At 39.1% G+C, this 57,671-nt stretch carries 51 protein-coding genes and 2 pseudogenes (1 of these 53 running past the window's edge); 47 read left to right on the top strand and 6 right to left on the bottom strand.

The annotated features are described in order from the left end of the window. The 25 genes from ADH90_RS08670 to ADH90_RS08550 all read left to right on the top strand — a co-directional run. Nucleotides 1-564, top strand: the 3' portion of a protein-coding gene (locus ADH90_RS08670) for an HAD family hydrolase (RefSeq protein ID WP_049530909.1). It extends 264 nt beyond the left edge of the window; the window shows 564 of its 828 coding nt (coding positions 265-828); its start codon lies off the left edge, out of view; its stop codon occupies nt 562-564. 1 nt (nt 565) lies between these two features. Beyond that, nucleotides 566-1,201 carry an SGNH/GDSL hydrolase family protein gene (locus tag ADH90_RS08665; RefSeq protein ID WP_049530908.1) on the top strand — a complete coding sequence of 212 codons (636 nt, stop codon included), beginning with the start codon at nt 566-568 and terminating at the stop codon, nt 1,199-1,201. A 403-nt stretch (nt 1,202-1,604) separates the two neighbouring features. Beyond that, nucleotides 1,605-9,932 (top strand): Spy0128 family protein, encoded by an 8,328-nt coding sequence (locus tag ADH90_RS08660; protein WP_049530907.1) that lies wholly within the window; start codon nt 1,605-1,607, stop codon nt 9,930-9,932. Nucleotides 9,933-10,149: 217 nt separating this feature from the next. Further along, nucleotides 10,150-10,857: a glucosamine-6-phosphate deaminase gene (locus ADH90_RS08655; protein ID WP_049530906.1), complete on the top strand. Its 708-nt coding sequence runs from the start codon at nt 10,150-10,152 to the stop codon at nt 10,855-10,857. 270 nt (nt 10,858-11,127) lie between these two features. Beyond that, a complete protein-coding gene (gene rpsU, locus ADH90_RS08650; RefSeq protein ID WP_000048054.1) occupies nt 11,128-11,304 on the top strand; it encodes a 30S ribosomal protein S21 in 177 nt (58 codons plus the stop codon). Between the two features lie 400 nt (nt 11,305-11,704). Then, nucleotides 11,705-12,343, top strand: coding sequence for a hypothetical protein (locus tag ADH90_RS08645; protein WP_239682001.1), 639 nt, complete (start codon nt 11,705-11,707; stop codon nt 12,341-12,343). 136 nt (nt 12,344-12,479) lie between these two features. Then, nucleotides 12,480-13,415: an HPr(Ser) kinase/phosphatase gene (hprK, locus tag ADH90_RS08640; protein ID WP_049530905.1), complete on the top strand. Its 936-nt coding sequence runs from the start codon at nt 12,480-12,482 to the stop codon at nt 13,413-13,415. After that, entirely contained in the window at nt 13,408-14,196 is a 789-nt protein-coding gene (gene lgt, locus ADH90_RS08635; RefSeq protein WP_049530904.1) for a prolipoprotein diacylglyceryl transferase, read from the top strand. Before hprK ends, lgt begins: the two co-directional genes overlap by 8 nt. A gap of 1 nt (nt 14,197) precedes the next feature. Next, nucleotides 14,198-14,581, top strand: a complete 384-nt coding sequence (locus tag ADH90_RS08630) for a DUF948 domain-containing protein (RefSeq protein WP_000895021.1) — start codon at nt 14,198-14,200, stop codon at nt 14,579-14,581. A gap of 15 nt (nt 14,582-14,596) precedes the next feature. Beyond that, a complete protein-coding gene (locus ADH90_RS08625) occupies nt 14,597-14,992 on the top strand; it encodes a YtxH domain-containing protein (RefSeq protein WP_049530903.1) in 396 nt (131 codons plus the stop codon). 85 nt (nt 14,993-15,077) lie between these two features. Further along, nucleotides 15,078-16,208, top strand: a complete 1,131-nt coding sequence (gene hemW / locus ADH90_RS08620; protein WP_049530902.1) for a radical SAM family heme chaperone HemW — start codon at nt 15,078-15,080, stop codon at nt 16,206-16,208. A 4-nt stretch (nt 16,209-16,212) separates the two neighbouring features. Next, nucleotides 16,213-16,950, top strand: a complete 738-nt coding sequence (locus ADH90_RS08615; protein WP_049530901.1) for an acyl-[acyl-carrier-protein] thioesterase — start codon at nt 16,213-16,215, stop codon at nt 16,948-16,950. A 10-nt stretch (nt 16,951-16,960) separates the two neighbouring features. After that, nucleotides 16,961-17,734, top strand: coding sequence for a TIGR01457 family HAD-type hydrolase (locus ADH90_RS08610; protein WP_049530900.1), 774 nt, complete (start codon nt 16,961-16,963; stop codon nt 17,732-17,734). Next, a complete protein-coding gene (locus ADH90_RS08605) occupies nt 17,724-18,347 on the top strand; it encodes a TIGR01906 family membrane protein (protein WP_049530899.1) in 624 nt (207 codons plus the stop codon). The genes ADH90_RS08610 and ADH90_RS08605 overlap by 11 nt, the downstream gene beginning before the upstream one ends. 210 nt (nt 18,348-18,557) lie before the next feature. Beyond that, complete coding sequence (locus ADH90_RS08600; RefSeq protein ID WP_000631256.1) at nt 18,558-18,959, top strand: Spx/MgsR family RNA polymerase-binding regulatory protein; 402 nt, start codon at nt 18,558-18,560, stop codon at nt 18,957-18,959. Further along, complete coding sequence (locus ADH90_RS08595; RefSeq protein WP_049530898.1) at nt 18,960-19,238, top strand: UPF0223 family protein; 279 nt, start codon at nt 18,960-18,962, stop codon at nt 19,236-19,238. Then, on the top strand, nt 19,228-19,995 hold the full coding sequence (locus tag ADH90_RS08590) for an inositol monophosphatase family protein (protein ID WP_049530897.1): 768 nt from the start codon (nt 19,228-19,230) through the stop codon (nt 19,993-19,995). Before ADH90_RS08595 ends, ADH90_RS08590 begins: the two co-directional genes overlap by 11 nt. A 6-nt stretch (nt 19,996-20,001) precedes the next feature. Continuing rightward, nucleotides 20,002-21,315, top strand: a complete 1,314-nt coding sequence (locus tag ADH90_RS08585) for an RsmF rRNA methyltransferase first C-terminal domain-containing protein (RefSeq protein WP_049530896.1) — start codon at nt 20,002-20,004, stop codon at nt 21,313-21,315. Between the two features lie 109 nt (nt 21,316-21,424). After that, nucleotides 21,425-22,303, top strand: coding sequence for a phosphate ABC transporter substrate-binding protein PstS (locus ADH90_RS08580; protein ID WP_049530895.1), 879 nt, complete (start codon nt 21,425-21,427; stop codon nt 22,301-22,303). Further along, nucleotides 22,303-23,220, top strand: a complete 918-nt coding sequence (gene pstC / locus ADH90_RS08575; protein ID WP_049530894.1) for a phosphate ABC transporter permease subunit PstC — start codon at nt 22,303-22,305, stop codon at nt 23,218-23,220. The genes ADH90_RS08580 and pstC overlap by 1 nt, the downstream gene beginning before the upstream one ends. Beyond that, nucleotides 23,210-24,094: a phosphate ABC transporter permease PstA gene (gene pstA, locus ADH90_RS08570; protein WP_000543058.1), complete on the top strand. Its 885-nt coding sequence runs from the start codon at nt 23,210-23,212 to the stop codon at nt 24,092-24,094. The genes pstC and pstA overlap by 11 nt, the downstream gene beginning before the upstream one ends. A gap of 10 nt (nt 24,095-24,104) precedes the next feature. Then, a complete protein-coding gene (gene pstB / locus ADH90_RS08565; RefSeq protein WP_049504357.1) occupies nt 24,105-24,908 on the top strand; it encodes a phosphate ABC transporter ATP-binding protein PstB in 804 nt (267 codons plus the stop codon). Between the two features lie 12 nt (nt 24,909-24,920). Continuing rightward, on the top strand, nt 24,921-25,679 hold the full coding sequence (gene pstB / locus ADH90_RS08560) for a phosphate ABC transporter ATP-binding protein PstB (protein ID WP_000138672.1): 759 nt from the start codon (nt 24,921-24,923) through the stop codon (nt 25,677-25,679). Nucleotides 25,680-25,690: 11 nt separating this feature from the next. Beyond that, complete coding sequence (gene phoU, locus ADH90_RS08555) at nt 25,691-26,344, top strand: phosphate signaling complex protein PhoU (RefSeq protein ID WP_049530893.1); 654 nt, start codon at nt 25,691-25,693, stop codon at nt 26,342-26,344. A gap of 157 nt (nt 26,345-26,501) precedes the next feature. Further along, nucleotides 26,502-27,317: an ABC transporter substrate-binding protein gene (locus ADH90_RS08550; protein ID WP_049530892.1), complete on the top strand. Its 816-nt coding sequence runs from the start codon at nt 26,502-26,504 to the stop codon at nt 27,315-27,317. Nucleotides 27,318-27,336: 19 nt separating this feature from the next. Here ADH90_RS08550 and ADH90_RS08545 read toward each other — a convergent pair whose 3' ends face one another. Beyond that, nucleotides 27,337-28,611, bottom strand: a complete 1,275-nt coding sequence (locus ADH90_RS08545) for a PLP-dependent aminotransferase family protein (RefSeq protein ID WP_049530891.1) — start codon at nt 28,609-28,611, stop codon at nt 27,337-27,339. A 375-nt stretch (nt 28,612-28,986) separates the two neighbouring features. On the opposite strand from ADH90_RS08545, the gene budA reads away from it, so the two are divergent. The 12 genes from budA (at nt 28,987) to ADH90_RS08480 (ending at nt 41,150) form a co-directional block, all read left to right on the top strand. Then, nucleotides 28,987-29,715 carry an acetolactate decarboxylase gene (gene budA, locus ADH90_RS08535; RefSeq protein ID WP_049530890.1) on the top strand — a complete coding sequence of 243 codons (729 nt, stop codon included), beginning with the start codon at nt 28,987-28,989 and terminating at the stop codon, nt 29,713-29,715. A 12-nt stretch (nt 29,716-29,727) separates the two neighbouring features. After that, nucleotides 29,728-30,480 (top strand): YhfC family intramembrane metalloprotease, encoded by a 753-nt coding sequence (locus ADH90_RS08530; RefSeq protein WP_049530889.1) that lies wholly within the window; start codon nt 29,728-29,730, stop codon nt 30,478-30,480. 117 nt (nt 30,481-30,597) lie between these two features. Beyond that, the gene (gene murB, locus ADH90_RS08525; protein WP_049530888.1) at nt 30,598-31,503 is read left to right on the top strand and encodes a UDP-N-acetylmuramate dehydrogenase; all 906 of its coding nucleotides are present in this window, start codon (nt 30,598-30,600) and stop codon (nt 31,501-31,503) included. A gap of 139 nt (nt 31,504-31,642) precedes the next feature. Beyond that, nucleotides 31,643-32,800 carry an ABC transporter ATP-binding protein gene (locus ADH90_RS08520; protein ID WP_049530887.1) on the top strand — a complete coding sequence of 386 codons (1,158 nt, stop codon included), beginning with the start codon at nt 31,643-31,645 and terminating at the stop codon, nt 32,798-32,800. Beyond that, complete coding sequence (locus tag ADH90_RS08515; protein WP_049530886.1) at nt 32,781-33,587, top strand: ABC transporter permease; 807 nt, start codon at nt 32,781-32,783, stop codon at nt 33,585-33,587. The genes ADH90_RS08520 and ADH90_RS08515 overlap by 20 nt, the downstream gene beginning before the upstream one ends. Beyond that, entirely contained in the window at nt 33,584-34,357 is a 774-nt protein-coding gene (locus tag ADH90_RS08510; protein ID WP_049530885.1) for an ABC transporter permease, read from the top strand. The genes ADH90_RS08515 and ADH90_RS08510 overlap by 4 nt, the downstream gene beginning before the upstream one ends. Then, nucleotides 34,354-35,424, top strand: a complete 1,071-nt coding sequence (locus ADH90_RS08505; RefSeq protein WP_049530884.1) for an ABC transporter substrate-binding protein — start codon at nt 34,354-34,356, stop codon at nt 35,422-35,424. The genes ADH90_RS08510 and ADH90_RS08505 overlap by 4 nt, the downstream gene beginning before the upstream one ends. A gap of 186 nt (nt 35,425-35,610) precedes the next feature. Then, nucleotides 35,611-35,976 carry a DUF3021 family protein gene (locus tag ADH90_RS08500; RefSeq protein WP_049530883.1) on the top strand — a complete coding sequence of 122 codons (366 nt, stop codon included), beginning with the start codon at nt 35,611-35,613 and terminating at the stop codon, nt 35,974-35,976. A 251-nt stretch (nt 35,977-36,227) separates the two neighbouring features. Further along, on the top strand, nt 36,228-36,713 hold the full coding sequence (locus ADH90_RS08495; RefSeq protein ID WP_049530882.1) for an LURP-one-related/scramblase family protein: 486 nt from the start codon (nt 36,228-36,230) through the stop codon (nt 36,711-36,713). Between the two features lie 16 nt (nt 36,714-36,729). Further along, on the top strand, nt 36,730-39,348 hold the full coding sequence (alaS, locus tag ADH90_RS08490) for an alanine--tRNA ligase (protein WP_049530881.1): 2,619 nt from the start codon (nt 36,730-36,732) through the stop codon (nt 39,346-39,348). A gap of 137 nt (nt 39,349-39,485) precedes the next feature. Continuing rightward, nucleotides 39,486-40,490 (top strand): NADP-dependent oxidoreductase, encoded by a 1,005-nt coding sequence (locus ADH90_RS08485; protein WP_049530880.1) that lies wholly within the window; start codon nt 39,486-39,488, stop codon nt 40,488-40,490. 15 nt (nt 40,491-40,505) lie between these two features. After that, nucleotides 40,506-41,150, top strand: coding sequence for a TetR/AcrR family transcriptional regulator (locus ADH90_RS08480; RefSeq protein WP_049530879.1), 645 nt, complete (start codon nt 40,506-40,508; stop codon nt 41,148-41,150). Nucleotides 41,151-41,243: 93 nt separating this feature from the next. On the opposite strand, the gene gdhA is transcribed toward ADH90_RS08480, so the two are convergent. After that, the gene (gdhA, locus tag ADH90_RS08475) at nt 41,244-42,590 is read right to left on the bottom strand and encodes an NADP-specific glutamate dehydrogenase (RefSeq protein WP_049530878.1); all 1,347 of its coding nucleotides are present in this window, start codon (nt 42,588-42,590) and stop codon (nt 41,244-41,246) included. Between the two features lie 229 nt (nt 42,591-42,819). On the opposite strand from gdhA, the gene ADH90_RS08470 reads away from it, so the two are divergent. From ADH90_RS08470 to ADH90_RS08445, 6 genes are all read left to right on the top strand, one after another. Continuing rightward, entirely contained in the window at nt 42,820-43,755 is a 936-nt protein-coding gene (locus tag ADH90_RS08470; protein ID WP_049530877.1) for a dihydroorotate oxidase, read from the top strand. Nucleotides 43,756-43,787: 32 nt separating this feature from the next. Next, nucleotides 43,788-44,825: a DNA polymerase III subunit delta gene (gene holA / locus ADH90_RS08465; RefSeq protein WP_049530876.1), complete on the top strand. Its 1,038-nt coding sequence runs from the start codon at nt 43,788-43,790 to the stop codon at nt 44,823-44,825. Between the two features lie 69 nt (nt 44,826-44,894). Next, complete coding sequence (gene sodA, locus ADH90_RS08460; RefSeq protein WP_006150800.1) at nt 44,895-45,500, top strand: superoxide dismutase SodA; 606 nt, start codon at nt 44,895-44,897, stop codon at nt 45,498-45,500. A 151-nt stretch (nt 45,501-45,651) separates the two neighbouring features. After that, a complete protein-coding gene (locus tag ADH90_RS08455; protein ID WP_049526940.1) occupies nt 45,652-46,560 on the top strand; it encodes a LysR family transcriptional regulator in 909 nt (302 codons plus the stop codon). After that, the gene (gene lspA, locus ADH90_RS08450) at nt 46,557-47,018 is read left to right on the top strand and encodes a signal peptidase II (protein WP_049530875.1); all 462 of its coding nucleotides are present in this window, start codon (nt 46,557-46,559) and stop codon (nt 47,016-47,018) included. Before ADH90_RS08455 ends, lspA begins: the two co-directional genes overlap by 4 nt. Beyond that, nucleotides 47,008-47,898 (top strand): RluA family pseudouridine synthase, encoded by an 891-nt coding sequence (locus ADH90_RS08445; RefSeq protein ID WP_049503197.1) that lies wholly within the window; start codon nt 47,008-47,010, stop codon nt 47,896-47,898. The genes lspA and ADH90_RS08445 overlap by 11 nt, the downstream gene beginning before the upstream one ends. Nucleotides 47,899-47,921: 23 nt before the next feature. On the opposite strand, the gene ffh is transcribed toward ADH90_RS08445, so the two are convergent. From ffh to ADH90_RS08430, 3 genes and pseudogenes are all read right to left on the bottom strand, one after another. Beyond that, on the bottom strand, nt 47,922-49,487 hold the full coding sequence (ffh, locus tag ADH90_RS08440; protein WP_045763336.1) for a signal recognition particle protein: 1,566 nt from the start codon (nt 49,485-49,487) through the stop codon (nt 47,922-47,924). A 77-nt stretch (nt 49,488-49,564) separates the two neighbouring features. Further along, a pseudogene (locus ADH90_RS11660) lies at nt 49,565-49,720 on the bottom strand (2-oxoglutarate:acceptor oxidoreductase); the annotation flags it as partial. A gap of 2 nt (nt 49,721-49,722) precedes the next feature. Next, complete coding sequence (locus ADH90_RS08430; RefSeq protein ID WP_000402065.1) at nt 49,723-50,055, bottom strand: putative DNA-binding protein; 333 nt, start codon at nt 50,053-50,055, stop codon at nt 49,723-49,725. A 153-nt stretch (nt 50,056-50,208) separates the two neighbouring features. Here ADH90_RS08430 and rnc point away from each other — a divergent pair, with 153 nt between their 5' ends. The 4 genes from rnc to ADH90_RS08410 all read left to right on the top strand — a co-directional run bounded on the left by rnc (nt 50,209) and on the right by ADH90_RS08410 (nt 55,937). Next, nucleotides 50,209-50,907, top strand: a complete 699-nt coding sequence (gene rnc / locus ADH90_RS08425) for a ribonuclease III (protein WP_049530873.1) — start codon at nt 50,209-50,211, stop codon at nt 50,905-50,907. Further along, complete coding sequence (gene smc / locus ADH90_RS08420; protein ID WP_049530872.1) at nt 50,898-54,437, top strand: chromosome segregation protein SMC; 3,540 nt, start codon at nt 50,898-50,900, stop codon at nt 54,435-54,437. Before rnc ends, smc begins: the two co-directional genes overlap by 10 nt. 89 nt (nt 54,438-54,526) lie before the next feature. After that, nucleotides 54,527-55,186, top strand: coding sequence for a trimeric intracellular cation channel family protein (locus ADH90_RS08415; RefSeq protein ID WP_049530871.1), 660 nt, complete (start codon nt 54,527-54,529; stop codon nt 55,184-55,186). 172 nt (nt 55,187-55,358) lie between these two features. Further along, the gene (locus ADH90_RS08410; protein ID WP_049530870.1) at nt 55,359-55,937 is read left to right on the top strand and encodes an HD domain-containing protein; all 579 of its coding nucleotides are present in this window, start codon (nt 55,359-55,361) and stop codon (nt 55,935-55,937) included. A gap of 181 nt (nt 55,938-56,118) precedes the next feature. Here the strand turns inward: ADH90_RS08410 and ADH90_RS11250 are convergent. Further along, nucleotides 56,119-57,645, bottom strand: a pseudogene (locus ADH90_RS11250) (IS1182 family transposase). Between the last annotated feature and the right edge of the window lie 26 nt (nt 57,646-57,671).

Here is a 57,671-nt window from a genome sequence, read left to right as displayed (position 1 = left end):
GTTGATAGGGCTTTGGGTCATTTTAAAGGCAGAGAGTGTCAGGATCAGTTTGTCGTAACTGCTATGAATGGCGGTTTTGTCAAGGAAGGTACTGTCTTTACAGAACTTGATAAATTCATGACTCCAGAGATGATTGAAAAGCTCTATCAACGAATGCAATTCGTCGATGAATTTGACTCTAATCTCTTCGGTGGTGTTCTCAAGATGAGCATGGTAGTTGGTGAAGAACGATCCGATTCGGTTTTACAGGAAATTAATGAATTATTTGATGGGCATGTGCGAGCTGTTTCTAGTGGATATGGTTGTATTGATATCTTACAAGATGGGATTCATAAGGCTTGGGGCTTAGAAGAATTGCTCAAACGTTGGAACTTAAAACCTGAACAAATCATGGCTTTTGGAGACAGTGAAAATGACATTGAAATGTTAGAGTTGGCAGGTATTTCTTACGCCATGGAAAATTCAGAGGATAGAGTCAAGGAAATTGCGACAGAAGTAGCTCCACCCAACAGTCAGGCAGGTGTTTACAAAGTTTTAGAAAACTGGCTAGAAGAAGGAGAATAACTTGGCAGTACAACTATTAGAAAACTGGCTCTTAAAAGAGCAGGAAAAAATTCAAACCAAGTATCGTGAACTTAATCAAATCTCAGTGATTGAACCAGATATCATCTTTATTGGAGATTCTATTGTTGAGTATTTTCCCTTGCAAGAATTACTAGGGACAACAAAGACCATTGTGAATAGAGGTATTCGTGGTTATCAGACCGGACTTTTACTAGATAACCTTGATGCTCACTTCTATGGTGATGCAGTGGATCAAATTGTACTTTTGATTGGGACAAATGATATTGGAAAAGATGTTCCAATGAATGAAGCGCTAAACAATCTTGAAAGCGTGATTCAAACTATTTCTCGCGACTATCCACTGTCACAGATAAAGCTAGTTTCCATTTTGCCGGTCCATGAAGGTGATGAATACAAACATACCGTTTATATTCGTACAAATGGAAAAATCAAAGAATGGAATCAAGCCTATCAAGAACTGGCCTCGGCCTACATGCAGGTAGAATATGTATCGGTTTTTGACAAACTACTTGATCAGGAAGGACAACTCAAATCAGACTATACAACAGATGGTCTTCACCTCAGTGTTTCTGGTTATCAAGCTTTATCAAACACTTTAAAAAAATATATATTTTAGGATCAGTCTATATCAGATATCTATCTTGTAATCAGTAATTTTACAAAAATAAAATTTACTCTAAACATTTGAATAAAAAAATATTTAATTCAAATGTTTAGAGTTTTTTATATAAAAAACATCATTGAATGAAGTTGATATTTAGATATAAAAGTTGTAATGATACGGTTAGATAAAAAAAACGACATCAACAAACATTTATTTTAATCGAATTAATTGTCGTTAAAGTGAATAATAATTACAAAAAGAGGATGAAGTTAATTTCCTTTTTCTTGATTTAAAAGGCTATGATATGGTATACTATTGGCGTTACTGCTAGTATGGGGAAGAGTATTTTATTTTAGAAAAACTCAATAATCTTACATATTATTAGTTAAAATGTTAAAAAAGGAGAACTTATCACATGATAAGAAGAGAGCAACAACGATTTTCTTTAAGAAAATACAAAGTTGGTGTCGCATCAGTTTTCTTAGGAACAACCCTTAGCTTCATGATGGCTAACGGTAGTGCTGTAAATGCTGCTGAGATTGTAGCAAAACAAAATGCTGAGAATACTGAACTAGTCGGCAACAAGGACGACAAGGAAAAGTTGAAAGAGCCATCAACGGATGTGGTAACTTCAGCTAATTCCGAAACTTCAGAAGTTAAGCCAGAAACATCAATACCTGAAGTTAAGTCTGAAGAAGTAAAATCCGAAGAAACAAAAGCTGAAAAAGCTGAGGAAAAAACATCTGTTATTCCTGAGGCAAAACTAGAGTCTTATAAGCCAGTAGCAGCAACTGCTTCAAAAGTAGAAGAAGTTGTAGCAACTAAGCCTAAGGCAGAAGAAAAGATTGAAACTAAACCAGAGGAAAAATCTGAGCCTAAAGCAGAACTTTCAGCTGTAGCCGAGGCAACTAGCCTGGATACAACTGCTAGTGCAGCAAATGTTGAAGCAAAACCACTAGTAGATACAGAAACACTAGCTTTGGCAGCTGAGAATACTGTAAATGCCGGTGCTTTGGCTACAAATAGTGGTCGTCGCCGTAACCGTCGTGCTGCAACTGACCATAATACAGAAGCAATAGCAACATCAGCTACACTTAAGGACGGTGAAGTAGCGGATCCAGATATGTCAGATCCTGCTGGTGCAACTGTTAAATCACAGAATGTGCCTGCTGGTTATGAAAGAAAAGCTGGAGATTACTATACATTTAGTATCTTAGACCTTACAAAATTCAATGAACGCTACAATACTAACTACTACGTTCGTATCTATAAGAACTTTAGTGACTCAACTGATTCTGTTGCGGAATTGATTGATAAGACAACTGGTGCAGTAGTTGAAACGAAGACCATCACTGCTACTAGTGGTGTTCAACAATTTACGACAACTGCAACCAAGTCAAATTCTGAGTTGACCTTCCAAGTTGACTATCAGACTTCTATGGCAGCAGATAAAACAGTTCAGCCTTTTCTACAAACAGGTTATAAGGTGGCTGATAGAATTGCATCGCTAGTAAATTCAGGTCATCAACTTACACCGACAGAACAAGCACTTTTTGACGCAGTTTATGCTGCTCGTACAACTACTGATATTATGAACGTAGTTGAGCCTACCTATAATGGACGCCCGATTACGGATAGTAACTTCAAAATTCCACGAGTTGTTACCAAAACCACTCACTATAAAGTAGTTGACAAAGCCAATCCTACCTATAATGCTAGTAAAACAGACACAACTGTTCAAGATTATGTGGCGAACGGTAATGAAGTTGAATTAGCCAAGTACACCTTGACAGCTACAGAAGGTCAAAACTTCACTGCTTCAGGTAAACGTCAGTTTGCAGGTTACAAACTCTATCAAGAAGCTCCTGCTGATAGTATGACGGGTTATGTTTCTCGTCCATATGTTGTTGGGACTAAATTTATGGATGCGGAGCGTGCGGGCATCAAGCGTATCAAAGAAATCGTTGGAGAAGATGGTTCAGTTGTCGTTCGTATCTATCTTCTTGATCCAAAGCAACAGAGTAAGCGTTCGAACGGTTCATTAAGTACAGATGGCTATATGCTACTAGCAGAAACCAAACCTATAAAACCTGGAAAGGTAAATACAGAAGATCTGGTTGTCCAGAAGACACCTCTGTACACAATTCCTTTCACAACTACAAACGGAGTAAACTATCCAAACGGTAAGGAAACTCCATTTGGCTTCCAAACAGCTGCTAACTATGTTCCTAAAAAAACAGTCTTTGTACCATTTTTAGGAGATAATATAGGACACCTTTCTCCAAATGCACAGTTGGAAAGAGGAAATTTCGGTATTGGTACAAACGTTGACTTGCTTAATGGATTGATGCCATATACGGAAACAGTTTACTACTATGAAAAAGTAGATCCAATAACCTATACACCAGAGGTAAGTAAAGTTCTTGATGGTCGTACCTTGAACGATGGTGACTTTAGCTTTACTCTTAAACAAGAAGGTGGTACACACCAAGAAACTGTTACAAACAAAAATGGTAAGGCAACCTTTAGTGAACTAACTTTCGAAAAACCAGGTACTTATACTTATAAGATTACAGAAGTTGCTGGTTCAGATAGGAATGTTGACTATGATGGTATGGAGGTTACTCTCACAGTTACCGTTACACAAAATGCTCAAGATAAACTTGAAGTTCAAGCAGTTTATAAGTCAACAGGTGGTCATGCTGAAGGTGAAAATGACAAGGTCTTCAACAACTATGTCGTAGCTCCAGTTAAGACTAAGTTTGACTTTAGCAAGGCTCTCGCAGGTCGTAAGTTGAAAGATGGCGAATTTACGTTTGCTTTGAAAGATTCAACTGGTAAAACAATTCAAACTAAGATAAATACTAAAGCAGGTGTTGTAGCCTTTGATGACTTGACATTTGATAATACTCAAGTTGGTACTCACAAATACACTGTAGAAGAAGTTATCCCAGAAAATAAAGAAGCTGGCATGACTTATGACACAATGAAGGCTGAAGTAACAATCACTGTTACCAAGGAAGGTCATGTTCTTAAAGCAACAAACACACTTCCTGCAGATACAGAGTTCAACAATACCTTCACACCATCTCCTGTTAAAGTAAACCTTGAGTTTGATAAATCACTCTCAAATGGTAACTTGAATGCAGGTGACTTTAGCTTCACTTTGACTGGTGATAACAATGTTAATGAAACAGTCACTAATAAAGCTAATGGTAAGATTAACTTTAGCGAATTGTCATTTGACCAAGTAGGTGTCTACAACTATACTGTTAAAGAAGTTAAAGGCGATAAAGCTGATGTAGACTACGATGCAATGACTATCGCAGTTAAAGTAACAGTTACAAAAGATGAGAATACAGGTCTCTTGGTAGCTAATACTGAAATGACTTCAACAGGTGGTGAAGCAACTGGTACTGATGATAAAGTCTTTAACAACCACGTTGTGGCTCCTGTAACTGCCCAATTTGACTTCAGCAAAGCTCTTGCAGGCCGTAAACTCAAGGCTGGTGAATTTAGCTTTGTATTGAAAGACAAAGATGGCACTGTTATCCAAACAAAACAAAACGATGCCGCTGGTAACGTTAAATTTGACGCCTTGACATTTACGAATGCTCAAGTCGGTGATCATAACTACACTGTAGAAGAAGTTATTCCAGAAACAAAAGAAGCTGGCATGACTTACGATACCATGAAGGCAAACGTGACAGTTACTGTTATAAAATCAGGTCACGCTCTTACTGCTGTAGCAGCACTTCCAGCAGATAAAGAATTTAACAATACCTTCACACCAACTGCAACACAAGCACAATTCAAGTTTACTAAGAAACTCGAAGGTAAAGAACTGGTAGCAGATGCCTTCACATTTGAATTGCTTGAAAATGGAAATGTTATTCAAACGAAGAAAAACGCGGCTGATGGAACTATCCAATTTGATGCAATCTCATACGATGCAGAAGGTACTCATACCTATACTGTACGTGAAGTAGCTGGTACTGACACAAACATTGACTATGATTCAATGAATGCAGAAGTAACCGTAACAGTTACGAAAGATGCTTCAACTGGCCTCTTGAATGCAGCAGTTACAATGCCGGATGATACTGAGTTCAATAACTATCATGTGGCTCCAGTCATTGCAAGATTTGACTTTACTAAGAAATTAGCAGGTCGTGAACTTAAAGACGGCGAATTTAGCTTTGTTCTGAAAGATTCAACTGGTCAAACTCTTGAAACAGTAACAAATAAAGCTGACGGAACTGTAACATTCAATGAATTATCATTCGATAATACAAAAGTTGGTACCCATACTTATACAGTAGAAGAGGTTATCCCAGCTACTAAAGAATTAGGAATGACTTATGACACCATGAAAGCAACGCTTACTGTGGAAGTTGCAAAAAATGGACATACCCTAACAACTGTAACAAATGTCAGCTCAGCAGATGGTGTGAATGAGAATGGAGAATCAACAGATGGAACGGAAGATAAAGAGTTTAACAATAAAATAACTCCTCCAGAAACACCTGAGTTCCAACCAGAAAAATTCGTTCTTAACAAAGAAAAATTTGACATCACTGGTACAAAACTCGTTGACGATGATGATGAGTTGACAAATGAATACACTGAAACAAATGCAGATCCATATGTAGACAAGACCACTAACAACGAACCAGAAAACTTGAATACCAAGACAGTTAAACGTGGTTCTAAATTAGTTTACCAAGTATGGCTTGATACTACTAAATTCACTGAAGCAAATAACATCCAATACGTTGGTGTATCTGATACATACGACGCTGATAAATTAGACGTAAATGCAGCTGATATCAAAGCATATGATTCAGTAACTGGTGCAGAAGTAACCAATAAATTCGACATCAAAGTTGAAAATGGTACCATTACTGCAACTTCAAAAGATGAATTTATCAAAGACAAAGTGCATGCTCCTGTTATCGACACAACTGAGTTCGAATTTGGACGTTACTATAAATTTGATATTCCAGCAACTGTGAAAGAATCTGTTAAAGCTGGTGTTGATATTGAAAATACAGCCAACCAAACTGTTCACGTTTACAACCCAGTAAGCAAGACAGTTGAAAAACCTGAAAAACCAACACAAAAACGTGTGAACAGCGTTCCAGTTACAGTGGAAATGAACTTCACTAAACGTTTGGAAGGTCGTGAACTTCAAGCTAACGAATTCGAATTCGTATTGAAGAAAGACGGCGTTGAGGTTGAGCGCGTGAAGAATGACGCTGCTGGTAAGATCGTCTTCAAGACTCTTGAATTTGGTCATGAAGATCTTGGTAAGACTTACGATTACACAGTAGAAGAAACTCCTGGTGCAGATGCAACTGTCAATTATGACACAATGGTTGCTACTGTTAAAGTAGTTGTATCACACGATGGTACAGCAAAGGCAATTGTTGCCAACGTAACAGATGCTGCTGATAAAGAGTTCAACAATACAGTTACTCCTCCAGAAGAACCTAAGTTCCAACCAGAGAAATACGTTGTTTCTAAAGAGAAATACGATATCACTGGTAATAAGCTCGTTGATGACGATTCTGAGTTGACAGATAAATATGGTGAAACAAACGCGAATCCATACGCAGATAATACCATCAATAATGAAGTGGAAAACTTAAATACTAAGACTGTTGAACGTGGTTCTAAATTAGTCTACCAAGTATGGTTGGATACAACTAAATTTGATGCAGCTAACAAGGACAACATCCAAACAGTTGGTATTTCAGATAACTATGATGAAGCGAAATTAAATCTTAATGCAGCTGACATCAAAGCCTACGACTCTGTAACAGGTGCAGAAGTAACTGATAAATTCGATATCGCTGTGAACAACGGTGTGATCTCTGCTAACTTGAAAGCTGGCTTCACGAAGTCACTTGGCGATGCAGAAAACACGCAAGTTATCGATACTACTAAATTCGAATTCGGACGTTACTATAAATTTGATATCCCAACAACAGTGAAAGACGATGTTGTAGCTGGTGCAGATATCGAAAATACTGCGGCTCAAGTAGTCAACTACTACAACCCAGTAAGCAAGACTGTTGAAAAACCAAGCAAACCAACTGAAAAACGTGTGAACAGCGTACCAGTTGAAGTATCCTTCAACTTCACTAAGAAACTTGAAGGTCGTGAATTGAAAGCGAATGAGTTTACTTTCCAATTGTTAGACGATGATGAATTCAATGTTCTTGAAACAGTAACTAATGATAAGGATGGTAAGATTAAATTCACTAGCCTTAAATACACAAACAATGATCTCGGTGTTTACCGTTACAAAGTAGTAGAAGTTGCTGGTACAGACTCAACCGTTACATATGACAATATGAAGGCTGTTGTAACAGTCACTGTTTCTCACGATGGAACGGCTAAAGTTCTTGTAGCAACTGTTGGCGACATCTCTGATAAAGAGTTCAACAACCGCGTAACTCCACCAGAAACTCCTAAGTTCCAACCAGAGAAATACGTTGTTTCTGAAGAGAAATTCGATATCACTGGTGACAAGCTCGTTGATGACGATAAAGAGTTGACAGACAAGGTCGCAGATACCAATGCGAACCCATATGCGGACGATGCATCAAACAACGAAGCTCAAAACTTGAATACGAAGACTGTGAAACGTGGCGACAAGTTGGTTTACCAAGTATGGTTGGATACAACTAAATTTGACGCAGCTAACAAGGACAACATCCAATCAGTAGGAATCTCAGATGACTACGATGAAACTAAGTTGGATCTTGACGCTACTAAGATCAAAGCCTACGATTCAGTAACAGGTGATGATGTCACAGCTAAATTCGATATCGCTGTGAACAATGGTGTGATCACTGCAACCCTTAAAGCTGGCTTCACCAAGTCACTTGGCGATGCAGAAAACACTCAAGTGATCGATACAACTAAGTTCGCCTTCGGACGTTACTACAAGTTTGACATCCCAACAACAGTGAAAGCTGATGTGGCAGCTGGTGCAGATATCGAAAATACTGCGGCTCAAGTTGTAAACTATTACAACCCAACAACTAAGAAAGTTGAAAAACCTGAAAAACCAACTGAAAAACGTGTGAACAGCGTACCAGTTGAAGTATCCTTCAACTTCACTAAGAAACTTGAAGGCCGTGAATTGAAAGCGAACGAATTTAGCTTCGTCCTTAAAGATTCAACAGGTAGAGTTGTTGAAACTGTAACGAACGATGCATCTGGAAACGTTAAGTTCTCAGCTATCGAATTCAAGAAAGAACAAGCAGGCGTTCACAACTACACTGTTGAAGAAGTGAAAGGTACTGATGGAACTGTCACTTATGATGAGATGAAAGCAGTAGTAACTGTAGAAGTTAAACATGACGGAACAGCGAAAGCTCTCATCACTAACGTAACTGATCCAGAAGACAAAGAGTTCAACAACAAGGTGACTCCTCCAGAAACTCCTGAGTTCAATCCAGAGAAATATATTCTTAATGAAGAGAAATTTGATATCACTGGAAATAAACTCCTTGATGATGATAAAGAGTTGACTGATAAAGTAGCTGATACCAACAAAGATCCATACGTGGACAAAGTTGATAATAATGAAAAGCAAAATATCAATACTCAAACACTCCATAAGGGTGATAAGGTTGTTTACCAAGTATGGTTAGATACAACTAAATTCACTGAAGCTCACAATATTCAATCTGTTGGTATTACAGATAAATATGATAGCGAAAACTTGGATGTTAACGTATCTGAAATTAAGGCTTATGATTCAGTAACTGGTGAAGATGTAACAGCTAAGTTTGATATCTCAATTGTGGATGGTGTCATTACTGCTACATCTAAGGCTGACTTGACTAAGTCACTTGGAGATGCAGAAAATACTCAAGTAATCGACACTGCTAAATTAGCATTTGGCCGTTACTACAAGTTTGATATTCCAGCACGTATCAAGGGAACTGCTAAAGAAGGTGTAGATATTGAAAATACAGCTTCTCAAATTGTTCACCAATATGATCCAACTAAGAAATCAGTTGAAAAACCAGAAAAACCAACTGAGAAACGTGTTGTTAATATCCCAGTGAAGGTTGAATTCAACTTCACGAAGAAATTGGAAGGTCGTGCGTTGAAAGCTGGTGAATTCAGCTTCGTATTGAAAGACAAAGATGGTAACGTGATTGAAACCGTAAGCAACGATGCTGAAGGTAAGATCAAGTTCTCAGCTCTTGAATTCAAACGTGGTCAAGAAGGTACTTATATTTATCATGTAGAAGAAGTGAAAGGTACAGAGGCTGGAGTTGAGTACGATAAGATGGTAGCGACTGTTGGAGTTACTGTGACGAAGGACGGTAAAGTATTGACTCTTACTTCACAAATGCCTGAAGATACTGAGTTTAACAACAAGGTAACACCGCCAACACCGCCAACACCGCCAACGCCGCCAACACCGCCAACGCCGCCAACACCACCAACACCGCCAACACCGCCAACACCACCAATACCGCCAACACCAGTAACACCACCAACACCACCAACACCACCAACACCGCCAACACCGCCAACACCACCAACACCACCAACACCACCAACACCAGTAACACCAGTAACACCACCAACACCAGAAAAACCTAAAGGTCCTGAGTTGCCAAACACTGGTGAACAATCTAAATCTGGACTTGTTGCACTTGGTGCTGCACTTGGTCTGGTAGGTCTAGGTTTGGTTGCAAAACGTAAAAAATAATATAAGAAAAAGAATCATTTTCTAAAATATAATTAGGAAGTGGTTCTGATATAAGATTTAAGAGAGGACGTCAAACTCCTCTCTTTTTTTGCTTAAGGGTAGAACTCTTAATTGATTTGTTTAGTATATTTATAATTTCAATAAAAATAAACCGTTTTCACTTGACAAAAATTGGTCTATACCATATAATGAAATAAAGAATATGGAGGACAAAATTATGAAAGTTATTCAAGTGGAAAATCCAATTGAAGGTGGAAAAGTTGCTTTTGATATCTTAAAAGAAAAATTGGAAAACGGTGCACAAACATTAGGGCTTGCAACAGGAAGTAGCCCTCTGGAATTTTATCAACAAATCGTTGAGAGCAATCTTGATTTTTCAAATCTTACAAGTGTGAACTTGGATGAGTACGTAGGTCTTGATGGGGACAACCCTCAATCTTACCGTTACTTTATGCAAGAAAATCTATTCAATAAAAAGCCATTCAAAGAAAGCTTTTTACCGCGTGGTGTAAAAGATAATGCAGAAGAAGAAGTAGAACGCTATAACCAAATTCTTGCAGATCATCCAGTTGATTTGCAAATATTGGGAATTGGCCGAAATGGACATATTGGATTTAATGAACCAGGAACTCCGTTTGATAGTCAAACACACCTTGTAGATCTTGATCAGTCTACTATTGAAGCAAATGCTCGCTTCTTTGATAAGATTGAAGATGTACCAACACAAGCTATCTCAATGGGGATTAAGAACATTTTGGATGCTAAGTCTATCCTTCTATTTGCTTATGGTGAATCAAAAGCAGAAGCTATCGCTGGAACTGTTGAAGGTCCTGTGACAGAAAGTCTACCGGCAAGTAGCCTACAAAACCATCCAGATGTGACCATTATCGCAGATGCAGCAGCACTCAGCTTGTTAAAAAAATAAGATTTTAATCATTGAAGACCATTCGATCCTATGGATTGGGTGGTTTTTTGGTTTGGATATGTTTAAAAAATGAATACAGTTTGTCTGAAAGTGATACAATAGTTCTAATAGAAGAGTGCGTGATAGATTATCCCTTGAAAAGAAGAATATATAATCCTCATTTTTTAAAAAATAAATGGAATGATTGGGGGGAATTTCATTTTTTTCTTGACAATTTTCTTCATTCCGTGTAAAATAGAGTAGATCTTGAACTTGAAGGGAGTGAAAAAAATGTCTAAAACAGTAGTACGTAAGAATGAATCTCTTGACGATGCTCTTCGTCGTTTCAAACGTGCAGTTACTAAAGCTGGTACTCTTCAAGAAACACGCAAACGTGAATTCTATGAAAAACCTTCTGTAAAACGTAAACGTAAATCAGAAGCAGCTCGTAAACGTAAAAAATTCTAATTAATAAGAAAGGCTAGAGAGATCTAGTCTTTTTTAGTACAGTAGATAGAGGAAAGTGGTTCTTATGAGAGAGTATGTAAAAGAATATCAAAAGATGCGTGAAAATCATTTTAAAGATTGGGGCTATTATTCTGATCCGATAAATTTGCTAGAATTCGAAGAGTCGAACCAAAAAATATTTGAGAAGTATTTGAACAATTAGAAAGTAATTTCCGATGATATTTTAAGGACAAAGTTGTACAGTAGTTTATTGTTAGATGATATCAAGTATTTTTCATATTATGTATCATTTTTAGATGGAGACTATAATCTGTTAAATAATGCTTTGTGGTAAACAGGAAGAGTAGAGTTAATTAAAGGCGGTTTGCTTGCAAGTGGGACAATCTATACAGCTAGAATTTTGAGAGGATTATTTAACTGTTTTGCTTGTAATGATTTTTCAGTCATTTCATCTTTCATTCCATCTTTCATTCCAGAAGACTTACCCTTTTTGAAAGGAACCTATTATCCAGAAAATGTCATCAATCTGTTATATGCTCTTTATTATCAAGATGAAGACAGAGTGTCTGAGGCTCTCATACTGGCACAACAGTTTCTAGAGAAGAAAAAAAGAACAGGTATGGAAGAATTTTCAGTTCTGTACTTTATAAGTTTAGTACGAAAGGATGTAGATGGGCTAAGCATGGCTTTACAAAACTTATGTTGTGCTTATCAGAGACGGGGTTATCCCTGTGACAAGATTGATAAATGCTTTGCTGATGAGGTTCATGGTCTTTATCAGTTGTTAAGATTCTTTGATCATGCCTTATTTGAAGCAGTCAGGATGCCATCTCATAAGACTTTTATGCAAGATTTTGAAAAATGGCAAGTTCAAAATCAGTTTCCACAAGGACAACAGTTCTATGTCTATCCACAAGATATGGCTGATGCAAACCGAATACTCACAAAAGAACTTCCAAGAATTCACATAGAAAAATCAGGGAGGGACTTGGTGATAGATGTTGATCGATTTGCGGAAGATTTGGCTCAACTGATTTAACAAAGTACTAGAAGACGTACTTATTGAAGCTTTTTATAATTAATTTTAAAGTAATACCCCAAACACTGTTAAAAACATAAACTTCCTACTACAATTTGATATAATAGTAGGGAGAACTCGATTGAAGGAGAAAATTATGTCGGTTTTAGTCAAAGAAGTGATTGATAAGCTCAGACTAGATATTGTCTATGGTGAGCCAGAATTACTTGAAAAGGAAATCAATACGGGCGATATTTGTCGTCCAGGTCTCGAAATGACAGGCTATTTTGACTACTATACCCCAGAGCGGATTCAACTATTGGGGATGAAAGAGTGGTCTTATCTGATTAGCATGTCTTCTCATAACCGCTACCAGGTATTGAAAAAATTGTTCCAACCGGAAACACCTGCAGTTATTGTTGCGCGTGGTTTAGTGGTTCCAGAGGAAATGCTAAAGGCCGCTAGAGAATGTAAAATCGCTATTTTAACAAGTCGTACAGCAACAAGTCGTCTGTCTGGTGAATTGTCAAGTTACCTAGATTCTCGTTTGGCTGAGCGTGAAAGTGTACATGGTGTCTTGATGGACATCTATGGGATGGGTGTGTTAATCCAGGGTGACAGTGGTATTGGTAAGAGTGAGACAGGTCTAGAACTCGTGAAACGAGGACACCGTTTGGTGGCTGATGACCGTGTAGATATCTTTGCTAAGGATGAAATGACTCTCTGGGGTGAACCAGCTGAAATCTTGAAGCATTTACTTGAGATTCGTGGTGTTGGTATTATAGATGTGATGAGTCTTTATGGTGCCAGTGCAGTTAAGGATTCTTCACAAGTTCAGTTGGCTGTCTATCTAGAAAATTATGACACGCAAAAGACTTTTGATCGCCTAGGCAATAATGCTGAGGAATTGGAGATTTCTGGAGTAGCTATTCCACGTATCCGCATTCCTGTAAAAACAGGACGTAATATTTCTGTCGTTATCGAAGCAGCAGCGATGAATTATCGTGCTAAGGAAATGGGCTTTGATGCTACTCGACTATTTGAAGAAAGATTGACAAATCTGATTGCAAAGAACGAGGTGAAAGATGATTGATCCAATCGCTTTTCAAATTGGTCCTTTAGCTGTTAGATGGTATGCACTCTGCATCGTTTCAGGTCTTGTGTTAGCGGTATATCTTGCCAGTAAAGAAGCGCCTAAAAAGAAGATTTTATCTGATGATATTTTGGACTTCATCTTAATTGCCTTTCCTTTATCCATCATTGGTGCTAGACTCTACTATGTTATTTTTAGATTTGATTACTATAGCCAACATCTGGGAGAGATTTTTGCTATTTGGAATGGTGGTCTTGCGATTTATGGTGGTTTAATTACTGGAGCAATTGTTCTCTATATCTTTGCTGACCGCAAATTAATCAATACTTGGGATTTCTTAGATATTGCAGCTCCGAGCGTCATGATTGCTCAGAGTCTAGGTCGTTGGGGAAACTTTTTTAACCAAGAAGCTTATGGAGCAGTCGTTGAAAATCTTGATTACTTACCTGGTTTCATTAAGAATCAGATGTATATTGATGGCTCCTATCGTCAACCAACCTTCTTATACGAATCTATCTGGAATCTGATCGGTTTTGTCTTGATTGTCGTTTTTAGACGTCGATTAAAGAGCGTGCGTCGTGGTCATATCACTGCCTTTTATCTAATTTGGTACGGATTTGGACGTATGATTATCGAGGGTATGCGTACGGATAGTCTCATGTTCTTTGGACTCCGAGTATCCCAGTGGTTGTCCGCGCTATTGATTGGCCTTGGTATTTATATCATCTTTTATCAAAATCGGAAAAAAGCACCATTTTATAATGTAAAAAAGGAGAATTAAAATGTTAGAAGTGGCTTATATTATTGTGGCAATTGCCTTGGTTGTATTTTTAGTTTATCTGATTATTACCCTTCAAAAAGTTGGTCGTGTAATTGATGAAACTGAAAAAACTGTTAAAACTTTAACATCAGATGTAGATGTAACTCTTCATCAAACAAATGAATTGCTTACAAAAGTCAACGTTCTTGTTGATGATATCAATGTCAAAGTTGCTACAATTGATCCCCTCTTTACAGCTGTTGCAGATCTTTCTGTTTCTGTTTCTGACCTAAATGAGCAAGCACGTGTTTTGAGTAAAAAAGCATCATCTGCTGGATCAAAAACTATAAAAACTGGTGCAGGTTTATCTGCCATTCGTGTTGCAAGTAAATTTTTTAAAAAATAAAAAAGGAGTTGACTAATGGGAAAACTATCATCTATCCTTTTAGGAACTGTTTCAGGTGTTGCAGCTGCCTTGTTTCTAACTAGTGACAAAGGAAAACAAGTTAGAAGCCAAGCACAAGAATTTTTAGAAGATCTAAAAGAAGATCCTGAGTATGCGAAAGAGCAGGTTTGTGAAAAATTAACGGATGTCAAAGAACAAACCAAAGAATTTGTTCTTAAAACAAAAGATCAGATTGAATCTGGGGAAATTACTCTTGACACTGTCTTGGATAAAGCAAAATATCATGCTCAACAAGCGACTGAAGCTTCAAAAGAAACCTTGAATCATTTTAAATCACAACTGGAAGAAAAAGTAGTTGTGGAAGAAAAAGAAAATGGTCAAGAAATTGTCATTGAGCTTCAAGAAAATTAAAATAGAGTCACCATTCTTTGTTTTCTAGAAAATCAAGAATGGTGATTTTTTTCTTGAGTGAACTCTTTGTGGTATAATAAATACTATGCAGAAGAAACCGACATCAGCCTACGTGCACATACCATTTTGCACACAAATTTGTTATTATTGTGACTTTTCCAAGGTCTTTATTAAAAATCAGCCAGTAGACAGCTATCTAGAGCATCTACTGCAAGAATTTCATTCTTATGACATTCACAAATTGCGTACACTCTATATTGGTGGTGGGACACCGACAGCCTTGTCTGCTTCTCAATTGGAAGTTTTGTTAGAAGGATTGACTAAAAATCTGGACTTATCAATGTTGGAAGAGTTGACCATTGAGGCTAATCCTGGTGACCTGGATGCTGATAAGATTGCTGTCTTGCAAAATTCTGCAGTTAATCGTGTATCACTAGGAGTTCAGACCTTTGATGACAAAATGCTGAAAAAGATTGGGCGTAGTCATACGGAAAAGGATATTTATGAAAATATCGATCGCCTTAAACTAGCTGGTTTTGATAATATCTCTATTGACTTAATTTACGCACTTCCTGGTCAGACCATGGATCAGGTTAGGGATAATGTTGCCAAGGCTATTGCCCTTGATATTCCTCATATGAGCCTCTATAGTTTGATTTTGGAAAATCATACGGTCTTTATGAACCGTATGAGACGCGGGAAATTACCTCTTCCTAAGGAAGAATTAGAAGCAGAGATGTTTGAGTATATCATTTCCGAGCTAGAAAAAGCTGGCTTTGAGCACTATGAAATTTCTAATTTTTCTAAGCCAGGCTTTGAAAGTCGACATAATCTCATGTACTGGGATAATGCCGAGTATTATGGTATCGGTGCGGGGGCATCTGGCTATGTAAACGGTGTTCGCTATAAAAACCATGGTCCGATTCGCCATTATTTAAAGGCGGTAGAAGAGGGAAGTGCTCGTATCAATGAAGAACACCTGAGTCTAAGGGAACAAATGGAAGAAGAGATGTTTCTCGGCCTTCGCAAGAAGTCAGGAGTTTCAAAAACAAGATTCGAAGAAAAATTTGGTACATCTTTTGAAAATTTATATGGTCAAGTTGTAAGAGATTTGTGTCATCAAGGTTTTTTACAAGTAGAAGGTCAACAAATACGAATGACAAAAAAAGGTCTCTTTTTAGGAGATACAGTAGCAGAACGATTTATATTGGAGTAAAATTATGGGCTTAACTTATCAAATGAAGATGAAAATTCCTTTTGATATGGCTGATATGAATGGCCATATCAAGTTGCCAGATGTTATTTTGTTGTCCCTGCAAGTATCAGGAATGCAGTCAATTGAACTGGGAGTGAGTGACAAGGATGTTTTAGAACAGTATAATCTGGTCTGGATTATCACAGATTATGATATCGATGTGGTTCGTTTGCCTCGTTTTGCTGAGGAAATCACTATTGAAACTGAAGCCTTGACCTATAATCGTCTTTTTTGCTACCGCCGATTTACTATTTATGATGAAAATGGTCAAGAAATCATTCATATGGTAGCTACCTTTGTCCTTATGGATCGTGAGAGTCGAAAGGTTCATCCTGTAGTACCAGAAATTGTCGCTCCTTATCAATCTGAGTTTTCTAAGAAACTGGTCCGTGGGCCAAAATATACAGAGCTGGAAGAAGCGATAAGCAAGGACTACCACGTTCGTTTTTATGACTTGGATATGAATGGTCACGTCAATAACAGCAAATACTTAGATTGGATTTTTGAGGTCATGGGAGCAGATTTTCTGACCAATCATGTTCCTAAAAAAATCAACCTCAAATATGTCAAGGAAGTTCGACCAGGTGGTATGATCACTTCTAGTTACGAATTGAATGGACTAGACAGCAATCACCAAGTTACAAGTGATGGCGACATCAATGCTCAGGCAAAGATAACTTGGCAAGAAATTAACAAAGATTAGAAAGAAAGATATGACTTATAAAGGATATTTAATTGATTTAGACGGAACAATCTATAAGGGAAAAGATAGAATCCCAGCAGGAGAAGCTTTTGTTCATGAGTTACAAAAAAGAGAGATTCCTTATCTTTTTGTGACAAACAACACCACTCGTACACCTGAGAGTGTTCAAGAGATGCTAGCCAATCAGTTTAACATCGACACGCCTGTATCAACCATTTATACTGCAACCTTAGCGACTATCGATTACATGAATGATCTAGGACTTGATAAGACAGTTTATGTCATCGGAGAATCAGGGCTCAAGGAAGCCATTCAAGCAGCAGGATACGTTGAAGATAAAGAAAATCCAGCCTATGTGGTTGTTGGCTTGGACTGGCAAGTAGACTATGAAAAATTTGCTACGGCAACCCTAGCTATTCATAAAGGAGCTCATTTTATCGGTACCAACCCTGATTTGAACATCCCGACGGAACGAGGTCTTTTGCCTGGTGCTGGTTCACTGGTTACTCTGCTCGAAGCAGCAACTCGCGTAAAACCAGTTTATATTGGAAAACCTAATGCGATTATTATGGACAAGGCTGTTGAACACCTAGGACTTGAGCGAGAAGAAATTGTCATGGTGGGTGATAATTACCTGACTGATATTCGAGCTGGTATTGACAATGGCATTCCTAGCCTTTTGGTGACGACAGGATTTACAAAACCTGAAGAAGTAGCGGATTTACCAATTGCACCAACTCATGTCCTTTCAAGTCTAGCGGAGTGGGATTTCGATGAAAACTAAGTTTACTTTTGTAGGAAGTATTCTCTTTCTCCTCTCGCTTGCTATTTTATTGACCATTTATCTGGCTTGGTTGGTCTATCCTCAGGAAATTTCTTGGTTAAACTTGACAAATCGTGTTCATCTGCAACCTCAGACCATCCAGCATAATTTTAATGTTTTGATGGATTATTTGACCAATCCATTGAGTCAAGTATTGGAAATGCCGGATTTTCCTTCGTCTGCCTCTGGTATTCACCACTTTGTGGTTGTAAAGGGACTTTTCCATCTTGCTCAAGGAGTAGCAGTAGTAACTCTACCGATTTTCTATCTTTTTTGGAAGCAAGTCATTCAGAAAGGATTTCTATCTCTGTACCGTAGAGGTCTCTTAATCATGCTCTCGCTACCTTTGGTTCTTGGTTTAGTTGGAGTTTTCATTGGATTTGAGCAGTTCTTTACTTTATTTCATCAAATTCTTTTTGTAGGTGATGATACCTGGCTATTTGATCCGGCAAAGGATCCAGTCATTCTTATCCTACCAGAGGACTTTTTCTTCCATGCCTTTCTCCTATTTTTCTGCTTGTATGAATTGATTTTTGGATTTCTGTACCTACAGAGTCGAAAAACAAATAGATAAGTGAAGTAAAGTATTACTGATTCCAAATAAAATCTAGGAAAAAACTATCGTTTGTAACATGAATATTTCTACATTTAAGCAAAACATTCATATGTGATTCTAAAAAACCTATTTTTCTTGAAAAAGTAGGTTTTTTTACGGAAATAACTAGTCAAGCGCTTTATTTTTTTGTATAATAGGAATAGAAAAGTATGTAAAGAAGAGGAAAGCATGATTACACTATTTTTATCACCGAGTTGTACATCATGTCGTAAAGCAAAGGCCTGGCTCGAGAAGCATAAAGTGCCCTTCCAAGAGCATAATATTATGACCAGCCCTTTAACGAGAAAAGAACTGCAACACATTCTTTCCTTGACCGAAAATGGTACTGATGACATCATCTCGACTCGTTCAAAGATTTTTCAAAAATTGAATATTGATGTAGAGAGTATCTCAGTATCGGAGTTGCTTCATTTAATTGAGCAGTATCCGAGTCTTTTGCGTCGTCCGATTATTATTGATGCAAAGCGGATGCAAATCGGTTTTAATGAAGATGAGATTCGTGCTTTTCTCCCTCGTAGTTACCGTAAACAAGAACTGAAAGAAGCTACATTGAGAGCTGGTATTAATTAGATGAATAAACAGTATAGTTACCCACTAGATTTGTCGTGGAGCACTGAAGAACTTGCTTCAGTGCTTTCTTTTTTTAATGATGTTGAAGCTGCCTATGAGACTAAGGTAGAGGCAAAAAAACTACTAGATTCCTATAAGGAATTCAAAACAGTTGTTCCTAGCAAGAGTGAAGAAAAACGCTTGGGCCGTGAATTTGAAACTGCGAGTGGTTACTCCTTCTATCGAGCTGTCCAATTGGCCAAAGAACAAGGGGAAGGGAAGATTTCGCTTGGAAAATAAATTTATGTTTGCCAAAGAGATTGTCAAGGAAGCAGGAGACTATATTCTAGCTCACATGCAGGAAGATTTACATATTGAGAGAAAGTCTTCTCCTACAGACTTGGTGACTCGTTTGGACAAGGAAGTTCAGAATTTTTTAGTTGATAAAATTCGTTCGCGTTTTCCTGATGACCAATTTTGTGCAGAAGAGGGATGTCTACGTGCTTCAGTTGGACATGGATCTGTTTGGGTCATTGATCCCATTGATGGTACCAACAACTTTGTCGCCCAAGGTGATGATTTTGCCATTATGGTAGCGTATTTTGAAAATGGTGTGGGTCAGTTTGGAATCATTTATGATGTCATGAAAGGTCATTGTTATCATGGAGGAGGTGCTTTTCGGGCCTGTCTCAATGAAGAACCCTTGCCTAGTTTTAAGGATAAGCCCTTGCGAGATTTTCTAATTGCGAGTAACGCTGGCATGTTGGAAACAAACGCCTGGGGTGTAGCAGAATTGGCTAATGCTTCACTTGGTGTACGAATATATGGAAGTGCGGCTATTAGTTTTTCAAAAATATTATCTGGTCAGCTATTGACCTATATCACCTATCTCCAACCTTGGGACTATGCTGCGGCTAGTATCATAGGAAAAAGTTTAGGTTATCAGATTGTAACCTTAACTGGAGAGCCGGTGGATTTTCAGACACGACAACCAATTATGATGGTTCCAACAGACAAGTTGGCAGAAATCCAATCCTATATCTATGAAAGGAAATAAACTTACATGCAATTTCCAGAAGGATTTGTAAAAAAATATGAAGCAATATTGGGAGATGAGGCAAGAGCTTTTCTTGCCTCTTTTGATGATGAGGCAGTTTCCGCCTTTCGCATCAATCCCTTAAAAGAAAGCCAAGTTTCTTTTTCAGATGCTATTCCACATACACCTTGGGGCTATTATGGCAAGGTTTCAGGGAAATCACCTGAGCATGTAACAGGTTTGGTCTATTCCCAAGAACCTGCTGCACAAATGGTTGCACAAGTAGCTCAACCAAAACCGGGTATGAAGGTCTTGGACTTGGCAGCGGCTCCCGGTGGTAAATCCACTCAACTTGCAGCCTATCTTGCAGGCGAAGGTCTTCTTGTTTCCAATGAAATTTCTAGCAAGCGAGCAAAGATTTTGGTTGAAAATATGGAACGGTTTGGAGCGTCAAATGTAGTTGTGACCAATGAATCTGCCGATCGTTTGGCTAAAGTGTTTAAGGGATATTTTGACCTAATTGTTCTAGATGCTCCATGTTCTGGAGAAGGAATGTTCCGAAAACAGCCAGATGCTATGGATTATTGGAGTGTAGAATATCCAAGCCAATGTGCTGACTTGCAGCGTGAAATTCTAGAGGATGCGGTCACCATGTTGGCTGATGGTGGTCGACTAGTCTATTCAACCTGTACCTGGGCGCCAGAAGAAAACGAAGAAATCGTCCAATGGTTACTAGATAGCTATAATTTTGAATTGATTCCAATCCAACACATCAATGGAATGGTATCTGGGATTGATTTACCTGAAACAGCTAGAATGTACCCTCATCACTTTAAGGGAGAAGGTCAGTTCGTGGCCCATCTTCAGTTTAAAGGTCAAAACAAGGCTGGGAAGTTCAAACCTTCTAAATCCAACCTCTCTCGAGAACAGATTTCCTTATGGCAGGATTTTGAGAAGAAACATTTAAAAGAGAAACTGGCTGGAGTCCTACAGGTTTTTGGAGACCAACTGTATTTATTGCCAGAAAGTCTACCAGATTTAGGAAAACTAAGAATTGCACGAAACGGACTTCATCTTGGAACCTTTAAGAAAAAACGTTTTGAACCAAGTTTTGCACTTGGCCTAGCTTTGAAATCAAGTCAAGTCAATCAAGGAATTGAAATTCATCAAGAGGACTTTGTCAAGTATGTAGCTGGTGAAACAGTTCAATTATCTGAAACTTTGCCAAATGGGTGGTACCAAGTTTTGGTTGCTGGAAATGGTTTAGGTTTTGCAAAAGTGACAGGAAATACATTGAAGAATTATTTCCCTAAGGGCTTGAGGTTTAAGGTGAAAAACTAGTCAAAATCAGTATTCTATGTTATAGTGGAAGTATGGATTTTTTGCATAAAACATAGAAAAATAGGGCGAAATTCCAAGCGATTCATCATTATTTTCAAGGAGACAAATAGTGAAAAAATTTAAAAAACTCACACTCTCTCTTGCGACTCTTTTACTTGCTGGTTCGTTAGTAGGATGTGCAAGTTGGATTGATCGTGGGGAGTCTATGACTGCTGTTGGTTCAACTGCTCTCCAACCTTTAGTCGAGGCGGCTGCAGATGAATTTGCATCAGCTCACATCGGAAAAACAGTCAATGTTCAAGGTGGTGGTTCTGGTACTGGACTGTCGCAGGTTCAGTCAGGAGCAGTAGATGTCGGCAACTCCGATGTATTTGCGGAGGAAAAAGACGGTATTGATGCCTCAGCCTTGGTCGACCATAAGGTAGCTGTTGCAGGTTTGGCTGTTATTATCAATAAAGAAGTAGATGTTGATAATCTAACGACGGATCAGCTCCGACAAATCTTCACAGGAGAAATTACCAACTGGAAAGAAGTCGGTGGGAAAGATTTAGCCATCTCAATTATTAACCGTGCGGCAAGTTCAGGTTCTCGTGCGACTTTTGACAGTGTGATCATGGATGGGCAATCAGCAATGCAAAGTCAGGAACAAGATTCAAACGGGATGGTCAAATCAATTGTTTCCCAGACCCCTGGTGCCATTTCCTACTTAGCCTTTGCCTATGTCGATGATTCGGTGGGAACTATCAAACTCAATGGTTATGAACCAATTTCAGAGAATGTAACCACGAATAATTGGCCTTTGTGGTCTTATGAACATATGTATACACTTGGTGAGCCAAATGAATTGGTCGCCGAATTCCTAAACTTTGTTCTTTCGGACGAAGCGCAGAATGGAATTGTTAAAGGAATGGGTTATATTTCAGTTAAGGAAATGAAGGTTGAAAAAGATGCTGCAGGTACTGTGACAGCAATAGAAGGGAGCCAATAATGAATCAAGAAGAATTATCTAAAAAATTGCTCTCTCCGTCAAAGAACTCTCGTCTTGAGAAATTAGGGAAAAGTCTGACTTTTGCCTGCCTTTCTTTGATTGTCATCATTGTAGCCATGATTTTGATTTTCGTAGCCCAAAAAGGTTTGTCGACCTTCTTTGTCAATGGGGTTAATATCTTTGATTTCCTTCTTGGCCAAACATGGAATCCTTCAGGGAAACAATTTGGTGCCCTTCCCATGATTTTGGGTTCCTTTATTGTTACCATCCTATCAGCTCTTATTGCAACACCATTTGCCATTGGGGCTGCAGTCTTTATGACAGAAGTATCACCAAAAGGGGCAAAGATTTTGCAACCTGCCATTGAACTCCTAGTTGGGATTCCTTCAGTAGTTTATGGATTTATCGGATTGCAGGTCGTCGTACCTTTTGTACGTAGTGTCTTTGGTGGAACAGGTTTCGGTATTTTATCAGGGATTTTCGTTCTCTTTGTTATGATTTTGCCGACTGTAACCTTTATGACAACGGATAGTCTACGTGCAGTGCCTCGTCACTACCGTGAAGCAAGTTTAGCCATGGGAGCGACTCGTTGGCAAACCATCTGGCGTGTAACCTTGAAGGCTGCTCGTTCAGGTATTTTTACAGCTGTTGTCTTTGGGATGGCGCGTGCCTTTGGTGAAGCCCTTGCGATTCAGATGGTTGTCGGAAACTCAGCAGTTGTTCCAACTTCATTGACGACACCAGCAGCGACTTTAACATCTGTATTGACCATGGGAATTGGTAATACCGTTATGGGAACTGTTGATAATAATGTTCTTTGGTCACTGGCCCTAGTATTGCTCTTGATGAGCTTGGCCTTTAACAGTGTGATTAAATTGATTACGAAAGAAAGAGGAAAGAAAAACTATGCACGCTAAGAAATTAGATAAACTTGCTACAGCTGTCCTCTATACCATCGCAGGAATCATCGTGACCATTCTAGCTTCCTTGATTCTTTATATCTTGGTTCGAGGCTTACCTCATGTTTCATGGTCATTCTTGACAGGAAAATCATCTTCTTATCAAGCAGGTGGTGGTATCGGGATTCAGCTTTATAATTCCTTCTTCCTTTTAGTCATTACCTTGTTCATCTCTGTGCCTTTGTCAATGGGAGCTGGGATTTACTTGGCTGAATATGCCAAAAAAGGTCGTGTTACCAACTTCGTTCGTACCTGTATTGAGATTTTGTCTTCTCTACCATCAGTCGTTGTTGGTCTCTTTGGTTACCTCATCTTTGTAGTTCAGTTTGAGTATGGATTTTCAATTATTTCAGGTGCCTTGGCTTTGACCGTCTTTAACCTTCCCCAGATGACACGTAATGTTGAAGACAGTTTGAAGCACGTTCACCATACGCAACGTGAAGCTGGTTTAGCACTTGGACTTTCTCGTTGGGAAACAGTTCTTCATGTTGTTATCCCCGAAGCCCTACCTGGTATTGTAACAGGTATCGTCCTTGCATCAGGTCGTATCTTTGGTGAAGCTGCGGCTCTTATCTATACGGCAGGACAATCAGCACCAGCTCTTGACTGGTCAAACTGGAATGTACTCAGCGTAACCAGTCCAATCTCAATCTTCCGTCAAGCAGAAACCTTGGCCGTCCATATCTGGAAAGTTAACAGTGAAGGAACTATTCCTGATGGAACTCTTGTTTCAGCAGGTTCTGCAGCGGTGCTCTTAATCTTTATCTTAATCTTTAACTTTGGAGCACGAAAACTCGGAAGCTATCTACATAAGAAATTAACTGCTGCCTAAAGGAGAAGCCATGTCGAAATATAATTGGGATGAAAGGCATATTATTACTTTTCCAGAAGAAAAAGTGGCCCTCTCTACTAAGGATTTACATGTTTACTACGGTAAAAATGAATCCATCAAGGGCGTCGATATGCAATTCGAAAAAAATAAAATTACAGCCTTGATTGGTCCGTCGGGATCTGGGAAATCAACCTACCTACGCAGTCTCAACCGTATGAATGATACCATTGATATTGCAAAGGTGACAGGACAGATTCTCTATCGAGGTATTGACGTTAACCGTCCTGAAATCAATGTTTATGAAATGCGTAAACACATCGGAATGGTTTTCCAACGTCCAAATCCATTTGCTAAATCTATTTACCGCAACATCACTTTTGCACATGAACGTGCAGGTGTTAAGGATAAGAAGGTTCTTGATGAAATTGTAGAAACTTCACTTCGTCAGGCCGCCCTCTGGGATCAGGTTAAAGACGACCTTCATAAGTCAGCCTTGATGCTTTCAGGTGGTCAGCAGCAACGTCTCTGTATCGCGCGTGCTATTTCTGTAAAACCAGACATTCTCTTAATGGATGAGCCAGCATCAGCCTTGGATCCGATTGCGACAGCTCAACTTGAAGAAACCATGCTTGAGTTGAAGAAGGACTTTACCATTATCATCGTAACTCACAGTATGCAACAAGCTGCGCGTGCTAGTGATTATACAGGATTCTTCTACCTGGGTGACTTGATTGAGTATGATAAAACTGCAAATATTTTCCAAAATGCCAAGCTACAGTCAACAAATGACTATGTAACTGGACACTTTGGTTAGAGAGGAAACAGTATGACAGAACCGATTTTACAGGTTTCAGACCTGTCAGTCTATTACAATAAAAAGAAGGCCTTGAATAGTGTTTCCTTATCTTTCCAACCCAAGGAAATTACAGCCCTTATCGGTCCGTCTGGATCTGGGAAATCAACACTTCTAAAGTCTATTAACCGAATGGGTGACCTTAATCCTGAAGTGACGACAACTGGATCAGTGGTTTATAACGGTCACAATATCTATAGTCCTCGTACGGATACAGTTGAATTACGTAAAGAAATTGGTATGGTCTTCCAACAACCCAATCCTTTTCCTATGTCTATCTATGAAAATGTCGTTTATGGCCTCCGTATAAATGGAGAAAAGGACAAGCAGGTCTTAGATGAAGCAGTGGAGAAGGCTTTACAACGTGCCTCAATCTGGGATGAAGTCAAGGACCGCTTGCATGATTCTGCTATCGGTCTTTCAGGTGGGCAACAACAACGTGTTTGTGTGGCACGTGTATTGGCGACTAGCCCTAAAATCATCCTCTTGGATGAACCAACTTCAGCCTTGGACCCTATTTCTGCTGGTAAGATTGAGGAAACTTTGTATGGTCTAAAAGACAAATACACCATGCTCTTGGTTACTCGTTCTATGCAGCAAGCATCTCGAATCTCTGATAAGACAGGCTTTTTCCTCAATGGAGATTTGATTGAATTTAACGATACCAAGGATATGTTCCTCTATCCTCAACATAAGGAGACAGAGGACTACATTTCAGGTAAATTTGGATAAGGAGTGAGAAGATGTTACGATCTCAATTTGAAGAAGATTTAGAGAAATTGCATAATCAGTTTTATGCTATGGGACAAGAAGTTCTTTCCCAAATCAATCGTACCGTACGTGCTTTTGTAACGCATGACCGTGACATGGCTAAAGAAGTCATTGAGGAAGATGCAGAAGTAAACGAATACGAAGTGAAACTTGAAAAGAAATCATTTGAAATGATTGCCCTACAACAGCCAGTTTCACAAGACTTACGTACAGTTTTAACAGTTCTAAAAGCTGTGTCAGACTTAGAACGTATGGGGGACCATGCAGTATCTATCGCAAAAGCAACGATTCGTATGAAGGGTGAGCAGCGTATCCCTGCAGTTGAAGAAGAAATTAAAAAAATGGGTCGTGAAGTAAAAAACTTTGTTGAAGCCGCTTTAGATCTTTATTTGAATGGTTCTGTGGATCAAGCCTATGAAGTTGCAACCATGGATGAAACTATCAACCATTACTTTGATAATATTCGAGACCTAGCTACAGAAGAAATCAAAAAACATCCAGAAGCTATCGTCACAGGTCGTGATTATTTCCAAGTTATTTCTTACTTGGAACGCATCGGTGACTATGCAAAAAATATCTGTGAATGGGTTGTTTACTTTGAAACAGGTAAGATTGTTGAATTGTAAGATTGATTAATTATGCAAAAAAAGGAGCTTGTTAGTAAGTAAAAGCTCTTTTTTTGAAACAAAAATTGAAAATTTTTCATAAAAATTTGGAATATGCTTGACAAACGAAGTAGATAGAGTTATAATTATACAAAATTAACAGAGAGGTTGTTTATTTATGAATTTTAAAAAATGGATATTTGTCTTATGTAGTTTTCTTGCAAGCTTCTTTTTAGTAGCTTGCCAATCGTCTAGTTCAAGCTCGCAGTCTGCAGTGGAGGCCATCAAGCAAAAAGGAAAATTAGTGGTCGCAACTAGTCCCGACTATGCTCCCTTTGAGTTTCAAGCACTTGTGGATGGTAAAAACCAAGTCGTAGGTGCGGATATTGACATGGCGCAAGCAATCGCTGATGAACTTGGAGTGAAATTGGAAATTTCAAGTATGAGTTTTGATAATGTCTTGACCAGTCTTCAAACAGGAAAAGCAGACCTAGCAATTGCGGGAATCAGTGCAACTGAAGAAAGACAAGAAGTCTTTGATTTCTCAATTCCTTACTATGAAAATAAAATTAGCTTCCTTATCAGAAAATCAGATCTTGAAAAATACAAGGATTTGGATTCTCTAGCAAGTGCTAATATTGCAGCTCAGAAAGGAACTGTTCCTGAATCTATGGTTAAAGAGCAACTTCCAAAGGCACAGTTGACTTCTTTGACAAACATGGGAGAAGCAGTCAACGAGCTTCAATCTAGTAAAGTAGATGCCGTTCATATGGATGAGCCAGTAGCATTAAGCTATGCTGCTAAGAACTCAGATTTGGCAGTGGCTACAGTAAACTTGACTATGAAAGAAGGCGAAGCAAATGCTGTAGCTATCAAAAAAGGTAACTCAGATTTGAAGGAAGTAGTTGATAAGGTCATCCAAAAACTGAAAGATGACGGAACTTACCAAACTTATCTTGAAAAAGCTGCTAAGCTAACAGAAGTAGAACAATAAAAAATAACAGAGTTGGATTTCAGTCCAGCTCTGTTTTTAAATAGCTTAATGTTTCTTCAATATTTTCTAAGGAAATTTTTGCAAAGTGATAAGGGCAGTTCGCTAGATAGGAAGATTCGAAGAAGTCGAGTTCTAGAGGGCTGTGTTTAAGACTAGCGATGCTAGGATAGTTCCTGAGATCAAGCAAAAGCCCATCATGAAGTGGATAGCTCGGTAGGGAAATGGGATACCTTTGTAAGAGCTGTTGGATGTGCTCCTGACTTTTTTCTTGCAGTGCCAGTCGTGCTAGTCTGTTTTTCTCAAAGAGTTGACTATCGATGTAGAGTGATAGAGCCTTTTGCATGATAAGGTTGTTATCGTAGTCGAGAATGTTTTTATAGGTGACAAAAGCTTCCTTGATAGCGTTTGGAAGAAGAAGGGCAGTGATTCGAAGGGCAGGAAAAAGACTGGTAGAAAAGGACTTGATATAGATGACCAAATTATGTTGGTCTAAATAATGAAAGGTTTGTCCCATTTTAGGATCTAAGTCCCCCAGATAGTCATCCTCAACGATATAAATCTGATATTTTGCAGCTAAGTCAAGGATAGCAAGTTTTTCCTCTTCAGAATAAGAATGCCCCAGAGGATAGTGGAAACGGGGAATAGTATAGAAAAACTTAATCTTTCCGCTTTTAAAGTGTTCCTCAAGTTCGTTTAGGTCAATGCCGTCTACTCGACGGTCAATGGTTTGATAGGGAATATTTTGAGCTAGTAGTAGCTGGTTCATCCGATGATAGGTCGGTTGTTCGACCAGTATTTCCTGAGCTTGACCTGGAAAATCAATCTGGGAAAGAATAAACAGTGCTTGTTGGGTCCCAGATGTCATGACTAATTGGTCTGCTTTACTATAAATGGCTTGATCAAAGAGTAATGTCTGAACGGACTGACGTAATTCTTCTAAGCCTTCTTGGTGTTCATAGTAGTTGTAGAGATAATTTTCTCGCCCAATCAAGCTCTCATTGACGCACAGACGAAAATCATCATAGGCTGCTGCGTGTTCATCGTTAACTGAGATAATTAAGTCTTCATGACTGGTTTGTTGCTCCAATACATAATAACCACTTTGAGGTTTTGAGTAGATATATTTCTCGTATCGGAGTTCTAAGAGTGCGCGCTGTATGGTGTCTTTGCTACAGTGAAAATCTTGACTGAGTTTTCGGATAGATGGTAGGCGACTTCCAGTGGGAAATCTACCTGATTCTATCTCATTTTTTAGATAGTGAACGACTTGTTCATACTTGCTTTCTTGCTTCATCCCAGACCTCTCTCGATTTTGTTACATTGTACCTTTTTTTTAGAAGTTTGGCAATGTTATACTCTTCGAAAATCTCTTCAAACCGCGTCAACGTCGCCTTGCCGTATGTATGGTTACTGACTACGTCAGTTCTATCCACAACCTCAAAACAGTGTTTTGAGCTGACTACGTCAGTTCTATCCACAACCTCAAAACAGTGTTTTGAGCTGACTCCGTCAGTTCCATCTACAACCTCAAAACAGTGCTTTGAGCAACCTGCAGCTAGTTTCCTAGTTTGCTCTTTGATTTTCATTGAGTATTAAAAGGCAGTCTAGCATTCAATTCTAATCAGAAATGTGATATACTTAGTAAGTAAAATTTTCAAAGAAGAGTGAGATGATGAAGGTGCAAGAACCAGTAAAATTATTCCAATATAATACTTTGGGAGCCTTGATGGCGGGACTTTACGGAGGAACCATGACCGTTGGTGAATTGCTTGAACATGGTGATTTAGGATTAGGAACCCTAGATTCTATCGATGGAGAATTGATTGTCTTAGATGGGAAAGCTTATCAGGCTAAGGGATCAGGTGAGAAACCTGAAATTGTGGAAGTTTCACCAGATGCTTTGATCCCCTATGCAGCAGTTGTACCCCACCAGGCAGAAGTTATTTTCCGTCAGCGTTTTGAAATGACTGATCAGGAACTTGAAAAACGTATTGAGTCCTATTATGATGGAGAGAATCTTTTCCGTTCCATCAAGATTCATGGTGATTTTAAACACATGCATGTTCGAATGATTCCAAAATCAACAACTGAAACGAAGTTTGCTGAGGTTGCGACGCATCAGCCTGAATATAGCTGCGACAATGTCTCAGGAACTATCGTTGGTTTTTGGACACCTGAAATTTTCCATGGAGTTAGTGTTGCTGGTTACCATCTACACTTTATCTCAGATGACCTAACCTTTGGAGGTCATGTCATGGACTTTGTCATCAAGGAAGGAATCGTAGAGGTTGGAGCTGTCGATCAGTTGGATCAACGTTTCCCTGTCCAGGATCGTCAGTACCTCTTTGCTAAGTTTAACGTTGACGAGATGAAAAAAGATATCGATCAGGCAGAATAATAGGAGTCAAATATGAAAATTCATGTAATAATAACGATGCTGGCCATGTTTGCCGTCCTCATTGCAGCAGTTTGGTACGCAAGAAAGAAATACAAGATTAATTTTGCAGTTTTGGGACTTGGGGCAGTTGCATTTTTTGCTTCATCTCAGGTCTTAGAGAAAATCGTTCATCTCTTGGTTCTTCATCCACAAAAGGATGGGACAGTTCCACTCATGACGGCAAATCCCCTTCTCTATGTGATTTACGGGATCTGTATGGCTGCTTTGTTTGAAGAAACAGCTCGACTTATTTTCTTTAAATGGTTAGAGAAGAAAAGAACTTTGGAAGATTCAGATGCTCTTGCTTATGGATTGGGGCATGGTGGCTTAGAATTGCTCTACCTCGGAATGGGAAGCTTGATTAGTCTTTTGATCCTCTTTTCGTTATTAGAGTCTTCAAATCCAGATCTGGCAAATCTCCTTCCCAAAAATACACTTGAAACAGTACAATCTCTATCTGGATGGCAGGTTTATTTACTCGGTGTTGAGCGTGTGCTTGCTCTTGTTATGCAAATCGGTCTCTCTTTCTGGGTTTATCAAGCAGTTCGCCAAAAGAAATGGATTTACCTAGTAGCTGCTTATGGTTTACACGCCCTATTTGATTTGGCTCCGAGCCTATCTCAAGTTGGCTGGTTGTCAAATCCCCTTCTCGTAGAAGGATTGTTAGCAGTGGAAGTTATTATTTTTATTTACTTTACAAAATCGATCTTTTATAAAAAGCAATAATACAAAAAAGAGGTTCATCCTCTTTTTAGTTTGAGCTTTTGAAAAAGCTAACCAAATCATCGAAAAATAGAGCTAAAAATGATATAATGGAATGAATTTTATAAAAGGATTAGAAAAATGACCGTATTAGATAAACTAAAAGAAACACTAGAAGGAATCGATATTCGATTCGATGAACCGCTAAAAACTTATACCTATACCAAAGTTGGAGGGAAGGCAGATTATTTAGTTTTTCCACGCAATCGCTATGAGATGGCTCGTGTAGTCAAGTTTGCCAATCAGGAAAACATTCCTTGGATGGTTCTTGGAAATGCAAGTAACATTATCGTCCGAGAAGGCGGAGTTCGTGGCTTTGTAATCATGTGTGATAAGCTTAATAATGTTTCGGTTGATGGTTACACCATTGAGGCAGAAGCTGGAGCTAACTTGATTGAAACTACTCGTATTGCCCTACGTCATAGTTTGACTGGCTTTGAGTTTGCTTGTGGTATTCCAGGAAGCGTCGGTGGTGCTGTCTTTATGAATGCCGGGGCTTATGGTGGTGAGATTGCTCATGTTCTCCAGTCTTGTCAAATCTTGACTAAGGAAGGTGAAATCGAAACCCTATCTGCTAAAGACTTGACCTTTGGTTATCGTCATTCAGCCATTCAAGCGTCAGGGGCAGTAGTCCTATCTGCTAAGTTTGCCTTAGCTCCAGGTAATCACCAAGTCATCAAGCAAGAAATGGACCGCTTGACCCACCTTCGTGAACTCAAGCAGCCTTTAGAGTATCCTTCTTGTGGTTCAGTTTTTAAACGTCCGGTAGGTCATTTTGCAGGTCAATTGATTGCAGAAGCTGGTTTGAAGGGCTACCGTATCGGTGGTGTCGAAGTCTCAGAAAAACATGCAGGCTTTATGATAAACGTGGCTGATGGGACTGCAAGAGATTATGAAGACTTAATTGAGTCTGTCATTGAAAAAGTTAAAGAACATTCAGGTGTTACCCTTGAGCGAGAGGTTCGTATCTTGGGTGAACACGAATAACATTATTTTTACATAGCATTAAAAGATTGGGATTTTATCGCTAAATGAGGTTTAGGTCATTTTATTTCCTACACTAGTTTCTAGCATTCTAACAAGGTCCCAATCTGTTAATTTACGAAGAAGAAGGAATTTAGAAGAATTGAAAAAGCCAATTATCGAATTCAGAAACGTTTCTAAAGTTTTTGAAGATAGTGACACTAAGGTTCTCAAGGATATTAACTTTGAGTTGGAAGAAGGAAAATTTTATACACTGCTAGGAGCCTCTGGTTCAGGAAAATCAACCATTCTCAATATTATCGCCGGTTTGCTGGATGCAACGACGGGTGATATTTTACTGGATGGCGTAAGAATCAATGATATCCCGACCAATAAGCGCGATGTTCACACGGTCTTCCAATCTTACGCCTTGTTCCCGCATATGAATGTCTTTGAAAATGTTGCCTTTCCATTGCGATTGCGTAAGGTCGATAAAAAAGAAATCGAACAACGTGTCTTAGAAGTTCTCAAGATGGTACAGTTAGAAGGTTTTGAAAAACGTTCGATTCGTAAACTATCTGGTGGACAACGCCAGCGTGTAGCTATTGCGCGTGCGATTATCAACCAGCCTCGTGTGGTCTTATTGGATGAACCTTTGTCAGCACTTGACTTGAAGTTGCGTACAGACATGCAGTACGAACTACGTGAACTGCAACAACGCTTGGGGATTACCTTTGTCTTTGTTACTCACGATCAGGAAGAAGCTCTGGCCATGAGTGACTGGATTTTTGTTATGAATGACGGTGAGATTGTTCAGTCTGGTACACCAGTTGATATCTATGATGAGCCCATTAACCACTTTGTTGCAACCTTCATCGGTGAATCAAATATCTTGCCAGGGACCATGATTGAGGACTACTTGGTCGAGTTCAATGGCAAACGATTTGAAGCGGTCGACGGTGGGATGAAGCCAAATGAACCAGTCGAAGTCGTGATTCGCCCAGAGGACTTGCGCATTACCCTTCCAGAAGAAGGAAAACTTCAAGTTAAGGTTGATACTCAGCTTTTCCGTGGGGTTCACTATGAGATTATCGCCTATGATGAACTCGGCAATGAATGGATGATTCACTCGACTCGTAAGGCCATCGTTGGTGAGGAAATCGGTCTGGACTTTGAACCAGAAGACATCCACATCATGCGTCTCAATGAAACAGAAGAAGAGTTCGATGCTCGTATCGAAGAGTACGTAGAAATCGAAGAGCATGAAGCAGGTCTGATTAACGCTATCGAGGAGGAAAGAGATGAAGAAAACAACCTCTAAACTCTTTGTAGTGCCCTACATGCTTTGGATTGCACTCTTTGTATTGGCACCCTTGATCTTGATTTTTGGGCAATCCTTTTTCAACATCGAAGGCCAGTTCAGTTTAGAAAACTATAAATCCTACTTTGCGTCACAAAACTTGACCTATCTTAAAATGAGTTTCAACTCTGTTCTCTATGCAGGGCTTGTGACTCTAGTGACACTCTTGATTAGCTATCCAACAGCCCTCTTTTTGACTCGTCTTAAACACCGTCAACTCTGGCTCATGCTGATTATCCTACCAACTTGGATCAACCTTCTCCTTAAGGCTTATGCCTTTATCGGAATTTTTGGTCAAAACGGCTCTATTAATCAATTCCTAGAGTTTATCGGAATTGGTTCTCAGCAGTTGCTCTTTACGGATTTCTCCTTTATCTTTGTCGCAAGCTACATCGAGCTTCCATTTATGATTTTGCCGATTTTCAATGTCTTGGACGATATGGATAACAATCTCATCAATGCCAGCTATGACCTAGGTGCGACCAAGTGGGAAACCTTCCGCCATGTCATCTTCCCTCTGTCAATGAATGGGGTAAGAAGTGGGGTTCAATCTGTCTTTATCCCAAGTTTGAGTCTCTTCATGTTGACCCGTTTGATTGGGGGGAACCGAGTGATTACTTTGGGGACTGCCATCGAGCAGAACTTCCTGACCAATGACAACTATGGTATGGGTTCAACTATCGGTGTGGTTCTTATCCTAACTATGTTTATCACTATGTGGGTGACTAAGGAAAGGAGAGAACGATGAAAAAATTATCGAATCTTTACCTAGCCTTTGTTTTTATCGTCCTTTATTTGCCAATCTTTTACCTGATCGGATATGCCTTCAATGCCGGGGATGATATGAATAGCTTTACAGGCTTTAGTTTGTCTCACTTTGAAACCATGTTTGGAGATGGAAGACTCATGCTCATCTTGGTTCAGACCTTTTTACTAGCCTTCCTATCAGCCTTGATTGCGACAGTGATTGGTACCTTTGGTGCCATCTACATCTACCAATCACGTAAAAAATATCAAGAAGCCTTCCTATCACTCAATAACATTTTGATGGTTGCACCAGACGTTATGATTGGTGCTAGCTTTTTGATTTTCTTTACCCAACTCAAGTTTTCACTTGGCTTTTTGACCGTTCTTTCTAGTCATGTGGCTTTTTCAATTCCAATTGTAGTGCTCATGGTTCTTCCTCGTTTGAAAGAGATGAATGGGGATATGATTCATGCGGCCTATGACCTTGGAGCTAGTCAGTTCCAGATGTTTAAGGAAATTATGCTTCCTTACTTAACGCCGTCTATCATTGCAGGATACTTCATGGCATTCACCTATTCCCTAGATGATTTTGCTGTGACTTTCTTTGTAACGGGAAATGGATTTTCAACCTTGTCAGTTGAGATCTACTCTCGAGCTCGTAAGGGAATTTCTCTAGAAATCAATGCTCTTTCAGCCTTGGTCTTTCTCTTTAGTATTATCCTAGTTGTCGGATATTACTTCATTTCACGTGAGAAGGAGGAGCAAGCATGAAACGACTCTATTCATTTTTAGCAGGAATTCTAGCGATTATCCTTGTTTTGTGGGGAATTTCCTATAATCTTGACAGTAAAATCAATAGTCGCGATAGTCAAAAATTGGTTATCTACAACTGGGGAGATTATATCGACCCTGAACTTCTGGAGAAATTTACAGAAGAAACAGGAATTCAAGTTCAGTACGAAACCTTTGACTCTAACGAAGCCATGTACACGAAAATTAAACAGGGCGGGACAACCTATGATATTGCCATCCCAAGTGAGTACATGATTAACAAAATGAAGGATGAAGACCTTTTAGTTCCATTGGATTATAGTAAAATTGAGGGAATTGAGAATATTGGTCCAGAATTTCTCAACCAGTCTTTTGATCCAAATAACCAGTATTCTATCCCATACTTCTGGGGAACTTTGGGAATTGTCTATAATGAAACCATGGTGGAAGAAGCACCTGAACATTGGGACGACCTCTGGAAACCAGAATACAAGGATTCGATCATGCTCTTTGATGGGGCGCGTGAAGTGCTTGGGTTAGGTCTTAACTCACTAGGCTATAGCCTTAACTCAAAAGATCCTCAACAACTGTCACAAACGGTTGATAAACTGTATGAGCTGACTCCTAATATCAAGGCAATTGTAGCCGATGAGATGAAGGGTTACATGATTCAGAACAATGCTGCTATTGGTGTGACCTTCTCAGGGGAAGCTAGCCAGATGTTGGAAAAGAATCCTAACCTCAAATATGTTGTGCCGACAGAAGCAAGTAACCTCTGGTTTGATAACATGGTTATTCCTAAAACTGTCAAGAACCAAGATGCAGCCTATGCCTTTATCAACTTCATGTTGAAGCCCGAAAATGCTCTTAAAAATGCAGAATATGTCGGTTATTCAACACCAAACAATGCTGCTAAGGAAATGCTCCCTGAGGAGACCAAAGAAGACAAGTCCTTCTATCCCGATGCAGATACAATGAAACACCTAGAAGTTTATGAAAAATTTGACCATAAATGGACAGGAATCTACAGTGACCTCTTCCTACAATTTAAGATGTATCGGAAGTAGGAGATTATCTGCTATCGGAAATAATTTCAATCAGACAAAAAAATAAAACCTAGCCATAGAAAATTAACCATTTTATGGCTAGGTTATTTATTAAAATAGATTATGAATTAGTAGAAAAATATACTTAACTATGCTATAATTTCGATAGAGTTAAAGGCATTTTAATTTATGATTGAGGTAGTAGCTATGATTAAAAAAGCTATTTTTAGAGGAATGATTCCTTTTGTCATTATGACCAGTTTGGCAATTTTTATGAGACTTCAAGGGACTGATATTTTTCAGGTTAAAAGTACATTTTTGGTTGGCATTATTGCTACCTCGATAGCATCAGCCTCGGTAATTTATGAAATTGAAAAATGGTCGCTATTTAAACAATCTATTATACATTTTATCATTATGCTATTTACTGTTCTTCCCTGTCTTCTATTTAGTGGATGGTATAAGTTGATCTCAATTTTGGATTATCTCATTGTTTTAGGTCAATTCTTATTGGTTGGATGTTTCTTGTGGTCTATCGCCTATATAATATTTGGTAAACTGTTAAAAAAATGAGTTTTACTTCATGGTTATTAAGCTTGACGAACCTCTTCAAAAACGATATAATAAGAAAGTTGAGAATTGGTTTTCTCTCCATCTTAGTTCAGAGAATTGGCGGTGCTGCGAGCCATCTAAGATAGAAAATCATGCTACTCAATCTAACAATTGCATAAGAACGAAAGAATGACAAGTTCATTGAATGAAGGTGGTACCGCGGTTTTTCGCCCTTCGTGATATGGATTTGTCTTTTATTTTTGGAGGTGTTTATGAGAACATTTCTTGTCAAACAGAAATTTCGCCTAGGTGGTGAACGTTTTGATATCAAGGATGAGTTGGGCAATGTCGCCTATCAGGTTGAAGGTTCATTTTTTAAGATTCCTAAAACCTTTACCATCTATGATGTTGCTGGTGAACAGGTCAGTGAGATTAGTAAGGAAGTCTTAACTTTCCTACCTCGTTTTGAAATTCAACTCAGTAACGGCGATAGTTTTTATATCCGCAAGAAGTTGACGTTCTTTAGAGATAAGTATGAATTTGACAATCTCGGTCTTCGTATCGAAGGAAATGTCTGGGATTTGAATTTTAAATTGCTAGATGACCGCGATCAAGTAATTGCAGAGATTGCTAAGGAACTTTTCCATTTAACCTCTACCTATACCGTAACCGTTTATGACGAATCTTATGCAGACCTAGTCATTTCCCTCTGTGTCGCTATCGACTATGTGGAAATGCTAGAAAGCCAATCAAATTAGTAAAAAGGAGATACATATGAAACAATTATCTAGTGCACAAGTCCGCCAAATGTGGCTTGATTTCTGGGCTACAAAAGGCCACTCAGTAGAACCATCCGTTAGCTTGGTTCCAGTAAACGACCCAACACTTTTGTGGATCAACTCAGGGGTTGCCACTCTTAAAAAATACTTTGATGGAACTATTATCCCTGAAAACCCACGGATTACCAATGCGCAAAAAGCCATCCGTACAAACGATATCGAAAACGTAGGGAAGACTGCTCGTCACCATACTATGTTTGAAATGTTGGGAAACTTCTCAATCGGGGATTACTTCCGTGACGAAGCAATTACATGGGCATATGAGCTTTTAACAAGTCCTGAGTGGTTTGACTTCCCTAAAGACAAACTTTACATGACTTATTATCCAGATGACAAAGATTCATACAACCGCTGGATTGAAGTGGGAGTGGATCCAAGTCATTTGATCCCAATTGAAGACAACTTCTGGGAAATCGGTGCGGGACCTTCTGGACCTGATACAGAAATCTTCTTCGACCGTGGAGAAGCCTTTGACCCTGAAAATATTGGTCTTCGTCTTCTTGCAGAAGATATCGAAAACGACCGTTATATCGAAATCTGGAACATTGTATTGTCACAATTTAACGCTGACCCAGCTGTACCTCGTAGCGAGTACAAGGAATTGCCACACAAAAACATTGATACGGGCGCTGGTTTGGAGCGTTTGGTGGCGGTTATCCAAGGGGCTAAGACAAACTTTGAAACTGACCTCTTCATGCCGATCATTCGTGAAGTTGAGAAATTATCTGGTAAGGTTTACGACCAAGATGGCGACAACATGAGCTTCAAGGTTATTGCCGACCACATCCGTTCGCTTTCATTTGCGATTGGTGATGGTGCCCTTCCTGGGAATGAAGGTCGTGGTTATGTCCTCCGTCGTCTCCTCCGTCGTGCCTCTATGCATGGTCAAAAATTGGGCATCAACGAGCCTTTCCTTTACAAACTCGTTCCAACTGTTGGAAAAATCATGGAAAGCTACTACCCAGAAGTGCTTGAAAAACGTGACTTTATTGAGAAAATCGTTAAGAGCGAAGAAGAATCATTTGCTCGTACTCTTCACTCAGGTCAACACTTTGCCCAAGGAATCGTAGCAGACTTGAAAGAAAAAGGACAATCTGTCATTGCTGGTCAAGATGTCTTTAAACTCTATGATACATACGGATTCCCAGTAGAGTTGACAGAAGAAATCGCTGAAGAAGCAGGAATGACTGTAGACCGTGAAGGATTCGAAGCAGCCATGAAGGAACAACAAGAACGTGCGCGTGCGTCTGCTGTCAAAGGTGGATCTATGGGCATGCAAAATGAAACCCTTCAAAACATCACTGTTGAGAGTGTCTTCAACTACAATGCTAGTCAATTGTCTTCTAAGTTGGTTGCTATCGTAGCTGAAAATGCTGAAGTAGAAGGTGTAGCTGAAGGAACTGCGTCACTTATCTTTGCAGAGACACCTTTCTACGCTGAAATGGGTGGACAAGTTGCGGACCATGGTCAAATCTTGGATGCTGCAGGAAATGTCGTAGCGACTGTAACAGACGTTCAAAAAGCACCAAACGGACAAGCATTGCACACCGTTGAAGTTCTTGCTCCTCTTGCTTTGAACCAAGAATACACCTTGGCTATCGATACCAATCGTCGTCATCGTGTTATGAAGAACCACACTGCAACTCACTTGCTCCATGCGGCTCTTCACAATATCCTTGGTAACCACGCAACCCAAGCAGGATCTCTCAACGAAGTAGAATTCCTTCGCTTTGACTTTACCCACTTCCAAGCCGTGACTCCAGAAGAATTGCGTGCTATTGAGCAACAAGTCAATGAGAAGATTTGGGAAGCCATCGCAGTGGAAACAGTTGAGACTGATATTGACACAGCTAAAGAAATGGGAGCTATGGCCCTCTTTGGTGAGAAATACGGTAAGGAAGTTCGCGTAGTCACTATCGGGGACTATTCAGTAGAGCTTTGTGGTGGTACTCACGTTGGCAATACTTCTGAAATTGGTCTCTTCAAGATTGTCAAAGAAGAAGGTATCGGATCAGGAACTCGTCGTATCTTGGCAGTGACTGGTAAAGAGGCCTTTGAAGCTTATCGTGAACAAGAAGACGCACTGAAAGCAGTCGCAGCAACCTTGAAAGCACCTCAACTCAAAGAAGTACCTCACAAAGTTGAAGGACTTCAAGAACAACTCCGTCAATTGCAAAAAGAAAATGCAGAATTGAAGGAAAAAGCGGCAGCAGCAGCGGCAGGTGATGTCTTCAAGAATGTTCAAGAAGCAAACGGACACCGTTACATTGCTAGTCAAGTTTCTGTATCAGATGCAGGTGCCCTTCGTACCTTTGCAGATAACTGGAAGCAAAAAGACTACTCTGATGTGCTTGTTCTTGTCGCAGCCATTGGTGACAAGGTGAATGTCCTTGTAGCCAGCAAGACAAAAGATGTGCACGCAGGTAATGTCATCAAAGAATTGGCTCCAATCGTTGATGGACGTGGTGGTGGTAAACCAGACATGGCCATGGCAGGAGGAAGCAACCAAGCAAAAATTCAAGAATTGTTGGATGCCGTAGCAGGCAAATTGTAAGAAAAAATCTACCATTTTTGGTAGATTTTTTTGTTTAAAGTCATAGAGCAGTTGATTTCTTTGAAGAATAAGCGTATAATATAACAAAATTAATTGAGTGCTCACTCAATTTTGTTAGGGATTAGGAGAATTAGATAATGGTTATTAAAGCAATACAGTATAATCGTTTTGGTGATGAAAAAGTTCTAGATTTAGTAAATATTATATCTGAATCATTAGGAATGAATCAAGTTAGAGTAAAAGTATTTGCTGTTGGTTTAAATCCTATTGATTACAAAACTTTCGAGGGGGCGAAGCCACTTTGTTTTTTGAGTTTTTTGACAAAATTAAAACAACCAGGTCGTTGGTTTGAATCAAAATCATCTTTATTTCCAAGAGGTGTCGCTAGGGATTTTGCTGGTGTTATCACAGAAATTGGTGAAGGAGTGAGCCGTTTTTCAGTAGGTAACAAGGTTTTTGGAACAATAATAAGTGATCCTGGACTTGGTACTAAGAGGGGTGCGTTAGCAACAGAAATTTGTATTAGTGAATCGGAAATCGCATTGAAACCAGACAATATTGACATGAATCATGCTGCTACTATGGGTGTGGCCTCTTTAACGGTCGGTGGCGCTTTTAGAAGAATTCATTTAAATTCAAAAGATGTTGTAGTTATTTCGGCGGCTTCAGGTGGTATTGGAAGCATTGCAGTTCAGTATGCGGTTGCTAAGGGAGCAACTGTTATTGGTATTGCGAGCAAGAAAAATGCAGAATATCTAGAATCATTAGGTGCTATACCAGTATCTTATGAAGAGGATGTCCAAAAGTCTCTTTTATCAGTAGCTCCAAAACCTATTACAAAATTCTTGGATTGCTATGGTGGTGATTACGTTAAGTTAGCCTTCCATCTTGGATTGAACGGAACTGATATTGGAACTTTAGTACCTTCACCATTTGTTATGATAAAAGGGGCTCAGTTCACTGGGCCAAGACATTCTACATATGATGATTTAAAAATTCTAGAGGAGATGGTCTCAGATGGAAAAGTTCAGCTAAATATTGAGAAAGAGTATAGTTTTTCTCTGGAGTCAGTTAGAGAGGCATATCGTAGTCTGAAATTAGGACATACTCGTGGTAAAAGAATTATTAAAATAAGAGAGTAGATAGAGGGGGCAGGAATGGAAAGTATAGAATATAAGTTTGCTGAGACATTAAAAAGCAGTAACTTAAGTTTAAAACAACGTAAAGTTTTAATTTCAAGTCTAAAATTATTTTCAGAGATTGGGTTTGAAAATACAACTTCTCATCTTATTGCTGAACACGCTGGAGTCTCAGAAGGAACAGTTTTTAGTTATTTTAAAACCAAGGAAGGTATCCTAGATGCTATTTTATCTAGATTTCTAAAACAAGTCATTCCAGAGGTCATTGCTGATTTTTCAGATAAGAGATTTACAATAGGGCAAGAAACCTTTTCACTTTTTCTAAGAAGCATCGTTCAGGATAGGTTAGTCTTTATTCATAACAATAAAATGCAAGTTAAAATCCTTTTGAGTCGTTCACTGATTGATAAATCTATTTCTGAAGAGTTAGGAAATATTATTGTTCATTCTATCATTAATCCAATTACACCAGTTTTGAATCAGTTTAAAAAAAATGGTGTTATTCGAGATTGGTCAAATGAAAGGATCGTTCGCTATATTTTAGCTTTAAGTCTTTCTTATATTGTTCCTATAATTATAAATGACAAAGAAGATATAAACATTGATAAAGTAACAAGTGAAATTGTTGAATGTCTTTCATTTGCTTTAGTTACAGAAAAATAACTATGAATTTTAAGCTCACTAAAACGTTTAGTGAGTCTTTTCAAACCAAGAAAAATCCCCAATCAGAGCGATTGAGGATTTTATAATTGAATCTTACACGAGACCTTGAGCAATCATAGCGTTTGCTACATTTTCAAAGGCTGCAATGTTTGCACCTGCAAGGTAGTCAGTACCAAGACCGTAAGTTTCTGCAGTTGTTTTAGCTGTGTTAAAGATGTTAGTCATGATATCTTTCAAACGACCGTCAACTTCTTCACGTGTCCATGAAAGGCGAAGACTGTTTTGGCTCATTTCAAGAGCTGATACAGCTACCCCACCAGCATTGGCAGCTTTGGCAGGTCCGTAAAGGATTCCATTTTCCTTGTATACTTTGATAGCTTCAAGGTCGCTAGGCATGTTAGCACCTTCAGATACACAGATAACTCCTTGAGCAACCAAGCGTTTCGCAGCTTCACCGTTGATCTCGTTTTGAGTCGCACAAGGAAGAGCGATATCGTAGTTTCCAGTGTAAGTCCATACAGAACCTTCGTAGTATGTAGCAGTTGGTTTTTCTGCAGCGTACTCAGTCAAACGAGCACGACGGTTGTTTTTAACATCTGACAAAAGGTCGAAGTCGATACCATTTTCATCAATGACATAACCATTTGAGTCAGATACAGAGATAACAGTTGCACCAAGTTCAGTTGCTTTTTGAAGAGCGTATTGAGCTACGTTACCAGAACCTGAAATCACAACTTTCTTATCAGCAAAGCTGTTGTCGTTAGCTTTAAGCATTTCTTCAGTGTAGTAAACCAAACCGTAACCAGTTGCTTCTGGACGGATCAAGCTACCACCAAATCCAAGAGGTTTACCAGTCAAGACACCAGCATCAAATTGGTTGAGGCGTTTGTATTGTCCGTAAAGGTAACCAATCTCACGTCCACCAACACCGATATCACCAGCAGGTACGTCAAGAGATGGTCCGATGTATTTTTGCAATTCAGTCATGAAGCTTTGGCAGAAGCGCATCACTTCAGCATCAGTTTTGCCTTTAGGATCGAAGTCTGATCCACCTTTACCACCACCGATTGGAAGTCCAGTCAAAACGTTTTTAAAGATTTGTTCGAATCCGAGGAATTTCAAGATCCCTTGGTTTACAGTTGGGTGGAAACGAAGTCCGCCTTTATATGGTCCAACAGCTGAGTTAAATTGAACACGGTAACCACGGTTAACTTGAACTTTTCCATCACGGTCAACCCAAGGAACACGGAAAGAAATCACGCGCTCAGGTTCTGTGATACGTGCCAAGATATTTTCTTCAATATACTCAGGGTGTTTTTCAAAGACAGGCTCCAAAGTGCTGAAGAATTCTTCAACCGCCTGGAGAAATTCAGCCTCGTGCCCGTTACGAGCTTTTACAGTTTCAAACACGCTTTGGATATATTCTTTAGCAGATGTCATATCGTTCTCCTTTTTGTTGTCATATTTTATTACATGAGACATTATAGCAGAAAATTTTTTCAGTGTAAAGAAAAAAACATAAATTTTCTAAAAATTCTTTCAATTTAAAATGACTGATTCAAAACATGCTAAAAAACGAACCTTTTCTATGGAAATGGTTTTATTGAAAAGCAAAAGTCAAAGTATGGTATAATAATAGACATAAAAAGGAATCTGGAGGAACAGAATCATGGTATCAACTAAAACACAGATTGCTGGTTTTGAGTTTGACAATTGCTTGATGAATGCAGCAGGAGTTGCTTGTATGACAGTTGAGGAGTTGGAAGGTGTCAAAAACTCAGCAGCAGGAACCTTTGTCACTAAAACAGCAACCTTGGAATTTCGTCAGGGAAATCCGGAACCACGTTATCAAGATGTTCCACTCGGTTCTATCAACTCTATGGGGCTACCAAATAATGGTTTAGATTATTACTTAAACTATCTTTTAGAGTTACAAGAAAAGGAAGCAAATCGTACCTTCTTTTTATCATTAGTTGGAATGTCTCCAGAGGAAACTCATACCATTTTGAAAAAGGTTCAAGAAAGTGATTTTCGAGGTCTAACTGAACTCAATCTCTCATGTCCAAATGTTCCTGGTAAACCTCAGATTGCCTATGACTTTGAAACTACAGACCGTATCTTATCAGAAGTCTTTGAGTATTTTACAAAACCATTAGGAATTAAGCTTCCACCTTATTTTGATATTGTTCATTTTGACCAGGCTGCAGCGATCTTTAACAAATATCCGCTCAAGTTTGTCAATTGTGTCAACTCTATTGGAAATGGTCTTTATATAGAAGATGAGTCAGTCGTGATTCGTCCTAAGAATGGCTTTGGTGGAATCGGTGGAGAATACATCAAACCAACAGCCCTTGCTAATGTCCATGCTTTTTATCAACGCTTGAATCCAGAAATTCAAATCATCGGAACAGGTGGAGTATTAACAGGACGTGATGCCTTTGAACATATCCTATGTGGTGCCAGCATGGTGCAGGTAGGAACTACCCTGCACAAAGAAGGTGTAGGTGCTTTTGATCGCATTACAAACGAACTCAAAGAAATTATGACGGAAAAAGGTTATGAAAGCCTTGAAGATTTCCGTGGTAAATTGAATTATATTGATTAAATAAAAGCGAAATTAAAAAGAAAGGAGAAAGGATGCTAGCAATAGAAGAAAGCCAAAAGCTATCTTTATCAAACTTACCTAGTTTGACCTTGTTTACAGGCGCTGATCAAGGACAGTATGAAGTCATGAAAACTCAGGTGCTAAAGCAAATCGGCTACGATTCTGCTGATTTGAACTTTGCTTATTTTGATATGAAAGAAGTAGACTACAAAAGCTTGGAACTAGAGCTGGTCAGTCTTCCTTTCTTTGCGGATGAAAAAATTGTTATTTTAGATCATTTTCTTGATTTAACAACAGCTAAAAAACGCTATCTATCTGATGATGAGCTTAAGGCTTTTGAAGAATATTTGGAAAACCCATCTCCGACGAGCAAATTAGTCATTTTTGCTGAAGGTAAACTAGATAGCAAGAGACGTCTAGTTAAAATTCTAAAGAGGGATGCCAAGATTTTTGAAGCTCTTGAGCTAAAAGAACAAGAGATGCGATCATATTTTCAAAAGTGGTCTCAGGAACAAGGACTGACATTTGAGGGGAAAGCTTTTGAACAGTTACTTATCAAATCTGGTTTTCAATTTAGTGAAATTCAGAAAAATCTACTCTTCTTAAAGTCCTACAAAGATACTGGTGTCATAACCGAAGAAGACATTGTTGAAGCCATACCAAAGACTTTGCAGGATAATATCTTTGATTTAACTCAGTTAATATTGACTAAGAAGATTGATCAGTCACGTGATTTAGTAAAAGATTTGACTTTGCAAGGAGAAGATGAGATTAAACTGATTGCCATTATGTTGGGGCAGTTTAGACTCTATACCCAGGTTAAAATATTGCAAGAATCTGGTCAGACAGAGTCCCAGATGGTCAGCAGTTTGGGTCACTATCTTGGTCGCAATCCGAATCCCTATCAAATCAAGTTTGCCCTTCGTGATTCTCGAAGACTATCCCTTGATTTTCTCCAGAATGCTATTCGTTATCTCATCCAAGCTGATTACCAAATTAAGACAGGAGTTTATGAGAAAGGCTACCTGTTTGAGAAGGCTCTATTGCAGATTGCCAGCCAGTCAAATTGAGCAAATAACTTGAAAAAATAGGATGATTGCGTTATCATCTTTATATAGAAAGAAAAAGAGGTATTACAGATGGCTATTATCTTACCAGATCTTCCATACGCTTACGATGCATTAGAACCATACATCGATGCTGAAACAATGCACTTGCACCATGACAAACACCACCAAACTTACGTTAACAATGCAAATGCAGCTCTTGAAAAACACCCTGAAATCGGTGAAGACCTTGAAGCTTTGCTTGCTGACGTAGAATCTATCCCAGCTGATATCCGTCAAGCACTTATCAACAACGGTGGTGGACACTTGAACCACGCTCTTTTCTGGGAATTGATGACTCCTGAAAAAACAGCTCCTTCAGCAGAACTTGCAGCAGCAATCGATGAAACTTTCGGTTCATTCGAAGAATTCCAAGCAGCTTTCACTGCAGCAGCAACTACTCGTTTTGGTTCTGGATGGGCATGGTTGGTTGTTAATAAAGAAGGTAAACTTGAAGTAACTTCAACAGCAAACCAAGATACACCAATCTCAGAAGGTAAAAAACCAATCTTGGGCTTGGACGTTTGGGAACATGCTTACTACGTGAAATACCGTAACGTTCGTCCTGACTACATCAAAGCTTTTTTCTCAGTTATCAACTGGAATAAAGTAGACGAGCTTTACGCAGCAGCTAAATAATCTTAATAACGACACCTTGGGGTTAGAATTTCATCTTACTTTATAGGTGTTTTTTGTTTGCTTTTCTTAGAAGTAACTGTCTTATGATTTTCCTTTGTTGGATAGGCTTGATTTATGGTATAATGATAAGATAGAAATCGAAGGAGAAATCATGAATATTCAACAATTACGCTACGTTGTAGCTATTGCTAATAGTGGTACTTTTCGTGAAGCGGCTGAGAAAATGTACGTTAGCCAGCCGAGTCTATCTATTTCTGTAAGAGACTTGGAAAAAGAGCTTGGCTTTAAGATTTTCCGCAGAACCAGTTCAGGAACTTTTCTTACACGTCGTGGGATGGAATTTTATGAAAAGGCACAAGAGTTGGTTAAAGGATTTGATGTTTTCCAAAATCAGTATGCCAATCCTGAAGAGGAGAAAGATGAGTTTTCAATAGCCAGCCAGCACTATGATTTCTTGCCACCAACCATTACAGCTTTTTCGCAACAATATCCTGACTATAAGAATTTCCGTATTTTTGAATCAACAACTGTTCAGATTTTGGATGAAGTAGCTCAAGGACATAGTGAGATTGGGATTATTTATCTCAACAATCAAAACCAAAAGGGAATCATGCAACGGGTTGAAAAGTTAGGACTTGAAGTGATTGAGTTGATTCCTTTCCAAACCCATATCTATCTGCGTGAAGGGCATCCTTTAGCCAAAAAAAAAGAGTTGGTTATGGAGGATTTGGCTGATTTACCAACAGTTCGATTCACTCAAGAAAAGGATGAGTATCTTTATTACTCAGAGAACTTTGTAGATACAAGTGCTAGCTCTCAAATGTTTAACGTAACTGACCGTGCTACCTTAAATGGAATCCTTGAAAGAACAAATGCTTATGCGACTGGTTCTGGATTCTTAGATAGCGACAGTGTGAACGGGATTACCGTTATTCCATTAAATGATAATCTCAATAATCGCATGGTTTATGTGAAACGTGAAGAAGTAGACTTGAGCCAGGCAGGGACTTTATTTGTAGAGGTTATGCAAGAGTATTTTGATCAGAAGAGGAAAGCATGAAAAAAAGAGGAATTATTGCAGGGATTATAGCAGCCTTGATTGTATTAGACCAAGTGGTAAAGGCTTACGTCGTTCAGAATATTGCTCTTGGTGAAATTAAATCATGGATCCCAAATCTAGTCAGTTTAACCTATCTGCAAAATAGGGGGGCAGCCTTTTCAATGCTCCAAGATCAGCAGTGGTTTTTTGCAGTAATAACTCTTGTAGTTATGGCAGGGGCTATCTGGTATCTGCATAAGCATATAGAGGATTCCTTCTGGACAGTTCTTGGATTGGTTTTGATTATTGCAGGTGGTCTAGGGAACTTTATCGATCGCGTTAGTCAAGGCTTTGTGGTGGATATGTTTCACTTAGACTTTGTTAATTTTGCTATATTTAATGTGGCTGATAGTTATCTGACAGTAGGAGTGCTTGTTTTATTGCTTGCAATGCTAAAAGAGGAAATGAATGGAAATTAAAATTGAAAGAGGCGGACTACGCTTAGACAAGGCTTTGTCGGATTTGACAGAATTGTCTCGTAGTCTTGCCAATGAACAAATCAAATCAGGCCAAGTCTTGGTCAATGGTCAGGTCAAAAAAGCCAAGTATACGGTCCAAGAGGGCGATGTCGTTACTTATCAGGTGCCAGAACCAGAGGTTTTGGAGTATGTAGCTGAAGATATTCCTCTAGAAATCATTTATCAAGATGAGGATGTAGCAGTAGTCAATAAACCTCAAGGGATGGTCGTTCATCCAAGCGCTGGTCATACCAGTGGTACCTTGGTTAACGCCCTTATGTACCACATCAAGGACCTATCGGGCATCAATGGTGTCTTGCGTCCAGGGATTGTCCATCGTATTGATAAAGATACATCTGGACTCTTGATGATTGCTAAAAACGATGATGCCCATTTAGCACTAGCTCAAGAATTGAAGGACAAAAAGTCTCTTCGTAAATATTGGGCCATCGTTCATGGGAATCTTCCCAACGACCGTGGAGTCATTGAGGCACCGATTGGTCGTAGCGAAAAAGACCGTAAGAAGCAAGCTGTGACTGCAAAAGGGAAACCAGCAGTGACACGTTTCCAAGTCTTGGAACGTTTCGGTGATTATACATTGCTGGAATTGCAACTGGAAACTGGAAGAACTCACCAAATCCGTGTACACATGGCTTACATCGGTCATCCAGTCGCTGGTGATGAGGTATATGGCCCTCGTAAAACCTTGAAAGGACATGGGCAATTTCTTCATGCCAAGACTCTTGGATTTACCCATCCAAGAACAGGGGAAACTATGGAATTTACTGCTGATATCCCAGATATCTTTAAAGAGACTTTGGAAAAACTTCGAAATAACTAAAAAAGGACTCAAGCGAGTCCCTTTTATTTACGTTTTTTCTTAGCTTTTTTCATTTTATTGGCCATGCGTTTCATGGATTGCTTCATAGCAAATTCACCGATTTTGCCCTTGAGACCTCCACCGAACATCTGGCTCATATCAGGCATTCCTGCTCCTCCAAGAGCTGACAAGTCAGGCATACCACCTTGTCCCATCATACCTTCAAGGGCAGACATATCCATACCACCAGGCATATTTTTTGGAAGGTTATTAGGGTTGATGCCCATCTGTTTCATCATCTTGTTCATATCCCCAGACATAACACCTTGCATGAGTTGTTTAGCTTGGTTGAAGTCCTTGATGAACTTGTTGACTTCGATAAAGGTATTACCAGAACCAGCAGCGATACGGCGACGGCGACTTGGAGTAAGTAAGTCTGGATTTTCACGTTCTTCTGGAGTCATAGAAGAGACGATGGCACGTTTGCGAGCAATTTGTTTTTCATCCACCTTCATATTTTGAAGGGCAGGATTGTTGGCCATACCTGGAATCATCTTGAGCAAATCTTCCATTGGTCCCATATTTTGCACCTGATCCAACTGATCGATGAAATCGTTGAAATCAAAGGTGTTTTCTCGCATCTTCTCAGCCATTTCAATGGCTTTTTGCTCGTCGTATTCTTGGGAAGCTTTCTCAATCAGAGTCAGCATATCCCCCATACCGAGAATACGGCTAGCCATACGGTCTGGGTGGAAGGTTTCGATGTCTGTAATTTTTTCACCAGTACCAGTGAACTTGATTGGTTTTCCAGTGATGTGACGAACAGAAAGGGCTGCACCACCACGAGTATCCCCATCAATCTTTGTAAGGATAACACCAGTGACTTCTAATTGAGCGTTGAATTCACGCGCAACGTTTGCAGCTTCCTGACCAATCATGGCATCGATGACCAAGAGAATCTCATTTGGTTGAGCAAGTGCTTTAACATCACGGAGCTCATTCATGAGAAGTTCGTCAATTTGCAAACGACCTGCCGTATCGATCAAAACATAGTCGTTATGGTTGGCTTTTGCTTGCTCCAAACCTTGGCGAACAATCTCAACTGCAGGAACTTCAGTACCAAGAGCAAATACGGGAACATCAATCTGTTGTCCAAGTGTTTTCAACTGGTCAATAGCAGCAGGACGATAGATATCGGCTGCAATCATCAAAGGACGAGCATCCTCTTCCTTTTTAAGTTTGTTAGCAAGTTTGCCTGCAAAAGTTGTTTTACCAGCCCCCTGCAAACCGACCATCATGATAATGGTTGGGATTTTTGGTGACTTGATAATCTCAGCTGTGTCTGAACCAAGAATTTCTGTTAATTCTTCATTAACAATCTTGATGATTTGTTGGGCTGGATTAAGGGTGTCAATAACCTCATGCCCGATGGCACGTTCACGAACCTTTTTGATAAAATCCTTTACCACAGGAAGAGCAACGTCAGCCTCTAAAAGAGCCAGACGAATTTCCTTGGTTGCTTCTTGGATATCACTCTCTGTGATTTTTCCTTTTTTACGTAGGTTTTTAAAGACGTTCTGCAAACGTTCTGTTAAATTTTCAAATGCCATATTTTTCTCCTATTTTTTCAATTCAGTGGAAATCGTCCGAAATGTTGCAAACTCTCTAGTTCTTCGGGTGTGACTTATTTCATGATTTCATTTGGATATCCCCAACAGCTAAAACCTATTTGCATAGCTTTGGAGATATCATTGGGCGAGATAATCTGTAGTCGACTAGGAAATGGTTCCTCTGCAGTTAATAATTTACAGGGTATTCCTTTATAGACGACAAGATTTTCCATGATTACTCCCTATTATCAATACTGGTCAAAATCTCAATTTGCTCTTGCAGAAAAGTATCCTCTGGATAACGCTCCAAAATCTGATCAAAAATCTGACTGCGAACAATGTAGTCAGAGTACATATGGAGCTTCATTTCATAATCTTCCAGTATCTTTTCTGTACGTTTGATATTGTCATAAACAGCCTGGCGACTAACGCCGAATTCTTCAGCGATTTCAGCTAAACTATAGTCGTCTGCATAGTAGAGTTCGATATAGTTCATCTGCTTATCAGTTAAAAGAGCTGCATAAAATTCAAACAGAGCATTCATTCGATTGGTTTTTTCAATTTCCATAAGATTTATTATACCAAAAAAAAGCCCAAACCGCTAGCTGGGGGCTGATTTTAGCTAGAAGTTAGAAAATAAGCTTTTCACTGTTCTTTTCTGACTATGAAGCCTTTTTTTGATATAATGGATAGGATTATAATGATTTAGAAAGAGGTAGTCATGAAAGAATTAGAATCAGTGTTACAAGACCGTTTTGATCTTGTTTTTGCAGATAAAAGCTTACTTGAAACAGCTTTTACCCATACCAGTTATGCCAATGAGCACCGCCTCTTAAAAATTTCACACAACGAACGCTTGGAATTTTTAGGAGACGCTGTTCTACAATTATTGATTTCAGAATATCTGTTTAAAAAATACCCTAAAAAACCAGAAGGGGACTTGTCAAAACTTCGTGCTATGATTGTCCGTGAGGAGAGTTTGGCTGGTTTTGCCCGTGATTGTCAGTTTGACCAGTTTATCAAGCTTGGTAAAGGGGAGGAAAAGTCTGGTGGCCGTAATCGAGACACGATCTTGGGCGACGCCTTTGAAGCCTTTTTGGGCGCTCTGCTTTTAGACAAGGATATAAAGACTGTAAAAACCTTTATCTACCAAGTCATGATTCCAAAGGTTGAAGCTGGCGATTTTGAGATGATCAAGGATTATAAGACTCACCTGCAAGAATTGCTCCAAGTTAATGGAGATGTTGATATTCGTTATCAGGTGATTTCAGAGATTGGGCCAGCCCATGATAAGATGTTTGAGGTTGAAGTCCTTGTTGAGGGGCAAAGTCTAGGTTCAGGTAAAGGACGCTCTAAAAAATTGGCCGAGCAGGAAGCCGCTAAAAATGCAGTTGAGAAAGGGCTGGATTCATGTATTTAAAGGAAATTGAGATCCAAGGGTTTAAGTCCTTTGCTGACAAGACCAAGGTTCTTTTTGACCAAGGGGTGACGGCGGTTGTAGGACCAAATGGCTCTGGGAAATCAAATATCACTGAAAGCCTCCGTTGGGCACTTGGTGAATCTAGTGTCAAGAGTCTGCGTGGTGGGAAGATGCCTGATGTCATATTTGCAGGAACAGAAAGTCGGAAGCCTCTAAACTACGCTTCTGTTATTGTTACTTTGGATAACCAAGATTGCTTTATCAAGGATGCAGGCCAGGAAATCAAAGTTGAACGTCATATCTATCGTAGTGGAGATAGTGAGTACAAGATAGACGGGAAAAAAGTTCGTCTCCGTGATATCCATGACCTTTTCTTAGATACTGGACTCGGACGTGATTCTTTCTCCATCATTTCCCAAGGGAAGGTCGAAGAAATCTTCAATTCTAAACCTGAAGAACGTCGCGCTATATTTGAAGAAGCGGCGGGAGTTTTGAAGTATAAAACCCGTCGAAAAGAGACAGAAAGCAAGCTCCAACAAACTCAGGACAATCTAGACCGTTTAGAAGACATCATCTATGAGCTGGACAATCAAATTAAGCCCTTGGAAAAACAAGCAACAACAGCTCGTAAATTTATTGAACTAGATAGCCAACGTAAAGCGATCTACTTGGATGTTCTGGTTGCACAAATTCAAGCCAATAAGGCTGAATTGGATCTAACAGAAGAAGAATTAAACCAAGTCCAAGAACTTTTAACCGGTTATTATCAAAAACGTCAAGACTTAGAAGAAGAAAATCAAACTCTCAAGAAGAAACGGCATGATTTGCAGGCTGAGATGGCAAAAGATCAGTCAAGCTTGATGGATTTAACTAGTTTAATCAGTGATTTAGAACGTAAGTTAGCTTTATCTAAACTAGAAACTGAGCAAGTTGCCCTCAATCAACAAGAAGCGCAGACCCGTTTGGCTAGTTTGGATGAAAAGAGAAATGCTCTCATTCAGGAGAAGGAAGAAAAAGAAGCAAATCTCAGTCAGTTAGAAGAAAATTTAGCGGTCAATACGAAGGAACTCAATCGTTTAGAAGCTGAGTTATTAGCTTTTTCTGATGATCCAGATCAAATGATTGAGCAATTGCGTGAACGCTTCGTTGCCTTTCTGCAAGAAGAAGCTGATGTGTCTAACCAGCTGACACGAATTGAAAATGACCTTGAAAATAGTCGCCAACAGACTCAAAAGCAAGAAGAACAATTGGAGTCCTTGAAGGAACAATTAACTTCTGCCAAGTCTAAGGCAAGTGAACAAGAGGCTGATCTAAAATCAGCAAAAGAAAAAGTACAGACCTTGCTTGCTGACTATCAGACGAATGCTGAACAGGAAGAAGAACAAAAGCAGGCTTATCAAAGCCAGCAAAATCAACTCTTTGACCGATTGGATAGTCTGAAAAACAAGCAGGCCAAGGCGCAAAGTTTGGAAAACATTCTTAAAAACCATAGTAATTTCTATGCAGGTGTTAAGAGTGTTTTACAAGAGAAAAATCGCCTAGGAGGTATTGTTGGAGCTGTTAGTGAACATTTAACCTTTGATGTTCGTTATCAGACAGCACTTGAAATTGCTCTTGGTGCAAGTAGCCAACATATCATCGTTGAAGATGAACAGGCAGCAACAAAGGCCATCGATTTTCTTAAAAGAAACCGAGCTGGTCGCGCTACCTTTCTACCTTTGACAACGATTAAGGCACGTAGCATTTCTGGGCAGAATCAAGATGTGATTGCCTCAAGTCCAGGTTTTCTTGGTATGGCAGATGAACTGGTTACCTTTGATGCCAAACATGAAGCAATATTTAAAAACTTGCTAGCTACGACAGTTATCTTTGATACAGTGGAGCATGCGCGTGATGCAGCTCGTAAGGTGCGTTATCAAGTTCGGATGGTAACCCTCGATGGTACAGAATTGCGAACAGGTGGTTCTTATGCTGGTGGTGCCAATCGTCAAAATAACAGCATTTTCATCAAGCCTGAATTGGAGCAGTTACAAAAAGAAATTGCTCAAGAAGAAAAGCTCCTTAGTCAGGAAGAAGAAAAACTGAAATCACTTCAAGAAAACTTGACTGCTCTCGCTCAAACTTTGGAGACCATTAAGTCTCAAGGAGAGCAAGCTCGTATAGAGGAGCAGGGCTTATATCTTGCTTATCAACAAACTTGCCAGCAAGTTGAAGAACTCGAAACACTTCTAGAACTTCAGGAAAAAGAATTAAACAATCTAAGAGGTGGAGATTGGCAAGCTGAAAAAGAAAAATGCCAAGAACGTCTTTCGATCATTGCAACTGAAAAGCAAAAGCTTGAATCAGAAATTGAAGAAATCAAGTCCAATAAAAATGCTATCCAGGAACGTTACCAAAACTTGCAGGATAAACTTTCTCAAGAACGTCTGCTCAAAACAGAAATGATAGGACAAAAACGTTACGAAGTTGCAGATATTGAACGGATTAACAAAGAACTTGAGAACCTCAATATCGAGCAAGATGAAATCGAACGTCTTCTCCAAGAAAAGGTAGACAATCTTGAAAAAGTTGATACAGAACTTTTGGCCAAGCAGGAAGCAGAAGCCAAGAGTCAGAAGGAAGAAATTCAACAAGGGCTCATTCGTAAGCAGTTTGAACTGGATGATATTGAAGGTCAATTGGATGATATTGCTAGTCATTTAGAACAAGCTCGCCAGCAAAATGAAGAATGGATTCGTAAGCAAACACGTGCAGAAGCAAGCAAAGAGAAGATTACGGACCGCCTTCGCTATCTTCAAGGTCAACTGACTGAAGAATACCAGATTAGTTATACGGAAGCTTTAGAACAAGCCAATCCGTTAGAAGATTTGGCTGTCGCTGAACAAGAGGTCAAGGATTTAGAAAAATCTATTCGTTCACTTGGTCCAGTCAATTTGGATGCCATTGAACAGTTTGACGAAGTTCACGAACGCTTGGAATTCTTAAATAGTCAACGTGATGACATTCTTTCTGCCAAAAATCTTCTTCTTGAAACCATTACAGAGATGAATGATGAAGTGAAAGAACGCTTTAAGTCAACATTCGAAGCTATTCGTGAGTCCTTTAAGGTGACCTTCAAGCAGATGTTTGGTGGTGGCCAAGCAGACCTAATTCTGACAGAAGGTGATTTATTGACAGCAGGTGTCGAAATCTCTGTGCAACCACCGGGCAAGAAAATCCAATCACTCAATCTCATGAGTGGTGGAGAGAAGGCCTTGTCAGCTCTTGCTTTGCTTTTCTCAATCATTCGGGTCAAGACCATTCCATTTGTTATTTTGGATGAAGTAGAGGCTGCACTCGATGAAGCTAACGTTAAACGCTTTGGGGATTATCTTAACCGATTTGACAAGGATAGCCAGTTTATCGTTGTTACCCACCGTAAGGGAACCATGGCAGCAGCAGACTCTATTTATGGGGTAACCATGCAAGAATCTGGTGTTTCTAAGATTGTCTCTGTTAAACTAAAAGATTTAGAAAATATGGATGCTTAGTTTGTTTTCAATATAACATTTCAAGCTAAAGTATTTTGAATAACCTTCAAGAAGTCGGAAAGGTTACAAAAATAAATTGAGGAGCTTACATGGATTTTGACCTATTCCTAATGATCTGTAATTATATTGGGACTATAGCCTTCGCGGCTTCAGGAGCCATCAAAGGATTTGGTAAACGATTAGATATTTTTGGAATTAGTTTATTGGCAATTGTAACGGCAGTAGGCGGAGGGATTTTGAGAGATTCTATTATCAGTCGTTTTCCTTCCTCTCTTGCTGATCCCAGCCCGATTTATGTCTCTATCCTTGTAGCGGTTATCATGTATGTCTTTGTAACTTCAAAACAAGCCAATGCTAGTCATGAAAAAAAGTTCTATAAGTGGCTGAGAGAAGCCTATCTCATCTTTGACTCCATTGGGCTGATTATCTTTTCCTTGATTGGAGCGACAGCCCTAGTGGATAGTAAGCTAAATTTGATGTCTGCAGGTCTTTTAGCCTGTTTAACGGGTGCTGGTGGAGGTATTATCCGAGACCTCCTGATCAATGAAGTACCAAGTGTTCTAAAAGAAGATATTTATGCCCTTCTATCTTTCGTAATTGGAGTTATTTATTATTGGTTGGCCTTTGTCCTTCACTTTCCAAGAATCACTGTCTTTATCATTGTTTCTATTGTTGGTTTTGTGATTCGACTCTGCATCATTAAATTCCGACTCTCTTTGCCAAATATGGATAAGAGAACCTTGAATTGATGAATGGCTGAAAGTTTAATTCTAAACCCGTAAATAAGTTTAAAATAGTCATTTTATCAGCGTCTAATCTCATGTGGATTAGGCGTTATTTTTTTGCAAATACGGGAAATTAATGATGTAAAGATTAATTTTTGCTATTATATTTGTAATTTAGAATAAAGTAGGAATAGCAATGAGTAATTTGAAACATTCTGTTGATTTTATTAAAGAAATAGAGAAATTAAAGTCAGTGACAAGATTTAATAGAACTCTTGATGGCAGATTTGAAAATAGTGCCGAGCATTCCTGGCAGGGTGCCATAGCTGCAATGGTTCTTCAAGATTATTATCCTAAAAAATTGAATATGGAAAAAGTGATTCCTATGTTATTGATTCATGATTTAGGTGAGATTTATGCCGGAGATACTTGGGTTTTTGATGATGAAAAAAAGCATCATTCTCATGATAGAGAACTAGCATCTATAGAAAAAACAATGAGCCTCCTTCCAGAAGAAAAATATTTACAAATGAAAAATTCGTGGTTGGAATTTGAAAAAGGGCAGAGTGCTGAAGCAAGATATGCAAGAGTGATTGACGCCTTGGTACCACTGATTAATCACTTGGAAGTGTCAGAATTCAATTATAATCCTGATAATATCAGTGCAGACATGGTAATAGAAAAGAAAAAGTTCATAAAAAGTGAATCAGAAGAATTATGGAAACTGACGGAAGACTTGATTCAGGAAAGTGTGGAAAAGGGCTTATATTTTTAATAACAGTTAGCCCAATAGAAGATAGAATTTTAACCGGAGAATGGAAATATATATGATTAAACTTGTCACAACTGAAATCGGAATAAGGAAATTGATACAATAGAATATAGAGAAGAGTCTGAGACAAAATAGTTCTCAGCCACAAAAAAGCTAGAGGTTCCAATTGTGGAACTCTAGCTTTTTAATTTTGAGTAGTTCTCTTATTGTATTTTAAGAGTTTATTGGCCATGAGTATGAATCCCATATCAATTTTCACTTGACGCTGGCCTCTCAGATTACATCTCTTGTAACCCAAACAAGCCTTTATCTGACCAAAAACAGGTTCCACATCAATCTTGCGTTGAGCGAAAATCTGCCTACATTCGGGAGATAAAAGCGCCTGACATTCTTTAGTTTTTAAGTGCTGATAGCGTTCGTTAATATACAGTCCCTTTTGAGGAGCTGATTCGGATTCATAAGCGTAGTAAACCTTGATTTCCTGTTGAAAGTCCGTCTGTGTTTTCTGATGTTTGGTATGGTGAAAACGATAGCACTAGCCATCAAGATGCGTGTAGCTATCCTCCTTGTCATTATAGTGCCAATTCGCTAAGTTTTTAGCCGACTGTGTATACCCTCTCTTCTGTTCCTTGTCAAACATGGCATATTTAATCAGATGGTTTACCCCCTTTTCATCTAAACGAAGGAGGTTCTCTTCACTTCCATATCCAGCATCTGCGACAACTGTCTTCAAGTCATGCGGATAGGTTTCAAGTAAAGGTAAAAGAGTCTTGGTGTCTGTCGGATTTGAGAAGACATCATAGTGAAGCACAAATTGATTTTCAGTAGTGATTTGAAGATTATAACTAGCCTTGAGTTGAACATTCTTCATATGATCTTCTTTCATTCACATAAAAGTGGCGTCTGTATCTGTTTTTGAAAAGCTGTTGCGACCTTCAAATGTCTCTTGATACTTCTCATATTTTTCAGCACGTACTGAAAAATCCTCCTTGACTTTACGCAGGACTTTCTTGAGTTTACGACGCTGGGTTTTACGTTCATCCTTCCCTTTAACGGGTGTCTCCTCAATGTATTGGTTCAGTTTTCTCAATTCTTCTTCAAGGAATTGAGCGAATGCAAGCAACTGCTCTGAGGAGATAGGCTCTTCTTCATCCAGCTTAATGGCCTGATGGATAAAGGGAGTGATTTCTTCTTGAAAATAGATCTGTATCTGTTCTTGAAGTTTGGCTGAAAACTTGTCGGTTGCCTTTTTCCACACGAAACTATATTTGTTGGCATTGGCTTCAATCTTAGTTCCATCAATAAACAAGCAATCTAGGGTTACTAACTCTTCCATTTTTAAACGAAGATTGAGATCAATAAAAAAATCACGAATGAGTTCTTCCATCCCTTCAGCGACACGAAAACGATTGATGGTGCGATAGCTGACAACTAACTGTCCTGTTAGATACTGCATAGCTAGATTTTCAATCATCATTTTTTCAATTTTTCGACCAGAGAAAATCCCTTGTGAATAGGCGAATAGAAGAGTAGATACAAGCATTTTAGGGTGATAAGACGGGCGACCAAAGGCATGATAGAAGGCGTGGAAGTGACTATCATCCAATGAATTCACCACTTTTTCAATCGTAAAAACGAGATGGTCTTGTGGCAAGAAAGAACAGATTTCTAGTGGTAAAGTTGTTTGATTTGTGTTATAGTGAATATGCATGAGATAGCCTTTCTAAATGGTTTATT

Origin of the sequence: Streptococcus pseudopneumoniae (assembly GCF_001073085.1) — a bacterium.
Lineage (GTDB): Bacteria > Bacillota > Bacilli > Lactobacillales > Streptococcaceae > Streptococcus > Streptococcus pseudopneumoniae_M.
This window is presented reverse-complemented; position numbering and strand designations above follow the sequence as displayed.

Bases quoted from the DNA above. Each gene is read 5' to 3' on its own strand.
- ADH90_RS08660 (WP_049530907.1), top strand. From the start codon at position 1,605: ATGATAAGAAGAGAGCAACAACGATTTTCTTTAAGAAAATACAAAGTT.
- ADH90_RS08655 (WP_049530906.1), top strand. From the start codon at position 10,150: ATGAAAGTTATTCAAGTGGAAAATCCAATTGAAGGTGGAAAAGTTGCT.
- rpsU (WP_000048054.1), top strand. From the start codon at position 11,128: ATGTCTAAAACAGTAGTACGTAAGAATGAATCTCTTGACGATGCTCTT.
- hprK (WP_049530905.1), top strand. From the start codon at position 12,480: ATGTCGGTTTTAGTCAAAGAAGTGATTGATAAGCTCAGACTAGATATT.
- lgt (WP_049530904.1), top strand. From the start codon at position 13,408: ATGATTGATCCAATCGCTTTTCAAATTGGTCCTTTAGCTGTTAGATGG.
- ADH90_RS08630 (WP_000895021.1), top strand. From the start codon at position 14,198: ATGTTAGAAGTGGCTTATATTATTGTGGCAATTGCCTTGGTTGTATTT.
- ADH90_RS08625 (WP_049530903.1), top strand. From the start codon at position 14,597: ATGGGAAAACTATCATCTATCCTTTTAGGAACTGTTTCAGGTGTTGCA.
- hemW (WP_049530902.1), top strand. From the start codon at position 15,078: ATGCAGAAGAAACCGACATCAGCCTACGTGCACATACCATTTTGCACA.
- ADH90_RS08615 (WP_049530901.1), top strand. From the start codon at position 16,213: ATGGGCTTAACTTATCAAATGAAGATGAAAATTCCTTTTGATATGGCT.
- ADH90_RS08610 (WP_049530900.1), top strand. From the start codon at position 16,961: ATGACTTATAAAGGATATTTAATTGATTTAGACGGAACAATCTATAAG.
- ADH90_RS08605 (WP_049530899.1), top strand. From the start codon at position 17,724: ATGAAAACTAAGTTTACTTTTGTAGGAAGTATTCTCTTTCTCCTCTCG.
- ADH90_RS08600 (WP_000631256.1), top strand. From the start codon at position 18,558: ATGATTACACTATTTTTATCACCGAGTTGTACATCATGTCGTAAAGCA.
- ADH90_RS08595 (WP_049530898.1), top strand. From the start codon at position 18,960: ATGAATAAACAGTATAGTTACCCACTAGATTTGTCGTGGAGCACTGAA.
- ADH90_RS08585 (WP_049530896.1), top strand. From the start codon at position 20,002: ATGCAATTTCCAGAAGGATTTGTAAAAAAATATGAAGCAATATTGGGA.
- pstC (WP_049530894.1), top strand. From the start codon at position 22,303: ATGAATCAAGAAGAATTATCTAAAAAATTGCTCTCTCCGTCAAAGAAC.
- pstA (WP_000543058.1), top strand. From the start codon at position 23,210: ATGCACGCTAAGAAATTAGATAAACTTGCTACAGCTGTCCTCTATACC.
- pstB (WP_049504357.1), top strand. From the start codon at position 24,105: ATGTCGAAATATAATTGGGATGAAAGGCATATTATTACTTTTCCAGAA.
- pstB (WP_000138672.1), top strand. From the start codon at position 24,921: ATGACAGAACCGATTTTACAGGTTTCAGACCTGTCAGTCTATTACAAT.
- phoU (WP_049530893.1), top strand. From the start codon at position 25,691: ATGTTACGATCTCAATTTGAAGAAGATTTAGAGAAATTGCATAATCAG.
- ADH90_RS08550 (WP_049530892.1), top strand. From the start codon at position 26,502: ATGAATTTTAAAAAATGGATATTTGTCTTATGTAGTTTTCTTGCAAGC.
- ADH90_RS08545 (WP_049530891.1), bottom strand. From the start codon at position 28,611: ATGAAGCAAGAAAGCAAGTATGAACAAGTCGTTCACTATCTAAAAAAT.
- budA (WP_049530890.1), top strand. From the start codon at position 28,987: ATGATGAAGGTGCAAGAACCAGTAAAATTATTCCAATATAATACTTTG.
- ADH90_RS08530 (WP_049530889.1), top strand. From the start codon at position 29,728: ATGAAAATTCATGTAATAATAACGATGCTGGCCATGTTTGCCGTCCTC.
- murB (WP_049530888.1), top strand. From the start codon at position 30,598: ATGACCGTATTAGATAAACTAAAAGAAACACTAGAAGGAATCGATATT.
- ADH90_RS08515 (WP_049530886.1), top strand. From the start codon at position 32,781: ATGAAGAAAACAACCTCTAAACTCTTTGTAGTGCCCTACATGCTTTGG.
- ADH90_RS08510 (WP_049530885.1), top strand. From the start codon at position 33,584: ATGAAAAAATTATCGAATCTTTACCTAGCCTTTGTTTTTATCGTCCTT.
- ADH90_RS08505 (WP_049530884.1), top strand. From the start codon at position 34,354: ATGAAACGACTCTATTCATTTTTAGCAGGAATTCTAGCGATTATCCTT.
- ADH90_RS08500 (WP_049530883.1), top strand. From the start codon at position 35,611: ATGATTAAAAAAGCTATTTTTAGAGGAATGATTCCTTTTGTCATTATG.
- ADH90_RS08495 (WP_049530882.1), top strand. From the start codon at position 36,228: ATGAGAACATTTCTTGTCAAACAGAAATTTCGCCTAGGTGGTGAACGT.
- alaS (WP_049530881.1), top strand. From the start codon at position 36,730: ATGAAACAATTATCTAGTGCACAAGTCCGCCAAATGTGGCTTGATTTC.
- ADH90_RS08485 (WP_049530880.1), top strand. From the start codon at position 39,486: ATGGTTATTAAAGCAATACAGTATAATCGTTTTGGTGATGAAAAAGTT.
- ADH90_RS08480 (WP_049530879.1), top strand. From the start codon at position 40,506: ATGGAAAGTATAGAATATAAGTTTGCTGAGACATTAAAAAGCAGTAAC.
- gdhA (WP_049530878.1), bottom strand. From the start codon at position 42,590: ATGACATCTGCTAAAGAATATATCCAAAGCGTGTTTGAAACTGTAAAA.
- ADH90_RS08470 (WP_049530877.1), top strand. From the start codon at position 42,820: ATGGTATCAACTAAAACACAGATTGCTGGTTTTGAGTTTGACAATTGC.
- holA (WP_049530876.1), top strand. From the start codon at position 43,788: ATGCTAGCAATAGAAGAAAGCCAAAAGCTATCTTTATCAAACTTACCT.
- sodA (WP_006150800.1), top strand. From the start codon at position 44,895: ATGGCTATTATCTTACCAGATCTTCCATACGCTTACGATGCATTAGAA.
- ADH90_RS08455 (WP_049526940.1), top strand. From the start codon at position 45,652: ATGAATATTCAACAATTACGCTACGTTGTAGCTATTGCTAATAGTGGT.
- lspA (WP_049530875.1), top strand. From the start codon at position 46,557: ATGAAAAAAAGAGGAATTATTGCAGGGATTATAGCAGCCTTGATTGTA.
- ADH90_RS08445 (WP_049503197.1), top strand. From the start codon at position 47,008: ATGGAAATTAAAATTGAAAGAGGCGGACTACGCTTAGACAAGGCTTTG.
- ffh (WP_045763336.1), bottom strand. From the start codon at position 49,487: ATGGCATTTGAAAATTTAACAGAACGTTTGCAGAACGTCTTTAAAAAC.
- ADH90_RS08430 (WP_000402065.1), bottom strand. From the start codon at position 50,055: ATGGAAATTGAAAAAACCAATCGAATGAATGCTCTGTTTGAATTTTAT.
- rnc (WP_049530873.1), top strand. From the start codon at position 50,209: ATGAAAGAATTAGAATCAGTGTTACAAGACCGTTTTGATCTTGTTTTT.
- smc (WP_049530872.1), top strand. From the start codon at position 50,898: ATGTATTTAAAGGAAATTGAGATCCAAGGGTTTAAGTCCTTTGCTGAC.
- ADH90_RS08415 (WP_049530871.1), top strand. From the start codon at position 54,527: ATGGATTTTGACCTATTCCTAATGATCTGTAATTATATTGGGACTATA.
- ADH90_RS08410 (WP_049530870.1), top strand. From the start codon at position 55,359: ATGAGTAATTTGAAACATTCTGTTGATTTTATTAAAGAAATAGAGAAA.